Annotated in this window: 54 protein-coding genes (2 of these 54 cut by a window edge); 24 read left to right on the top strand and 30 right to left on the bottom strand. The window is 52.2% G+C overall.

The genetic code is table 11. The features are described from left to right. From AC23NW_RS24355 to AC23NW_RS24345, 3 genes are all read left to right on the top strand, one after another. Positions 1-1214 carry the 3' portion of an ATP-dependent helicase gene (locus tag AC23NW_RS24355; RefSeq protein ID WP_487452731.1) on the top strand. Its footprint begins 1102 nt before the window's first position, so 1214 of the gene's 2316 nt are visible here — the last part of the coding sequence; its start codon lies beyond the left edge, outside the window; it ends in the stop codon at positions 1212-1214. 100 nt (positions 1215-1314) lie between these two features. Beyond that, positions 1315-1737 carry an rRNA maturation RNase YbeY gene (gene ybeY, locus AC23NW_RS24350; protein WP_487452729.1) on the top strand — a complete coding sequence of 141 codons (423 nt, stop codon included), beginning with the start codon at positions 1315-1317 and terminating at the stop codon, positions 1735-1737. 7 nt (positions 1738-1744) lie between these two features. Next, complete coding sequence (locus AC23NW_RS24345) at positions 1745-2632, top strand: SAM hydrolase/SAM-dependent halogenase family protein (protein WP_487452728.1); 888 nt, start codon at positions 1745-1747, stop codon at positions 2630-2632. Here AC23NW_RS24345 and AC23NW_RS24340 read toward each other — a convergent pair whose 3' ends face one another. Both AC23NW_RS24340 and hemA read right to left on the bottom strand, forming a co-directional pair. Continuing rightward, entirely contained in the window at positions 2633-3250 is a 618-nt protein-coding gene (locus tag AC23NW_RS24340) for a DUF4230 domain-containing protein (RefSeq protein ID WP_293835558.1), read from the bottom strand. It abuts the gene before it with no gap. Positions 3251-3472: 222 nt separating this feature from the next. After that, positions 3473-4765, bottom strand: coding sequence for a glutamyl-tRNA reductase (hemA, locus tag AC23NW_RS24335; protein ID WP_293835559.1), 1293 nt, complete (start codon positions 4763-4765; stop codon positions 3473-3475). Positions 4766-5094: 329 nt separating this feature from the next. Between hemA and AC23NW_RS24330 the strand changes: the two genes are divergently transcribed. Then, the gene (locus tag AC23NW_RS24330) at positions 5095-6297 is read left to right on the top strand and encodes a sensor histidine kinase (protein ID WP_487452726.1); all 1203 of its coding nucleotides are present in this window, start codon (positions 5095-5097) and stop codon (positions 6295-6297) included. 43 nt (positions 6298-6340) lie between these two features. On the opposite strand, the gene AC23NW_RS24325 is transcribed toward AC23NW_RS24330, so the two are convergent. Continuing rightward, positions 6341-6895 (bottom strand): hypothetical protein, encoded by a 555-nt coding sequence (locus AC23NW_RS24325; RefSeq protein WP_487452725.1) that lies wholly within the window; start codon positions 6893-6895, stop codon positions 6341-6343. A gap of 44 nt (positions 6896-6939) precedes the next feature. Here AC23NW_RS24325 and AC23NW_RS24320 point away from each other — a divergent pair, with 44 nt between their 5' ends. Further along, the gene (locus AC23NW_RS24320; protein ID WP_487452723.1) at positions 6940-8001 is read left to right on the top strand and encodes an acyl transferase; all 1062 of its coding nucleotides are present in this window, start codon (positions 6940-6942) and stop codon (positions 7999-8001) included. Positions 8002-8058: 57 nt separating this feature from the next. Here AC23NW_RS24320 and AC23NW_RS24315 read toward each other — a convergent pair whose 3' ends face one another. Continuing rightward, positions 8059-9210: a sigma-54-dependent transcriptional regulator gene (locus AC23NW_RS24315; protein WP_487452721.1), complete on the bottom strand. Its 1152-nt coding sequence runs from the start codon at positions 9208-9210 to the stop codon at positions 8059-8061. 345 nt (positions 9211-9555) lie between these two features. Here AC23NW_RS24315 and AC23NW_RS24310 point away from each other — a divergent pair, with 345 nt between their 5' ends. Together AC23NW_RS24310 and AC23NW_RS24305 are read left to right on the top strand one after the other, a co-directional pair. Continuing rightward, complete coding sequence (locus AC23NW_RS24310; RefSeq protein WP_487452720.1) at positions 9556-12792, top strand: SusC/RagA family TonB-linked outer membrane protein; 3237 nt, start codon at positions 9556-9558, stop codon at positions 12790-12792. Between the two features lie 35 nt (positions 12793-12827). Further along, on the top strand, positions 12828-14360 hold the full coding sequence (locus tag AC23NW_RS24305; protein ID WP_487452719.1) for a SusD/RagB family nutrient-binding outer membrane lipoprotein: 1533 nt from the start codon (positions 12828-12830) through the stop codon (positions 14358-14360). Between the two features lie 92 nt (positions 14361-14452). Here the strand turns inward: AC23NW_RS24305 and AC23NW_RS24300 are convergent, their stop codons facing one another. The 7 genes from AC23NW_RS24300 to AC23NW_RS24270 all read right to left on the bottom strand — a co-directional run bounded on the left by AC23NW_RS24300 (position 14453) and on the right by AC23NW_RS24270 (position 21970). Then, on the bottom strand, positions 14453-15817 hold the full coding sequence (locus tag AC23NW_RS24300; RefSeq protein ID WP_487452717.1) for an alkaline phosphatase family protein: 1365 nt from the start codon (positions 15815-15817) through the stop codon (positions 14453-14455). Between the two features lie 46 nt (positions 15818-15863). After that, positions 15864-17051: a metabolite traffic protein EboE gene (gene eboE, locus AC23NW_RS24295; RefSeq protein ID WP_487452715.1), complete on the bottom strand. Its 1188-nt coding sequence runs from the start codon at positions 17049-17051 to the stop codon at positions 15864-15866. A gap of 81 nt (positions 17052-17132) precedes the next feature. Then, positions 17133-18296 (bottom strand): 3-dehydroquinate synthase, encoded by a 1164-nt coding sequence (locus AC23NW_RS24290; RefSeq protein WP_487452713.1) that lies wholly within the window; start codon positions 18294-18296, stop codon positions 17133-17135. 91 nt (positions 18297-18387) lie between these two features. Further along, the gene (eboC, locus tag AC23NW_RS24285) at positions 18388-19263 is read right to left on the bottom strand and encodes a UbiA-like protein EboC (protein WP_293837490.1); all 876 of its coding nucleotides are present in this window, start codon (positions 19261-19263) and stop codon (positions 18388-18390) included. Further along, the gene (locus AC23NW_RS24280) at positions 19264-20187 is read right to left on the bottom strand and encodes a TatD family hydrolase (RefSeq protein WP_487452767.1); all 924 of its coding nucleotides are present in this window, start codon (positions 20185-20187) and stop codon (positions 19264-19266) included. Between the two features lie 86 nt (positions 20188-20273). Beyond that, the gene (locus AC23NW_RS24275; RefSeq protein WP_487452711.1) at positions 20274-21116 is read right to left on the bottom strand and encodes an EboA domain-containing protein; all 843 of its coding nucleotides are present in this window, start codon (positions 21114-21116) and stop codon (positions 20274-20276) included. A gap of 158 nt (positions 21117-21274) precedes the next feature. Further along, positions 21275-21970: a hypothetical protein gene (locus AC23NW_RS24270; protein WP_487452710.1), complete on the bottom strand. Its 696-nt coding sequence runs from the start codon at positions 21968-21970 to the stop codon at positions 21275-21277. 102 nt (positions 21971-22072) lie between these two features. Here AC23NW_RS24270 and AC23NW_RS24265 point away from each other — a divergent pair, with 102 nt between their 5' ends. Further along, positions 22073-23464: a vanadium-dependent haloperoxidase gene (locus AC23NW_RS24265; protein ID WP_487452708.1), complete on the top strand. Its 1392-nt coding sequence runs from the start codon at positions 22073-22075 to the stop codon at positions 23462-23464. Between the two features lie 189 nt (positions 23465-23653). On the opposite strand, the gene AC23NW_RS24260 is transcribed toward AC23NW_RS24265, so the two are convergent. The 10 genes from AC23NW_RS24260 to AC23NW_RS24215 form a co-directional block, all read right to left on the bottom strand. Then, positions 23654-24019 carry a YidH family protein gene (locus tag AC23NW_RS24260; RefSeq protein WP_487452706.1) on the bottom strand — a complete coding sequence of 122 codons (366 nt, stop codon included), beginning with the start codon at positions 24017-24019 and terminating at the stop codon, positions 23654-23656. A 28-nt stretch (positions 24020-24047) separates the two neighbouring features. Continuing rightward, positions 24048-24635 carry an RNA polymerase sigma factor gene (locus tag AC23NW_RS24255; RefSeq protein ID WP_487452704.1) on the bottom strand — a complete coding sequence of 196 codons (588 nt, stop codon included), beginning with the start codon at positions 24633-24635 and terminating at the stop codon, positions 24048-24050. A 178-nt stretch (positions 24636-24813) separates the two neighbouring features. After that, positions 24814-25365, bottom strand: coding sequence for an acyl-CoA thioesterase (locus tag AC23NW_RS24250; protein ID WP_487452703.1), 552 nt, complete (start codon positions 25363-25365; stop codon positions 24814-24816). A 165-nt stretch (positions 25366-25530) separates the two neighbouring features. Next, positions 25531-26139, bottom strand: coding sequence for a hypothetical protein (locus AC23NW_RS24245; protein ID WP_487452701.1), 609 nt, complete (start codon positions 26137-26139; stop codon positions 25531-25533). Positions 26140-26141: 2 nt separating this feature from the next. Then, positions 26142-27449, bottom strand: coding sequence for an LVIVD repeat-containing protein (locus AC23NW_RS24240; protein WP_487452699.1), 1308 nt, complete (start codon positions 27447-27449; stop codon positions 26142-26144). A gap of 186 nt (positions 27450-27635) precedes the next feature. Further along, positions 27636-28094: an META domain-containing protein gene (locus AC23NW_RS24235; RefSeq protein ID WP_487452697.1), complete on the bottom strand. Its 459-nt coding sequence runs from the start codon at positions 28092-28094 to the stop codon at positions 27636-27638. Continuing rightward, a complete protein-coding gene (locus tag AC23NW_RS24230; RefSeq protein ID WP_487452695.1) occupies positions 28091-29332 on the bottom strand; it encodes a serpin family protein in 1242 nt (413 codons plus the stop codon). The genes AC23NW_RS24235 and AC23NW_RS24230 overlap by 4 nt, the downstream gene beginning before the upstream one ends. A 25-nt stretch (positions 29333-29357) precedes the next feature. Continuing rightward, positions 29358-29831: a hypothetical protein gene (locus AC23NW_RS24225; protein ID WP_487452693.1), complete on the bottom strand. Its 474-nt coding sequence runs from the start codon at positions 29829-29831 to the stop codon at positions 29358-29360. A gap of 28 nt (positions 29832-29859) precedes the next feature. Next, positions 29860-31536: a hypothetical protein gene (locus AC23NW_RS24220; RefSeq protein ID WP_487452691.1), complete on the bottom strand. Its 1677-nt coding sequence runs from the start codon at positions 31534-31536 to the stop codon at positions 29860-29862. Continuing rightward, complete coding sequence (locus AC23NW_RS24215) at positions 31523-32098, bottom strand: RNA polymerase sigma factor (protein ID WP_293837505.1); 576 nt, start codon at positions 32096-32098, stop codon at positions 31523-31525. The genes AC23NW_RS24220 and AC23NW_RS24215 overlap by 14 nt, the downstream gene beginning before the upstream one ends. 190 nt (positions 32099-32288) lie before the next feature. Here AC23NW_RS24215 and AC23NW_RS24210 point away from each other — a divergent pair, with 190 nt between their 5' ends. From AC23NW_RS24210 to AC23NW_RS24185, 6 genes are all read left to right on the top strand, one after another. After that, positions 32289-32948: a hypothetical protein gene (locus tag AC23NW_RS24210; RefSeq protein WP_487452689.1), complete on the top strand. Its 660-nt coding sequence runs from the start codon at positions 32289-32291 to the stop codon at positions 32946-32948. Between the two features lie 237 nt (positions 32949-33185). Next, the gene (locus AC23NW_RS24205) at positions 33186-33740 is read left to right on the top strand and encodes a YqgE/AlgH family protein (protein WP_293836907.1); all 555 of its coding nucleotides are present in this window, start codon (positions 33186-33188) and stop codon (positions 33738-33740) included. A gap of 71 nt (positions 33741-33811) precedes the next feature. Further along, entirely contained in the window at positions 33812-34420 is a 609-nt protein-coding gene (locus AC23NW_RS24200; RefSeq protein ID WP_293836909.1) for a porin family protein, read from the top strand. Between the two features lie 51 nt (positions 34421-34471). Then, positions 34472-34951 carry an NADH-quinone oxidoreductase subunit A gene (locus AC23NW_RS24195; protein WP_293836911.1) on the top strand — a complete coding sequence of 160 codons (480 nt, stop codon included), beginning with the start codon at positions 34472-34474 and terminating at the stop codon, positions 34949-34951. A 60-nt stretch (positions 34952-35011) separates the two neighbouring features. Continuing rightward, the gene (locus AC23NW_RS24190) at positions 35012-35536 is read left to right on the top strand and encodes an NADH-quinone oxidoreductase subunit B (protein ID WP_487452686.1); all 525 of its coding nucleotides are present in this window, start codon (positions 35012-35014) and stop codon (positions 35534-35536) included. Positions 35537-35561: 25 nt separating this feature from the next. Continuing rightward, positions 35562-36047: an NADH-quinone oxidoreductase subunit C gene (locus AC23NW_RS24185; protein ID WP_487452685.1), complete on the top strand. Its 486-nt coding sequence runs from the start codon at positions 35562-35564 to the stop codon at positions 36045-36047. A 91-nt stretch (positions 36048-36138) separates the two neighbouring features. Here AC23NW_RS24185 and AC23NW_RS24180 read toward each other — a convergent pair whose 3' ends face one another. Continuing rightward, a complete protein-coding gene (locus AC23NW_RS24180; protein WP_487452683.1) occupies positions 36139-37836 on the bottom strand; it encodes an amidohydrolase in 1698 nt (565 codons plus the stop codon). Between the two features lie 235 nt (positions 37837-38071). On the opposite strand from AC23NW_RS24180, the gene AC23NW_RS24175 reads away from it, so the two are divergent. The 3 genes from AC23NW_RS24175 to AC23NW_RS24165 all read left to right on the top strand — a co-directional run bounded on the left by AC23NW_RS24175 (position 38072) and on the right by AC23NW_RS24165 (position 41010). Next, positions 38072-39292: an NADP-dependent isocitrate dehydrogenase gene (locus AC23NW_RS24175; protein ID WP_293836919.1), complete on the top strand. Its 1221-nt coding sequence runs from the start codon at positions 38072-38074 to the stop codon at positions 39290-39292. A gap of 237 nt (positions 39293-39529) precedes the next feature. Further along, on the top strand, positions 39530-40336 hold the full coding sequence (locus tag AC23NW_RS24170; RefSeq protein ID WP_293836920.1) for a sensor histidine kinase: 807 nt from the start codon (positions 39530-39532) through the stop codon (positions 40334-40336). Positions 40337-40350: 14 nt separating this feature from the next. Continuing rightward, positions 40351-41010, top strand: coding sequence for a response regulator transcription factor (locus AC23NW_RS24165; protein ID WP_293836922.1), 660 nt, complete (start codon positions 40351-40353; stop codon positions 41008-41010). A 51-nt stretch (positions 41011-41061) separates the two neighbouring features. Here the strand turns inward: AC23NW_RS24165 and mce are convergent, their stop codons facing one another. Further along, positions 41062-41466, bottom strand: a complete 405-nt coding sequence (mce, locus tag AC23NW_RS24160) for a methylmalonyl-CoA epimerase (protein ID WP_487452766.1) — start codon at positions 41464-41466, stop codon at positions 41062-41064. Positions 41467-41591: 125 nt separating this feature from the next. On the opposite strand from mce, the gene AC23NW_RS24155 reads away from it, so the two are divergent. Then, entirely contained in the window at positions 41592-41918 is a 327-nt protein-coding gene (locus AC23NW_RS24155; RefSeq protein ID WP_071505257.1) for a HesB/IscA family protein, read from the top strand. A gap of 84 nt (positions 41919-42002) precedes the next feature. On the opposite strand, the gene AC23NW_RS24150 is transcribed toward AC23NW_RS24155, so the two are convergent. Beyond that, entirely contained in the window at positions 42003-42437 is a 435-nt protein-coding gene (locus AC23NW_RS24150) for a cytochrome B (protein WP_293836926.1), read from the bottom strand. 39 nt (positions 42438-42476) lie between these two features. Between AC23NW_RS24150 and AC23NW_RS24145 the strand changes: the two genes are divergently transcribed. Continuing rightward, positions 42477-42779: a DUF4286 family protein gene (locus AC23NW_RS24145; protein WP_487452680.1), complete on the top strand. Its 303-nt coding sequence runs from the start codon at positions 42477-42479 to the stop codon at positions 42777-42779. Between the two features lie 98 nt (positions 42780-42877). Further along, complete coding sequence (locus AC23NW_RS24140) at positions 42878-44959, top strand: sialate O-acetylesterase (protein WP_487452678.1); 2082 nt, start codon at positions 42878-42880, stop codon at positions 44957-44959. 66 nt (positions 44960-45025) lie between these two features. Here AC23NW_RS24140 and ahcY read toward each other — a convergent pair whose 3' ends face one another. The 3 genes from ahcY to AC23NW_RS24125 all read right to left on the bottom strand — a co-directional run bounded on the left by ahcY (position 45026) and on the right by AC23NW_RS24125 (position 48586). Further along, complete coding sequence (ahcY, locus tag AC23NW_RS24135) at positions 45026-46342, bottom strand: adenosylhomocysteinase (protein ID WP_293836932.1); 1317 nt, start codon at positions 46340-46342, stop codon at positions 45026-45028. 168 nt (positions 46343-46510) lie between these two features. Beyond that, a complete protein-coding gene (locus AC23NW_RS24130) occupies positions 46511-47167 on the bottom strand; it encodes a GDSL-type esterase/lipase family protein (protein WP_487452676.1) in 657 nt (218 codons plus the stop codon). A 123-nt stretch (positions 47168-47290) separates the two neighbouring features. Further along, on the bottom strand, positions 47291-48586 hold the full coding sequence (locus tag AC23NW_RS24125; RefSeq protein ID WP_487452674.1) for a UDP-N-acetylmuramoyl-tripeptide--D-alanyl-D-alanine ligase: 1296 nt from the start codon (positions 48584-48586) through the stop codon (positions 47291-47293). Between the two features lie 112 nt (positions 48587-48698). Here AC23NW_RS24125 and AC23NW_RS24120 point away from each other — a divergent pair, with 112 nt between their 5' ends. The 3 genes from AC23NW_RS24120 to AC23NW_RS24110 all read left to right on the top strand — a co-directional run bounded on the left by AC23NW_RS24120 (position 48699) and on the right by AC23NW_RS24110 (position 52810). Further along, positions 48699-50900, top strand: a complete 2202-nt coding sequence (locus tag AC23NW_RS24120) for a T9SS type A sorting domain-containing protein (RefSeq protein ID WP_487452673.1) — start codon at positions 48699-48701, stop codon at positions 50898-50900. A gap of 72 nt (positions 50901-50972) precedes the next feature. Then, positions 50973-51353 carry a hypothetical protein gene (locus AC23NW_RS24115; protein ID WP_487452671.1) on the top strand — a complete coding sequence of 127 codons (381 nt, stop codon included), beginning with the start codon at positions 50973-50975 and terminating at the stop codon, positions 51351-51353. Positions 51354-51499: 146 nt separating this feature from the next. Continuing rightward, a complete protein-coding gene (locus AC23NW_RS24110) occupies positions 51500-52810 on the top strand; it encodes a type IX secretion system plug protein (RefSeq protein WP_487452669.1) in 1311 nt (436 codons plus the stop codon). A 64-nt stretch (positions 52811-52874) separates the two neighbouring features. On the opposite strand, the gene ychF is transcribed toward AC23NW_RS24110, so the two are convergent. Together ychF and AC23NW_RS24100 are read right to left on the bottom strand one after the other, a co-directional pair. Next, positions 52875-53978: a redox-regulated ATPase YchF gene (gene ychF / locus AC23NW_RS24105; RefSeq protein WP_487452668.1), complete on the bottom strand. Its 1104-nt coding sequence runs from the start codon at positions 53976-53978 to the stop codon at positions 52875-52877. A gap of 283 nt (positions 53979-54261) precedes the next feature. Beyond that, positions 54262-54582, bottom strand: coding sequence for a DUF3276 family protein (locus tag AC23NW_RS24100; RefSeq protein WP_293836950.1), 321 nt, complete (start codon positions 54580-54582; stop codon positions 54262-54264). A gap of 272 nt (positions 54583-54854) precedes the next feature. Between AC23NW_RS24100 and AC23NW_RS24095 the strand changes: the two genes are divergently transcribed. Beyond that, positions 54855-55301, top strand: coding sequence for a septal ring lytic transglycosylase RlpA family protein (locus AC23NW_RS24095; RefSeq protein WP_293836952.1), 447 nt, complete (start codon positions 54855-54857; stop codon positions 55299-55301). A gap of 151 nt (positions 55302-55452) precedes the next feature. Here AC23NW_RS24095 and AC23NW_RS24090 read toward each other — a convergent pair whose 3' ends face one another. Beyond that, a protein-coding gene (locus AC23NW_RS24090; RefSeq protein ID WP_487452665.1) for an alpha-2-macroglobulin family protein crosses the window boundary here: on the bottom strand, positions 55453-57671 show its 3' portion. 3283 nt of this gene lie beyond the right edge of the window; 2219 of the gene's 5502 nt are visible here — the last part of the coding sequence; its start codon lies beyond the right edge, outside the window; it ends in the stop codon at positions 55453-55455.

Genomic DNA, 57671 nt, shown 5'->3' with positions numbered 1-57671 from the left:
GGGCCTTTGAAGAGGCCCTGCGGAAGGTCAGCATCAAGTACCGGATCATCGGCGGTCTGTCGTTCTACCAGCGGAAAGAAATCAAAGACCTGATTGCTTACCTGCGGTTTACGGTAAACCAGCAGGATGAGGAGGCCTTCAAGCGGATTATCAACCTGCCCAAACGCGGCATCGGCGATACTACCATTGCTAAACTGTTTGTAGTGGCGGCCGAGCATAATGTCGGTATCTGGGAGGTCGTGGCCAACATCAGCAAATACGTGGCAGGCCGCGCCGGACTAGCCATTGAGGGCTTTGCCCATCTGATCAAAAGCTTTAAGCTGATGCTCGATAAAAAGGATGCCTATGACGTATCGGCCCACATTGCCAAGGCGTCGGGTATTCTGAAAGAGCTCTACGAAGATAAAACCGTGGAGGGGCTGGCCCGCTACGAAAACGTTCAGGAATTGCTGAACGCGATCAAGGAGTTTGTCGATAATCCGGAGAACGAAGACAAGAGCCTGAGTTCTTTCCTGCAAACGGTTTCGCTCCTGACCACTGCCGACGAGAAAGAAGAAGACGGCGACAATGACAAGGTCACGCTGATGACGATTCACGCGGCGAAAGGGCTTGAATTCAAGAACGTATACATTGTCGGGATGGAAGAAGATCTCTTCCCGAGTCAGATGATGCTCGAAAGCCGGGAAGATCTTGAGGAGGAACGCCGGTTGTTTTACGTGGCCATTACACGGGCCGAAAAACGGCTGACGCTCTCTTTTGCCGAATCCCGCTACAACTACGGCCGGTTAAAGGTCTGTGAGCCGAGTCGTTTCCTGATGGAAATTGACCCGCGTTTCCTGAAAATGGCCCGTATGCGTATGGAAGCAGCCCGGCCGGAGCGCAACAGCGACATCAATAATTTTGAGCGCAACTCCCGTGACCGGAACGAGATGCCGTCGGCCGGCTCAATGTCGTTCGTGAAAACACTGGCCCAGCGCACGGCCCAGCGGCAGGGGACACAACCTACGGGCAATCATACCCCGTCGGCTGATTTTGCCCCGAGCGACACCTCAGCGCTGACCGCCGGTATACGCGTTGAGCACATGAAGTTCGGCTTCGGCAAAGTAAAGTCGCTGGACATCAACGGTACCGAACGCAAGGCCGTTATTCAGTTTGAGACTGTCGGCGAAAAAACGCTGCTGCTTAGTTTTGCCAAGCTGCGTATTGTTGAGTAGAAATGAACAATGGGTACTGTAGAATGTACAATGGCAAAGCTGCTTCCTGCCGCAAAACCCGTTATTCATTTTACATTATCCATTTCACATTATTTCCCGTATGATCCGATTTTTTACCGAAGACATTACCTATAATCTGCCGAAAAAGCAGGCGACCCGGCAGTGGCTCAAACAGCAGGCGAAGCTGGAAGGCTATGACCTGGGCGAGCTCAACTATATTTTTTGCTCGGACGAGTACCTGCTCGACGTAAACCGCGAGCACCTCGACCACGATTATTATACCGACATCATTACGTTTGATAACTCGGAGGAAGAGGGTAAGATCGACGGCGATCTGTTTATCAGCATCGACCGCGTTACCGATAATGCCAGGCAACTGAATGTTCCGGCCGATACGGAAATCCGGCGGGTGCTGGCACATGGCTTGCTTCACCTGTGCGGGTACGGCGATAAATCAGAGGATGAAGCAACGCGCATGCGCCGGAAAGAAGAAGAGTGGCTAAGCGCGTTTCCAACAACCTGATTTCTATATGCGTTTGTTTGTACTCCTTGTTAGCCTGGGCCTGTCACTGACTGCCCGCGCCCAAAATGGTGTGGTCGTTTTCCAGACGGATTTCGGCCTTAAAGACGGTGCCGTAGCGGCCATGAAAGGCGTGGCGCTGGGTGTCTCCACCGATCTGAAACTCTACGACCTGACCCACGAAATTCCGGCCTACAACATCTGGGATGCTGCTTACCGGCTTTACCAGACCGCGTCGTATTATCCCAAAGGCACAGTATTCGTCTCCGTATGCGATCCGGGCGTTGGCACCAACCGGCGGTCGGTGGTGATGCTCTCTGAATCAGGGCACTATTTCGTTACGCCGGACAATGGTACGCTGACACTGGTGGCAGAGCAACTTGGTGTCCGCGAACTCCGCCAAATCGACGAAACCGTCAACCGGCTACCAGGCTCACAGGCCTCGTACACCTTCCACGGCCGTGATGTGTATGCTTATACCGCTGCACGGCTTGCCGCCAGGGCGATCACCTATGAGCAGGTCGGCCCGAAACTGGCCAATGAGGTAGTGCGGTTACCCTATCAGAAAGCCGAACTGAGCAAAGGAGTACTGAAAGGAAATATTCCGGCGCTGGATGTGCAGTATGGCAACATCTGGACCAACATTCCGAAAGAACTGGTTGATCAGTTACCGGCTAAAGCGGGTCAGAAGCTCAATGTGCAGATTTTTCAGGGCAGCCGGCTGGTATATAGTAAAGCCGTTAAACTGGTTAATACGTTCGGTGAATCCGCTGTTGGCAGCGATGTGGCTTATTTCAACAGTTTGCTCAATTTCTCCATCGCCATCAACATGGGCGATTTTGCCAAAAACTATAAAGTCACCAGCGGTGCCGACTGGCGGGTAACGGTAAAGCCGTAATTACCGCAGCGGCCCCAGTTTTGTCGGGGGAGTCTGGTAGGTCAGTATTACCTTCTTCCCCGATACCTTTTCCAGGACCGGTTTCAGAATCTGATCGGCGTTCTGTTTGGTCTGCTCCAGAATGCCGCTGTTCAGCGCCGACTGCTGAATCTGCTTCTCAGCCAGTTTAAAGGCATTATTCACCAGTGCTGACTCATCCATAAATCCGTATTCGGTATCGTAGACCCGCGACCGCTGGTGGTCGATTTTCCAGCCACACAGCTCGGGCTGCGGCAACCGGACTACGATGGTATCACCTTCGGGACTAATATCACCGGCAGTCAGACGCGTGAGGTCGATGCAGCCAACGGCTTCGCCTTCGACAATCAGTACGGCTTTTGCATTGGGCAGCAATGTCCGGATCTGGCTATGTTCCACAATGTCCTTGAACCGGTATTTCACCAGCTCCATCTTTCCCATCGCCGTAATTTCCTGCAACACAACGGTCTGGGTCGTTTCTTCCCGCTTAGCCAGCCAGCCGAATCCGCTCCAGCCCCGCAACTGCTCCCAGGCCGTTAATAAACCCAGTACAATCAGGACCAGCAACAACAGTCGGAATATAAATCGTAAGAAGCGCATACCTATCAGTTATCATCGTAGAGACGCAATACCTTGCGTCTCATGTTATCATATTACATAATCCTGTGTCTTATGTTACGTAAAAACGTAAAAAAACTAAAATAGTACCGCAGAAACGTGCGCAGCAGGAGACACAAGATATTGCAGCGCGACATGAATATAAAAAAGTCCCGGACCACAAAGCGACCCGGGACTTTCGTATGTATGTATCAATCATAGGTACTAATGCTTTTCGGCAGTTTCCGGAACCTGTTCCAGATTGAACAGATCGTTCAGTACGTCGATGAGGGTTTCGGCTTCACCGCGTTTGCAGGCCGCCTTCAGTTGTAACACCGGCAGCTTGATGATTTTCTGCATCATACCACGGGTAATTTTATCAATTTTTTCAGATTCTTCCGGCGACATGTTTTTCATATAACGTGCCATTTCTTCCTTCCGGATCTGCTCAAGGGCATTTTTAAGCTTGTTGATCGTCGGTGATACCATCATCTCCTTCGACCAGTCATTGAATTCAACAATCGAGTGAGCGATGATTGATTCGACCTGCGGAATAGAAGCCAGCCGGCGGTTCAGCGCCTCATCGGCACGACCGCGGATGTGGTCAATATTGTAAACCAGCACGCCAGGAATCTGCTCCAGGGCCACATCAACACTGCGCGGTACCGATAAGTCAAGGAAGTATTTAAACGTCAGAACGCTGACCTGCTTCATCAACTCCAGGTTAAAGAGCGGTTCCTCACGCGCGACCGACGAAATAATGACATCGGCACGGCGGATTTCGGCAACCAGCTGACTGAAGTCTGCCACACGGAAATCATACTGTGAAGCCAGCACTTCTGCTTTTGACGCTGTCCGGTTGCAGAGGGTGATGTTTTTCAGGCCACGGTCAGCCAGATTTTTGCAGACATCCGTCCCGATTTCACCAAGGCCAACGACCAGCACGTTCGGCTGCGCATGTTCGCCAACCAGTTCTTCGATTAGTTCAACGGCCGCGTAGGAAGCAGAAGCCGCCCCGTCGCGGAACGATGTTTCCTGCGCTACCCGCTTGTTGGTGAAGAAAATCGTGTGCATCAGGCGGTGCAGAAACGGACCGGCCATGCCCAGATCAGCCGACCACTGATAGGCCTGCTTTACCTGATTTGGTATCTGCATATCGCCGATTACCTGCGAATGCAGACCGACACAGACCTCAAACAGGTGCAGTACGGCATCCGCATAATCAGGATACAGCTGGAAATAAGGTAAATAATTTTCGGTATCGGTAATTCCTTTTTCGATCAGCAGCAGACGAACGATCTCTTCGTTTACGTCCGGTGTTACGCGCTCTTGCCCGAACGAGTAATATACTTCGGTACGGTTACAGGTCGAAACAACTAACAATTCCGTGATGCCGAAAAAGTCCCGCAAACGCAGCATAAACCGCTTTGCATCCTCTTCGTTAAGTGCAATTAGTTCCCTGACAGCCAGCGGGGCTGTTTTATAGGATAAACTAACCGATTTAAAATTGTCAAGCATAACCTAAATTCACTTCAGTATACAAAATTACGCTACAGTTACCGGACAAGAAACAAGTAATTCACTGAAGAGCTTATTTAGAATTAGTACAAACAATTGACTGTAATTTCTTTTATCTGTCCTATTTCAGGAACACATGCCCCTGTTCGCTCGTTCAGTTTTGGTGATATTTTAATCACCTTTTTAGTTTACCCTGGTAAAGCAACCTACTTTTGCTCCGCCGTCCTAAATAATGTACGTTAAAGTGCCAAAATTGGTTGTTTAAACGTTAGATAAATGTGATGAAAATCACATAATGCTACTGATAGAAGACAGTCTTTTCCATACACATGCTCAAGTCATTCGACATTTATAGTCAGAATAATATTTTAAAGATCATCGTGGCTATCAACCTTATGCTGGTAGGCACGGCTTCTCTGTTTTATACCAACCGGATCATCGAACGGCTGGAGGTACGGGAACAGCAGTATGTGAATCTGTATGCTAAAGCCATCGAGAGTGCGCTGACATCGGATCAGAATGAAGACATCAACTTTGTTGTTCAGGAAATCCTGTCCATCAACAAAAACAGTACGATTCCGGTCATTTACATCAACGAGCGCAACGAACCGGCCGAATCGGCAAATATTGAGTTTTCCGGTGATACGACCCTGGCCGGTAAGCGGGAATTTCTGCGCAAGGAGGTGCAGGAGCTGAAACAGGAACACCAGCCAATCGTGGTTGACTTCCGGAACGGCAACTTCGGACTGATTTACTACGGCTACTCAACCCTGCTGCAACAGCTCCGGTATCTGCCCTATGTACAGCTGATTGTGCTGACAGTACTGGGCTTTCTGGCTTATCTGGCGTTTAGTTCGTCCCGCCGGGCAGAGCAAAACCGCGTTTGGGTCGGCCTGGCAAAGGAAACTGCCCACCAGCTGGGGACTCCCCTGTCATCACTGCTTGCCTGGGTAGAGTATATGCGGTCGATGCCCGAACAATACGAACAGGAAGTTACCGACGAAATCGAAAAGGATGTCCACCGGCTGGAAACGATTACCGCCCGTTTCTCCAGCATCGGGTCTATTCCGACGCTGAAAACGGAAAATCTGACCGAGGTAGTCCAGAATTTTACCAGTTACCTTTCACGCCGGATTTCCACAAAAGTGAAAATGAGCGTTGAGAATAATCTGCCTAAAGCGCAGCAGAATGTTCAGATTAACCGCCTTTTGTTTGAGTGGGTTATTGAGAACGTCTGCAAGAATGCCGTGGACGCGATGGCGGGTGTCGGGGAGCTGCGGCTGAATATTCTGGCATTGCCTCAGAACGAGGTGGCCATTGACATTACCGATACCGGCAAAGGAATACCCAAAGCCAGTTTACAGAAAGTGTTCTCTCCGGGTTTCAGCACCAAAAAGCGCGGCTGGGGACTTGGCCTGACACTGGCCAAACGGATTGTGGAAGAATACCATAACGGCAAGCTCTTTGTCAAACATTCAGAAGTCGGCAAAGGCACTACTTTCCGGATTACGCTCAGGCAGCAAACACCGTAAACGGGCATAAAAAAAGGAAACCGGTGTGGTTTCCTTTTTCCTGTTATCGGAGCAGAAGCGGCACATGGACCGTATCCGTTTCAATGATTGTACTTTCCTGAAGCTTACGATCCCGTATTTTAATCGTAAACTTTACCGGTGTAATTACCGAGCTGTTAGAGTAGGTAAAGTTCTGGCGGAAATCGAGCGTTCCTTCAATCGGGCCCCGCTGTCCTTCTTTGGTCAGACGCGGGAAAAACAGCTTGGCATTTACGGCCAGCGGCAGTTCCTCATAGGCATTGCTGGTCGCGTTGAGGCGGTACGCTGTAATTTTATAATTACCCCACGTCTCTTTGGCAAAAACCGTTTTCAGCCGCGTTGAGTCAGCCCTGCCCACATCTTCTCCTAAATCGCCGCTTCCATCCTGAAAGCCAATGGTAATGATCACCGAATCACGCTTAGGTGTACGCCGGTCTTCGCTGGCCGGCAAGGTAATTTTATCGATTGCCTTGTAGCTAATGGCTGGTACATCACTAAAATTGGGTTCATTCCAGCAAGCTGTCAGCATAATGGTTAAACTTGCCAGCAGGAAACCACATTGAATTAGTTGTCGTTGCATAATGTTGTAATCGTAACGAACTCCAAATTACTCAATTTTTTCGTTTGCAAACGCTAATAAATTTACCGCCCGATCTTGCCCGGCAGCGCCAAACACTGCGGGAACGCGTTTTATCGCTCACACCTGCCACCTTTACGGAGACAGCACTGGCGGTTTTCCGGTATCAGGCGGTTTATAACCCGGTCTATAAAACCTATCTGTCGCTGCTTGGAACGAATCCGGAACAAGTTACCGCTTCCGGTCAGATTCCCTTCATGCCCATCGGCTTTTTTAAGCAGCATACCGTCCTGAGTTTAGACGGGGCTGCGTTGCCGGAGATAACAACGACATTTGCCAGCAGCGGGACGACGGGCACGCAGACAAGCCGTCATATTGTGCCCGACACCGCTCTGTACGCCGGTGTCAGCCGGCGCATTTTTGAACAACAGTATGGCCCGCTTACCAACTTCCACATCCTTGCCTTACTGCCGTCATACCTTGAACGAAATAACTCGTCGTTAGTGTATATGGTTCAGCAGTTTATTGAGGATTCCGGGTCCGCTCAGTCAGGTTTTTATCTGAACGACCGTACCGCCCTGACAAGTCATCTCCGGATGTTGCTGCAGGACGATAGCCGGACCATTCTGCTGATCGGCGTTACCTTCGGCCTGCTCGACTGGATCGACGAAGCAGACGACCTGCGGTTTATCGGCGACAGCGGCCGCGTGATCGTAATGGAAACGGGCGGAATGAAAGGGCGCCGGAAAGAATTACTGCGGGAGGAGGTACACGCAATTCTGACGGAAAAACTGGCCCTGCCGGCGATCCACTCCGAATACGGCATGACCGAGCTGCTGTCGCAGGCTTATTCGCCGGGCGATGGGCTTTTCTATCCGGGTGTTACGATGCGGATTTTGCTGCGCGACATCAACGATCCGTTCTGCATCTACCCGGATGGCTATACACGGACGGGCGGCATCAATGTCATTGATCTGGCTAATCTGGATTCCTGTTCGTTTATTGAAACCCAGGATTTAGGTCAGTTCGGCCCGGACGGGACGTTCCGTGTCATTGGCCGGTTCGATAACTCGGATATCCGTGGCTGTAACCTGATGGCCAGCCTGTAAAACAAAAAGGCAGCAGTCGTGCCGACTACTGCCTTCCGTAAAGCCAACTGAACTGGCTTAGGCGTATAATTTTACATCATCGAGCGAAATGCGGTCGCCGCACATGATGACCAGACGTTCAACAACGTTACGCAACTCCCGCACGTTACCGGTCCACGGCAGTGATTGCAGGTATTGCATGGCGGCCGGTTCGATTTCCTTCACCGGCGAGCCATATTCACCCGCAACGTCATTCAGGAATTTATCGGCCAGCAGCGGTACGTCTTCACGGCGTTCGGCCAGCGGCGGCACATGAATCACGATAACGCTTAACCGGTGGAAAAGGTCTTCCCGGAAATTGCCTTCCGCAATTTCACGGCGCAGGTCTTTGTTGGTCGCCGCTATCACCCGGACATTAACCCGGATTTCCTTATCGCCGCCGACACGGGTAATCTTGCTTTCCTGCAGGGCCCGCAGTACCTTGGCCTGGGCCGACAGGCTCATATCGCCGATCTCGTCGAGGAACAGGGTTCCACCGTCGGCCTGCTCAAATTTACCGATCCGTTTGCTCATGGCTCCCGTAAAGGCACCTTTTTCATGACCAAACAATTCACTTTCGATTAGTTCGCTCGGAATCGCCGCACAGTTTACCTCAACCAGCGGCATGGTTGCACGCGTACCTTTTTCGTGAATCTGCTTGGCTACCATCTCCTTACCGGAACCGTTCGGGCCGGTAATAAGTACCCGGGCTTCGGTCGCCGCCACGCGGTTAATGGTTTCCTTTACCTTTTGAATCGGTAGTGACTCCCCAATGATTTCATTGAGTTTGTAGATCTTACGACGCAGGGTTTTGGTTTCCTGAACCATTTTAGTCCGCTCGATAGCGTTGCGCACCGTGATCAGCAAACGGTTCAGATCAGGCGGCTTGGTAATGAAGTCAAAGGCGCCGCGTTTGGTCGCTTCAACAGCGTTTTCAACATTGCCAAATGCCGAAATCATCACAAATTGAGTTTGCTTCCCGGCCTCCCCAGCTTTTAGCAACACCTCCAAGCCGTCCATTTTGGGCATCTTAATGTCACACAGCGCAACATCATATGTGCCCCTCAAAATCATGTCTAAGCCCTCCTCACCGTCCTTCGCTTCTTCTACATCGTACCCTTCGTACTCGAGAATGTCGCGTAGTGCAGCCCGGATGCTTTTTTCGTCATCAACAATGATGAGTTTGGCCATAATAGCGGTATAAATCGGTCAAATGAACAAGTTCGGAAAATTCTGTCCGAAAATAAACGGTTCAAAAATAGAACCCAATTATTTCCTTGATTTTAGCAAATATATATACGGTCTACCGGCTATTTATACCTTTTAGTAGATATTGTTAACAAGCAAAAACAGCCACAAATAATGATACTATTTTATCAATTTCATATTATCAATTAATCAACTCGCTAATTTTCTAAAAAACAATCAATTGAACAGTATAATACGTCAAAAAGACACTTATTAACTATAAATAAGAAAATTTTTTTTTATCTTATTCCATTACCGTCTTTTTAGTCTTTCTAACTCTTTTAGTTCATGAAACATGTGTTCTACTACCAACCGGACAGACGTCTGCTTCTTGTCTTTTGTTTTTGCCTGCTCAGTTTTTTAGGGGTGGCTCAGGACCGGAAAATTTCTGGCAAGATTATTTCAGCAGTTGACCAGAAACCACTCCCCGGTGTAAACGTAGTCATCAAAGGCACCCAGACGGGTAGCAGTACCAATGCCGATGGTGAATTCTCCGTAGGTATTCCGGCAAGCCGCGACCTTAAAACAACGGTGCTTGTTTTCAGCGCTATCGGCTACCAGTCGCAGGAAGTAACGATCGGAAATCAGACACAGATTACGCTGGCCCTAACCGAAACGTCGCAAAACCTGAACGAGGTAGTGGTCACCGCCCTCGGTATCAAGAAGGAAGCGAAACGGCTTGGGTATGCCACGGCCAACGTCAGCTCCGAGCAGATTTCGACCAACCGGACCGTTAACTTCATGAACGCCCTGCAAGGTAAGGTCGCGGGCGTAAACATTTCCGGTCTGGGCACGGGCGCGGCCGGTACCAGCAAAATCCGGATTCGCGGCCAGTCGTCGTTTTCCGGCCAGAACAACCCGCTGATCGTGGTTAACGGTGTACCGATTGATAACACCAACTTCGGCCAGAACAACGGGAATGCGGGCAGCGATAACTCGATCAGCAGCCGCGACCGGAACTACTCCGACGGCGGTGACGGGCTTTCATCGATCAACCCGGATGATATTGAGGGAATGACAATCCTGAAAGGCGGTACGGCCGCAGCGCTTTATGGCTCACGGGCTAAGGACGGGGTTATCATGATCACGACTAAAACCAAAGGCAGCGGTCAGGGTATCGGCGTAGTCTATAATACAAACTTCACAACCGATCAGCCGCTTGACTTCACGGATTATCAGTACGAATATGGTCAGGGCGAATATGGTGTCCGCCCGACAGCCCCCAACCCGACCTCGGGTGTGTGGAGTTTCGGCGAGAAATTCAATGGCCAGACACAGGTTTTGTTCGGTGGCGTAACCGTGCCTTATGCGCCGGTCTATAACCGCATCCGCAAATTCTACCGCACCGGCTCTACCTGGACAAACTCAATCTCAATGTCGTCGGGCAGCGACCGCGGCGGCTTCAACCTATCGGTAGCCAACACGGATAACAAAGGCATTACGCCGAATAACTCGTTCAACCGCAAAACCATCAACCTTGGTTTCAGCTACAACCTGTCGAGCAAACTGAATATCACGGGAACGATCAACTACTCCAACGAGTACAACCGTAACCCGCCGCAGATCGCCCAGCAGGATAACAGTATCCCGACGGTTATTTATACCCTGGCCAACTCAATGCCGCTCGACGTGCTGGAGGCCAACCAGATCAACCCGGCTACCGGCAACGAGTTTATTTACTCGCGTTTCCAGAACCGGACCAACCCGTATTTCGTCCTCAACAACAAGTTCGAAAACATCCGCCGCGACCGTCTGTTCGGCAACCTGGCGGCCCGTTACAACTTCACCGACTGGCTATATGCGCAGGTTCGGGTGGGGCAGGATTTCTGGTCACGCGATCAGGATTATAACTTCCCGACCGGCCAGGCCTCACTGGCTGCCGCACCGGCCGGTTTCGTTAACGGGGCATATGTGCAGGAAGCCCGCCGGTTCCGCGAGATCAACAGCGATTTCCTGATCGGCGCCAACCGCAAATTCGGTAAACTGGGTATCGACATCACAGCCGGGGGTAACCAGCTGTATCGCCGGAGCGATGTCAATAGTGTGCTGGCAACCGACTTCATCGTACGGGGGCTGTATGTTCCGCAAAACGGCCGCGTGAAAGACCCTACCTATGGCCTCAGCGAACGCCGCGTAAACTCACTGTATGCCGCTGCTGAATTTTCGTACAATGATTTCCTGTACCTGAACGTAACAGGCCGTAACGACTGGTTCTCGACCCTTGCTGCTGCCAACCGGAGCATTCTGTACCCATCAGTTACGGGTAGCTTCGTGTTCTCACAGGCGTTCAGCAACATGCCTTCATGGCTGAATTTCGGTAAAATCCGGGCGGCTTATGCCGAAGTAGGTAGTGACGGCGACGTAGCTCCTTACTCAAACAACCTGTTCTACGGTGTTAATGCCAACCTCTTCCCGAACCCCGCCGGACAAGGACAGCCGGTAGGCTTTATTACCTCGAACACGGTACCAAGTGCAACCCTGAAACCAAGCCGGACGGCCGAAACCGAGGTGGGTCTGGAACTGAAACTGTTTAATAACCGTGTCGGCGTTGACGTAGCGGTTTACAACAAAATCACCAGCGATCAGATCGTAGCGGCTCAGTCGTCGGATGCATCAGGCTATACCAACACCCTGATCAACAGCGGCCAAAGCCGTAACCGTGGGATTGAATTACTGGTAAACCTGGCGCCGGTGCGGAGCAAAGATTTCTCCTGGGACATTACCCTGAACGGATCGTATAACCAGACGAAACTCCTGCGTTTGCTGACGGACGATGACGGTACGCCTGAGAAAGACTACAACAAAGACAAACAAGCCGAACAGATTGTGGTTGGTAACGGTGTTTTCGTCGGTGACCTGCGCCATGTGGTAGGGCAACCGCTTGCCCAGCTTTATACATTCGGCTATGCCCGTGACGCACAGGGCCGGATCATCCACGGTGGTGACGGCTTACCGCTCCGGACCTCGGCACCGATCTCGTTTGGCTCTGCCCTGCCGAAATACGTAGGCGGGATTACCAACTCGTTTACCTATAAAGGCATTAACCTGTCGTTCCTGATCGACTTTAAACTGGGCGGCAAAATGATGTCGGGTACCAACCTGAACCTGTTCCGCCACGGTTTGCAGAAAGAAACGCTGGTTGGCCGGGGCGATGCTGACAACAAAATGGTGGGCGTTGGTGTGAACGAAAAAGGTGAACCAAACAGCGTACGTGCGTTTGTGCAGGACTACTACTCGGTTGGCCGGTCGCGGAGCCTGGGCGAGCAGGTGATTTATGATGCCGGTTTCTGGAAACTGCGTCAGGTATCACTGGGCTACGACTTCACTAAATACCTGCCGAAGAGCCTGTTTATCAAAGGTATTCGTTTCAGCGCGGTGGCCAACAACGTAGCTATGCTGAAAAAATGGGTACCAAACATCGATCCGGAGCAGTTCGGCTTTAGCTCGGATAACCTCGTAGGCCTTGAGGCTACAGGTCTGCCAACCACGCGCAGCATTGGTTTCAACCTGAACGTACGTTTCTAAACCCATTCACATCAGGCATTTAATCCGAAATCACGATGAAAAAGATACTCTTTTATATACCGCTTTTTGCACTTTTATTCATTACCAGTAGCTGTGAGAAGGGCTTTGATCAACTCAATATCAACCCAACGGCAGCAACGGCCCTCAATCCGGTGTTTACGTTTAATAACGCCATGATTAACACCTCGTTTCCGGCTTCGTCGCTGGTATTCGAGCATCCGATTGTGCAGTTTATGTACTCGCCGAACTCCGGCGTACTGGCAGGCGGCAACTTCAACGTGGACAACCGCGGGGCGGCCGGTCCGAACGCGGCCCTCTGGCAACGCTACTACCGCGACGTAATCCGGTATCTGGTCGATGTGATTAACCAGACCAAAACCGATGCGAACCGGACAAACCTGTATAACATGGCCCGTATCTGGAAAGCTTACGCGTTTATGGTGCTGACCGATTCGTACGGCGACATTCCGTACAAAGATGCCGGTCTGGGCTACATCAGCGGTAACGTGACCCCGAAATACGACACGCAGCAGAGCATTTACGATGACATTATCAAGGAACTGACCGATGCCACAGCCGCCCTCGACGCCAACAAAGCCACGGAGGCCGGTGAGATTATGTTTGGCGGCAACATTCCGCGCTGGAAGCGGTTTGGTTACTCAACCCTGCTACGGGCCGGTATGCGCCTGACCAAAATAAACCCGACACTGGCGCAGGCAACAGTTCAGAAAGCGATTGCCGGTGGCGTTATGACGTCGAATGCAGACAATGCGGCTGTTCGTAACAACGCCAACTACCAGAATCCGGTCGGCGTAACACTGAACTCAACCGAAGCGGCGAACTTCTATCTGACGGCTTATTTTGTGAACTTGCTGAAGTCAACCGCCGATCCGCGTCTGAGCTCGATTGCAGTCCGGTACGTAGGTGCAAAGAGTGGCTCCGAACACACTGCCGCCCGGATGAACCGCGACCCGGCGATACAGATCGGGATGCCGCTCGGTTTCGATAACGGCACCGTTCCGGCACAGGCTACCAAAGATGGACTAGCCAGTTTCTACGATTACTCGCAGCTTGACCGTACGCGGCTGGCAAAACTCGATGCCCCGACATTCCTGGTGACGTATGCTCAGACACAGTTATTGCTGGCAGAAGCGGTTGTGCGCGGCTGGACAACGGGCAGCGCGGCGGATTTTTATGCGGCGGGTGTAACGGCCCACATGCAGCAGCTGGGCGATGTTGATGCAAACTCAGCCGTTCCGGCGGCATCAATCACGGCGTATTTACAGAAGAATCCTTACGTAGCGGCAAACGCGCTGGAGCAGATCAATACGCAGTACTGGATGGCGTCGTTCCTGAACGGTCCGGAAGCCTTTGCTAATTTCCGCCGGAGCGGGTTCCCGAAACTGACACCGAATCCGTATCCGGGTAAGGAAATTAAAGGAAGTTTCATTAACAGGTTGACGTACCCTGACTTAGAGTTGTCAGTAAACAAGGCCAACCTGACCGAAGCAACGACACGCCAGGGCGCCGACAACCTCGATACCCGCGTCTGGTGGGATAAGCAATAAGGATTGATTGAGTGATTGAGTGATTGAATGACGAATGTTTGAATAAGCGGGTATGGTATTCAATCATTCGTCACTCAATCACTCGTCATTTATTAAAACAGATGATCCCAGATGACGTCGTAGACATCGACGGCTTCCAGTTCGGGCTTGCCTGTCGGCTGGTCCGTAATCAGGACCGGATAGTATTCCTTCGGCGGATTGACGGCCCCGTGTGAGCCTTTGATCAGCGTGGCATCCAGCGGAATAACGTCCATCAGGTACCGGAATCCGAGCAGTTTCCGAGCTAATTTATACCCTGCCCGCAGCTTAATCAGCGGATTGGCAGGATCCATAAACATCTCTACCGGATCATAGCCCGGCTTACGGTGAATATCAACCAGCCGCGCATAATCAGGTGCTTTGGCATCATCCAGCCAGTAATAATACGTAAACCAGCTGTCGGTCTCCGCCACCGCGACCAGGTCGCCCGACCGCTCATGGTCGAGGTGATGCGCTTTTTTCCCTTCTTCATCCAGCACATAGGCAATACCCGGCGTTTTTTCGAGCATGGCTTTTACCTGTGCTTTCGTTGCGTCGTCCTGCACATACACGTGCGCAATCTGGTGATCAGGTGTTGCGAAGGCTTTGCAGGTCCCCGCATCCAGCAGTTCCAGCCCCTGCTCTTCCCGAACCGAAATCAGACCCGCCTCCCGCAGCAGACGGTTGATATGCACGGGCCGGTTAACGTTGTTGATACCGTACTCCGACAAGAGAATCACGCGGGCGTTTTTGCGCTTATAGAACGTCACCAGTTCCTGTACCAGCCGGTCAATTTCGCCCAGTTCTTTACTGATTTTCGTAAAATCAACGCCGAACTTCTGCAGGCAGTAATCCAGATGCGGCAGGTAAATCAGGGTCAGCGTCGGGTTGTTAAGATCATCGACATACATCGACGCATCGGCAATCCACTTCGACGACTTGATGTTGGCGTTCGGCCCCCAGAAGCTGAAGAGCGGAAATGTCCCCAGCTTTTCCTGAAGCACATGGCGGAGTTGCATCGGGTAGGCATAACAGTCCGGCATTTTCACGCCATCGGCATGGTACTGCGGACGGGGCGTTACCGACCAGTCGGCGGTTGAGTACATGTTATACCACCAGAACATCTTGGAACACGTAAACGACGGATCTTTCCGGCGGGCGGCTTCCCAGATTTTTTCGGCATGTACCAGCTTATTCGACTGCTTCCAGAATTTCACTTCGGCGTCCTCGCGGTCATACCAGCCGTTACCGACAATACCGTGTTCGGCCGGCCATTTACCGGTCAGGTAACAGCTTTGCGACGTGGTCGTGACCGCCGGCAATACCGGTTTAATCAGCGTCAGATTCCGGTCGGCAACGTATTTTTTCAGGAAGGGCGTATGCTCACCGATGACGCTGCTGCTCAACCCGACAATATCAATAACAACGGTCTTTTTCATTTCTTTAGCGGAATACGCTGAGTAAAACCTGCCTCTGCGTGGCAAACTATTGATGCAGCGCCATGACCCATGCCATTTCGCGGCTGATGGACTCATTCAGGGGCAACTGCATGGATTCGGGCAACACACCCCATGTATAGGTTTCCAGCTCAAGCTGATCCGTAAATGGCCGTTCCTGGTTCAGCGCCAGTACCTCACGGATGGCAGACTGGGTTGATTCAAGCAGTCCGTAGGTATCAACAAACAGCGGCACGTGGAAATGCACCCGCCATTCCTGATGCGTAGCGGCATCGAATGCCTCCAGAGCTTCCGGCAGATCGGCAAAGCGTTTGAGGGAGCCGTCGGCCAGCCGGGCCACCACCTGATGCAGGTATGTTGGCTCATCGAAGCCGGCAATGGCAGCCAGTTTCTCATCGGCCTGCGACGAGAAATCGACTTTCAGCGCTGAACTGACCTGAATTTTACCCACGCGGATGCCGCGTGCCTGCAACTGATCTAATACCGATACCGGATTTTCATAGCCCACCGCAAAGTGGCAGACATCGTAACAGAGCTGGATATGGTCGCGAATAGCGGTTGCCGCCTCGTCGGCCGACAAGCCCAGTTTTTCGCCCAGATAGGTAATCCCGATGGGCAGCAGCCATGTCTGATACCAGTCCAGAAATTCAGGACCGCTTTCCAGAATACCGTCGGGTTCGGGTTCAATATCAAGGTGAAGCAACTTGCCCGTTTGCCGGCGCAGCGCTATCAGTTCTTCTACGACCCGCAACATCTGACGGGTACCGGTTTCGGTTGCTCCGGCGAGTTCGTCGGGGGTTTTCCACCAATAGCGGTATGAAATCGGCGAGGTAGAAATACCGCCATCGGTTAAGGTATCGGGCAGGAGCTGTGCCAGTATCCGGAACATCCGGATGGTATAATCGGCCCGGTCATTGGTTGTCCAGTCGGGTGTATGGACCTGGTCTTTCACCCGTGTGTTATGAAAGCCTCCGTATGGAAAGCCGTTCATGGTGAAGACATACAGCCCGTTATCGTCGAGCCACTGCCGGAATGTTGCCACCAGCGCCGTATCCTGCAGGTCCTGGCTTGCCTGATTGGCCAGCCGCAGGCCTACACCCATCGGCTTATCCGGACTCACCCGCCCCTTTACCGACGGCAGACTTTCCTGTAAAATGGCGAAATGACTGGTCCAGTCCTCTCCCGGATGAATATTTGTGCAATAACCGATGTGCATAATTATTGAGTGATTGAGTAGTTGAGTGAATGAGCGATTTGGAGTTTAAAAATTCACTCAATCGCTCATTCACCCAATCACTCAATCATTAATGACTAATGATTGCAGGTTTTCGAGGTAATCGACGGAGGCCTTGACGTGGCTGAGGTCCATTTCGTGGACTTCGAGGCCCTTGCCCAGTGCCTCGAGCAGGGTAATGGTCAGGCGGCCGCCGAGGTGTTCGCGGAATTCGCGTAAGCCGTTGATCAGGTTGATCTTATCATTTTCGGCGAGGGCCGGATGGAACAACTCAAAGCCAAGTTGCTGAAAAACCCGCACGACCCGCTGCACGTCTTCTTCGGTCAGGTACCCTTGCCGGTGTGAATAAACCGTATCGAGCACAATGCCGATGGCCACCGCTTCGCCGTGGCGCAGACTGAAATTGGTCAGGTATTCAAGTTTATGAGCAGCCCAGTGACCGAAATCGAGCGGACGGGCCGAGCCCATTTCAAACGGATCGCCGCCGGCAATGTGTTTCAGGTGCAAATCGGCGCAGCGGATAATCAGTTCCTGCATCGGTGCCTCTTCGCGGCCGGCAAGTGCTTCGGCATTGGCTTCAATCCACTCAAAAAATGCTGCGTCTTTGATCAGCGCGACTTTAAGCGCCTCAGAAATGCCCGAACGCCAGTCACGGTCTTCAAGCGTGCGCAGGAACGTCAGGTCGTTGAACACCGCAACCGGCGGGACAAACGTGCCCAGGAAGTTCTTTTTGCCGTGAAAGTTCACGCTGTTTTTTACCCCGACACCGGAGTCGTTCTGCGACAGTACGGTTGTCGGAATCCGGATGTGTTTGACGCCGCGGTGCGCAATGGCAGCCGCATAGCCCGCCATGTCCAGAAAGGCCCCGCCACCGATGGCGGCCAGGTACGAGTGCCGGTCAATCCCGAATGCATCGACTGCATCCAGAATTTGGGTTACCAGTTCCGGCTGGTTTTTCACCTGCTCGCCGCCCGGCATCACAATTGGTGCTGCCGCCAAAGTCACGCCCGGAACAGACGCAAAATAACGCGTAATAGCAGCCACCAGATCAGGGTGATGGTCAGCGACACCGGCATCAATCAGAAACAGAATCTTTTTCTGAAACTGCGGATCGCCCGTGGTTTGCAGAAAATTCCGGAAGGTAGCGTTATCCTCAGCGAACAGGTGTTCGGTAAACGCCACCGGATATGAAAATGAGACCTTAAAGGCTTGATGAAGAACTGTCATATCACAGGTAACACGGAATACTTTCCGTGCATGGTATTAAATTAGATTATTACACGGAATGGGATGACCTGGTCACCTTCCGTGATACAGGTCAGGTAACGGCAAACGCTTTAGCCAGCACAATGGATACCGGTAACAGCGCCAGTACCCCCAACGCCAGCATCCAGTTGCCGGAAACACTCACCCACGCCGCATCCATCACAATAAGCGACAACACCCCTGCTTTTACCGCTTTTCCGATATTCGGGCCGATTGGTTGCCGGATGGCAACCGACAGCGGTTTCATAATCAGGAACAGGTGTACCACAACAAACGCAGCAGTGAGGTAGATGTTGCCCGTCTGAGCGGCTACCACTACCTGTGAAACACTAACGAGGGCATAAAGTATCCCTGCCCAATACAATGTTTTTTGCTTGCCGCCATGTACCTCATCCCGGCTGATCATGGTAATGGCCGCTATGTAGATTACCGGCACCAGCCCGATCCATTTCGCCGCGCTGTAGCCGCTGACAATCAGCGTCATTCCTAACTGCAGATTAACACCCCGGCAAAGACCCATGTTGATGGGGCCGATCACCGGATGATGTTTCCCGTACCGGTCATATACCACCGCAAGGAGTGCAATCAGCACGGCGAGCAACCCGCTGATCTCACGGAACAAGGCCGCAATCACAATGCCGGCCAGCAACAGGCCAACACCCAGTATCGCAGCACCTTGTTTTGAGGCGCGGCCACTCGGTATAGGGCGCTCCGGCCGTTCAACGGCGTCCAGTTCAGCGTCGAACACGTCGTTCATCACCACGCCCCCGCCATACAGACAAACCGTTGACAGGATGAGATGAACCAACCCGTGCAGGTCTGTAATCGGTGTATTTGTCAAAACGCTCCCCAGCGCAGCCCCAGCCAGCACATCGGCAACAGCCGTCACCAGATTGGCCGGCCGCATCAGTTGCAGATAGGCTCTCACTTAGCGAATGACAATTGAATTCTTATCGACCCGTGGCTGCTGCCCGCCCCGAAGTACGGTGTTGCCGTTGAACTTCAGGCTCTGGTCAACCGTCTGTGGGTTTTCGAAATCGGCTACATTGATCTGCCCGCTCTGCGCAAAGGCATCAATGGCGTTCTGGTAGGTCACCAGCCGGATGGCTTCGTCGGAAATGCCCTTGATTTTCATCAGGGCGGCAGTTTTCGGAATCGCCAGCGGATCACTGATGCCCCAGTCGGCAGCCGAGTTGACCATAATCCGTTCGGGACCGTATTGCTGCACGATATCTACCATCCGCTCGTTGCCCATTTTGGTAAATGGATAAATGGTAAAGGCCGCCCAGAATCCCTGATCCAGCACGGATTTCACGGTTTCTTCATTGTTATGATCGACAATGACCATACCGGGGTCGAGACCATGCTCCAGGGCAATAGCCATACTCCGTTCTGTGCCTTGTTTTTTATTGCGGTGAGGCGTGTGAATCTGTACCGGCAGATTCGCTTCTTTCGCCAGTTCGAGTTGCAGCCGGTAATATTTATCTTCGGCATCGGTCTGGTCGTCAAACCCGATTTCGCCGATTCCGACCACGCCTTCCTTATAAATAAACAGCGGCAGTATCTCCATCACCTCTGCGGCCAGCGCTTCGTTGTTGGCTTCGCGGGAGTTCAGACCAATCGTGCAATAATGCTTGATACCGAACTGCGACGACCGGAAGCGTTCCCAGCCGATCAGGCTGTTGTAATAATCCTTGAACGTAGCCAGTCCGGTACGCGGCTGACCCAGCCAAAAGGCGGGTTCGATCAGGGCCACCACACCGGCATCGGCCATTGCCTGATAGTCGTCGGTGGTCCGCGAGGTCATGTGGACGTGCGGATCGAAAAATTTCATACCCTTCACGTAGTCCATGAAATTAACCTGATCAGGAATATTGGGGGCCACTTCCGGCAGACTATCTGCCAGGTGGGACGGGTTAAGTTGAGATTCTGCTGAATTCATGAGTATACTTCCAGATTCTGCCAGGTTAGTGAGCCATCCATAACCGCCTGCTGCAACGATGGATGCTGTGTTAACAATTGACGGGCCGGTTCGTAATTGGTTTCAGAACAGACCAATGCAGCAGCCTGCTGATTCAAAACATCCGGCGAGCGGAATAAAGTTTGTATATCCTCAAAAATTACATCGTCGACAAAACTACTCACCAAACGCCAGGCCTGGGCCGGTAACTGCCGGCCGGCTGCCCACCGCTCGTGGGCCAGATCCGACAGATTATGGGCCAGTTCATCGTTAGCCCGTGGCATTAAGCCGTCAATCAGGTGCATCGGTTTATCGTTGAAAATACATTTGAGGATCAGCTGATTCCAGGCTGGCTGCGCGAAATGCTGCTTCGGATACGGGTTGAAGAACGCAATGGCTTCGAAGACCGGCCCCATGTTCGACCGCACGGCTTCGGTAGCGCGGTAGAGCCAGTGATCCGGGTACGACAGGACGGGCAGGGCAGTGTACAGCGCCACCAGCTCCTGTAGCTCAGCCGTTCCGAACAGGTTTTCGATGGCTTGTATGTAGGCAGGCTGATCGCTGTCCGGCAAACCGGCCAGCAGATAGACCCGTGCCAGCCGGTCGGCGGTCCAGGTGTCCGGTTGCCAGCCAGGTACGGCCCCGGCAAGTTGGGTCAGTGCCGCACCGGCAACCGGCCGGCGGGTCACAAAACGGGGAGCAGCCACGAACGCAATCAGGGTAGCCTGTTGCCCCTGTGCGCTTTTTGTAGCCAGCCAGGCCTGTTCCTTTTCGGTCAGTACCTGTTCCACTGCCCGTTGCAGTGCATCAATAGGTTTCATAGGTCTGCGTCAACTAGATCATTCAAAAAAGAAGCAGCCACCTTCGGGGCCCTCTTTCTGCTTTATTCTACAAATTTGCCGGAATAATCATTACCATAAAAACCGGATACAAATGACTTTTGTCAGCATGCCGGGCTATATACGGTGAAATCAGCGGTTTAGTTGGCCGGTACCGGTGTATTAACGACCTTATGCAACGCCGTCCACGATTGTTCCAGCAGCTCTTCAATGTATTTCCAGTCGGTTTCGGTAATGTCCTTACCCCGATAGTCGCGGTACATCATCGCCCGGACGCGCAGCTGGGCATGCTCCCGGAACCGGTCAGCCGGTATTCCGAAAATAGCAGCGGCTTCGTCTTTCAGCACATTTTCCCAGTCGTCGGGCCGGAAACCGTTTTTCTCACGGCGGATCATCCACCACTTCAATTCCAGTGAAGCCACTTTACCGGCCGGAAAAGGAGTTTCGGACAAGTCGCTGATTCCTTCGTAAAACCTCTGAATATAGGGCAGGGCTTTGGCGTAATCCTGCTGATTTTTACCGTCTTTAAACACAAATGCCGCCTTTCCGGCGCGGTACCCCAACTGCCACGAACGCCAGTAGGGCGCCCGGTACTGCGAGCGGATAAGATCAGTCAGCTGACCGATCAACCGCAGCGGCCGGCGCTCATAATAAGACCGCCACATACCTGCCTCCAGTTGCCCGACCTGTTTCGGTTCAAAATTGCGGATATCAGACCGTACAGGGATGTAGATATCCGCCAGTATCCAGACAAACAAAAAAAGAACAAACCCTCCGGCGATCCGGATGGCCCATCCCTTTACGGTATCGGGTTTCTTCAATAACGAGGTCGACATGCGTACAAAAACGGTTTAGTAGCTTCTTATTAAAATGCGTATGGTTCTGCCGGATTACTCAATTTGTTGATAACTTAGAGGTTATTTTCAAGTACGCTGTTCATGTACAAGTATTTACCACAACTTCGTTTACCAGCTTCTCAACGTGTAGGCGGTGTCCTTTTAGTCTTGCTGACCATCGCCGGCTGTAAACAAAACCAGGATACACCTGACCCTGTTTTGCCGGCAGGTGAAGCCATTACCGGAATACCGGCTGACGTGGCGGCCAAATGGGGCGACATGACCCTGCGGCTGGCCAGAAACACACCCGGCAATACGCCGACGTTTGCCTCCCGGTCGTTTGGCTACATGGGCCTGACCATGTACGAAACCGGCGTTTATGGTATTCCGGATCATCAGTCGCTGGCTGGTCAGGTCGCGGGTATTTCAACGCTGCCGCTGCCCGAAAGCGGCAAAACCTACGACTGGGCCCTGAGCATCAATGCCGGTCAGGCGTTCATGCTGAGCCAGCTTTATGAGAATACGGCCGACAAAAATAAGCAAGCGATTGATTCGTTGAGCATGGCGATCAAAGCAAGCCGTACAACGGCTGCCGATGTAGCCGACCGCTCGGAGAAATTCGGACTGGCGGTGGCGCAGGCGATTTATGATTTTTCGAAAACAGACGGCGGCCATCAGGGCTATAAAGATACCTTTCCGCTTGACTATGTGTTGCCTACTGCTCCCGGCAACTGGATTCCGCCTACCGACGGTCAGGTGGCGATCCGCCGGGCCTTGCATCCTTATTGGGGAAATAACCGCCGGTTTGTGGCCGCCAACGGCAACCTGCCCGTCCCGAAGCCGGAGACCTATACCAAAGACCCTGCGTCGAATTACTACAAACTGTACAAGGCGGTTTACGACAAGAATATTTCGCTGACGCAGGAAGAAAAAGAAATCGCCGCCTGGTGGGGCGACGATCCGAGCCAGACGTTTACACCGCCGGGCCACTCCTATAATCTGGCAACAATCGCGATCCGTACCAAAAAAGCCACGCTCGCTCAGGCCGTTGAAACCTATGCCCGAACCGGCATGGCGATTGCCGATGCCTTTATGAACTGCTGGAAGTGCAAATACACCTACCACAACGAGCGGCCGTCGACGTTTGTCCGTGCCAATGTCAACGCTGCCTGGACACCGTTCTGGCCGGAGCCGCCGTTCCCGGCTTTTCCGTCGGGCCACTCTACGCAGGGGGCTGCCGCCGCAACGGTGCTGACCGATCTGTACGGGGCTAACGTGTCGTTTGTCGATAACTCCCACGTTGGCCGCGCCCGCGACGAACTGCGCAATGTTGACTACAAAGCACGCTCATTCACCTCGTTCTGGCAAACCGCCGAAGAATCGGCGTGGTCGCGTTTTCTGGGCGGCATTCACACCCAGCAGGACAATGATACCGGCCTCGCCGAAGGCAAAAAAATCGGCGAGAACGTAAATAAGCTGGGGTGGAAAAAATAGTTTTTTAGTTGCTGATGGTTGCTGGATTATTCTGATTGTTAACAGATTGTTGTTAAATAACGGGTGTTTACAGAAAGATCACACGTAAATTCAATAAATAACAACTATCAGTAACTCAGAACAAACAGTAACCACCAGCAACTCAGAACTATCAGCAACTCAAAATTTTCCGCGATTCAATCCGCTCTTTCACTCTTTATCAACGTTCTTCGCCCACGGCCCCGCACCACCGCAGCGGGCCTGCATTTTCCGGCGGAAAGCATCGCGCTCTTCCGGGGTCATTTTTTCGAAGCGTTCAGCCATTTTTTGTTTCCATTGCGCCTTGAACGGATGACCGTGACGGTGACCGCCCCAGCCCGGCCGGCCGAAGCCCCCGAACAGAATGCGGGATAATACGAGTATACCAAGAGCCTGCCCGAAGGTAATGGCACTTACACCCAGCACGGCCGGCAGAATGCCATTCCAGAGGTTCATCACAATGAAGCCGAACAAAGCGGCAATACCAATCCCGAATGCGAGGAAACCTATTCCCCGACGAATCCAAAAACGTTTCATTTTCTTTGTTTTTTGTTGTTTTACTGGTTTAGTCAAGCAGGTCTTCATAGTAGGCCCGTAAACGTTCGCGCAGGGCACGTACCGCATAATGCTTGCGTGACAGCAGCGTATTCTGCGGTATGCCGAGTTCTTCCGAAATCTGCCGGAACGATTGCCCCTCAATTTCGTGACGCACAAAGACTTCGCGTTGTTCGTCGGGCAACTCATCAAGCGCTTCGGCGATGGCATCCATCAGCGACTCACGCAGCAACTCACCGTCGTCGCCCGTATCATCGGCAATGGCCAGCCATTGGCCCAGGACCGGCGCTTCATCGTCGTCATCGGCGGCCGATACCGGCGCATCCAGCGACTGCATTTTTGGCTTCCGGTACCAGTCGTTGATTTTGTTGCGGGCCACGGCAAACAGCCAGGAAGCGACGCGTTCAACGGGCTTTGTCAGCTGATAGGCCAGGGTCAGTTCGTAAAACACATCCTGCAATAGGTCCTCGGCATCGTCGGGGTCGGGTAGCCGCCGCCGGATAAAGTCGAGCAGCCGGGGACGCTCGCGCCGTACGGTTTCGCGAAGGTCTGGTTGCCCGCTTTCGTCAGCAGCGTTACGTACTTGATTTACCGACATATCCATGCTGTGATCAGCGCTTAATACGATCTGCTTGTTTAGTAAGGTAGTCGGGGAAAGACGGGAAATATTTTAGGCGAGGCTTAGGAATGGCTCAATGGCAGGATAAACGGCAATAAATCAGGATAAACAAAAGTCGCCGGGTTAAGAAAACACCGGCGACCCTGTCTGCACCTATTCACTCTGAAAACGTAATCACACAGCGTTCGCCGGCGAACCGGCTCAGGTTTTCATCAACCGCCAGGCTTGATTTTTCATTATCAAACGCATCGCGGTAACCGGCTTTCAGTTCCCGCCGCTTGATGGCTTCCAGAAACCGGCGCGCATCGTCGCGGGATTCCAGTTCCAGCGGTGGTACTTCGGTTGGCCGGTCATCGTCGCCCTTGGCGACCATCGTGAAATACGACGTATTGGTATGTTTGACCACGCCCGTCCGCACGTTTTCGGCAATAACCCGGATACCAACCACCAGCGATGTCCGGCCCACATAATTGACCGAAGCCAGAAGCGACACCAGATCACCGACCTCTACCGGCATCAGAAAGTTTACTTCATCAACGGACACCGTCACACAGTATGTACCGGCATGTTTGGCCGAGCACGCATAGGCGACTTTATCCATGAGCGAGAGCAAAATGCCCCCGTGAATCTTACCGCCAAAATTGGCATAGGCCGGAATCATCAACTCAGTAATGGTTGTCCGGGAAAACGCTACGGAACGAGGCTGCATAGGCTTCTATATGAATGAATGCAGCAAGATAAAGGATATTGAGTGAATGAGTGATTTGCGATTGAGCGAATTTGCTGTATTCACCGTGGCGACTCGATTCGAAGTTGTGCTACCACAGTAAACACAGCAACTCAGTAACAATCAGCAACCAGCAGTACCAACGTATTAAAACGAAAAGCCCATCCGGAAGTAGATGCGGTTGTAATGGCGGTATTCGACCTGCGAGAGCGTGTAGGTACCGTCAACAGGGGTTCGCTGGCTGGCACGCTGGTGCTTGTAGCCCGCGCTGATGACAAAACCGGTATTGTTTCCGGTATTGATCCGGAGACCGGCACCCGGCGAAACCAGCCAGCCACCGCTGAGGTCCCGGCCATGCGGGTTAATGCCCCGGAATGCATACCCCGACTCCAGATTGACGAACGGGCTTACACGCTGGTTCTTCTTCGGCAGCCTGCCCTCCAGACTGGCCGCTACCGGAAACAACTGCGTCTGGCTATACCAGTCAATACCCGCCGAAAGACCCGTCCGTAACCACGAGCGGACGGCATAATTGGTTGTCCCATAAATAGACAGGCTGTAGCGGTTACCGGCCGGCCGCACGGGGTAATAGGGATAATACCAGCCTCCGTTGTTCGTATTCACATCGGGACGCACCTGACCGGCCTGCACGCCAACCTGTATGGTGGTTTGCCAGCGCGGCGCGTCAGTAGTCTGGGCCACAGCAAGCGATCCTGATGCCAGCAAGGCAATAGATAAACAGATAAGTCGGCGCATGATTAATAGGCGGGTTGAACGGCAATTTTACTCAGTTGGCGCAGATTCGTCGGATTTGTGTAGTCGTACTGATACAGGCCGTCTTTACCGATCAGCATCAGCGTGCTCCGCAGCGGGATAACATCGTAGGCATTCATGTCGCTGAAGGCCTGCACCTGCGTCAGGTTCGTGGCATCGGTCATTTTCAGGACCTTCAATCCTTTCGGGCCTTCGCACACAAACAGGTTCGGAAAGTCGACGCCCAGCCCGTAGGGCCCGTCCATCGGATAAGACTTCGCCAGCGTCGGCATCGACGGGTTTGAAATATCAACTACATCCAGTACGTTCTGCGCGCCGCCGCAGAAGCCACCACCCCGCAGCGTTACATAGGCATAATTACCCTGCACCACCACCGGATCGCATGACCGGATATGACGGTAAAGCGACAGTTGCTTCGGATCACCCGGTGTCGAGGCATCGTAAATATGCATACCATCCTGGGCACCAATAAACAGCTTGTCCTGATACGGGAAAATCGTTTCAATACCCCACCCCAGATTGATCGTCTTGCCTTTCACCGGTTTTGACAGCGTCGAAATATCAAAGAGCTGCATGACCGATGAGTTTACGACATACAGCTGGTTATTCATGATCGCGAACCGTGCCATAGAACCGCCCTGACCTCCCGTTGCCGTGTTGGTTGTTCCGTTACCGCTTTTCACTGCACTATAATTTGCCAGATCAGACTGTAAATAGGCGCGACCAAACCAGTACAAGGCAATCGGATATGGAATAAACCCATAATTCCCTTCACAGTCCGTATCAAAAGTCTCAGTCGTAATTTCCTCCTTGTAGTCATTGATGGTTCGGGTCTGGTTGTCATACGACCAGCTGGTGCGACCCACTAGTCCGCCGGTAAACCCGCTTTCTACGCGGCCGGCTTCCTTGATTGCTGCCGGATTGCTGATATCCAGCGCCACCACGTCGATGTAGCTATCGGCATATAGGGTGTTATCGGCCACGGCCAGATCCACATTCCCCGGAATCGGCAGGAAAGAGATAAATTTCGGGCTCGACGGATTCGCGTTATCAATGACGTGAATCCCCTTTTTCACCTCAACGATGAACAGGTAATTGTCTTTGGCATAAATCTTACCGGGTTCAATCAGTTGCTGCGGTGCTGTTGACGTAACCGGTTTCCGCAACTCCTCAAGGGTTACCTTCACCGGAATCTGTTTGCGATAGGTGCGCACTTGCCGGCAGTTGTCGGTACAACCGGTCATCATAAGTGCTAACCCGCTCATCAGTACGAGTAGTTGTTTAAATTTCATACAGTTAGGAAGAATTTATAGTATGTAACCAAGAGTCATTTTCTATGACTCAGGTTGGAAACCCGACAAAAAAAATCGCCCGACAGCAAGGCCATCGGGCGATTTATCTTACACAAAAAGTCAGCAATTATCACCTAAAAAAATTACTGTTCACTGTTTTCATACGCTGCCTTACCGGCGGCGCAGTTAGTTTATTTTTTCGTAGACCAGCATACCGCCGCTATGGTAGAGGCGCAGCCGGTTCTGCGTTGTCAGTTCGTATCGGGTTACGTTTTTCAGGTTCGTGAAATACGTTTGTTCTGCCTGCATCGCCTCCGTCGGGCCGGCTATTTTAGTTGAGCCGATCCCATCCACTACCACCTGATCCGATTCAGCCGGTTTAGGCTGTGTCAGTTTTGTGAAATACGAGTTAACAGGTGCCTTGCCTGTCGCTTCATACACACGGGCAGCCGTCAGGACCGTTGCATTGACCGGTATTGCATTCAGTTCAAGCGTAATAGTATAAGGCGTAGCCGGTTCTACCAGCTTCCAGGTCCCGTCAAGTTTAGCCGTCGACGCACTCAGCGCCACGACCGTTTCATCGTTTCGCTCGCAGCTGAACGCCATGGCGACCAGGGATGCGACAAAGAGCAGAATCGTTTTCATGCGTTAGGAGACGGGTTTACGATTTTCCCCATAAACAATACGGTTCCGGTCGTTTTTTCGTGAATCACGAAGGCAAAAGGCCGGTTGCAGATGTAAGACATGCCTGCCGAGGTTACGCCGACGCCGATGCTGGTCACAGCGGCAGCTTCAGTGCCTGACTCGTCGACCGCAACATAGGTATCCTGCTTGACAAAATCGACATACAACTGTTTGCCCTTGCTGATGCCCGACAAATCAGCCGCGTTCGAGAAAGCCGTTGGCATGCCCATGCCCGACAGGATGCTGTTTAGTTTAATACTGTATTTCATCCCGAAACGTGGCAGACCGATGTCAATTTTTCCTTCGGCCATCCCTTGTTGCAGACTTGTCCATTCGGTACCGCTCAACGTATTCATCATTGCATCCAGTGATGAGTTCTCGTTAGGCAGCAATACGGTCATTACATAATTCCCCTGACTGTAAGGCAGTTCAAAAGCGGTATACGAAGGCCGGAAAGTCCGGCGCAACGGCACATCCAGCCGCATCATTTTGACGCTCTTTGTCTGACCCGACAGGAGTTTAAAGTCTGTGTCGTACGTTTGTTTTGTATCAAATTTCGTTTTCCAGTCGCCCTTAAAATAGAGCGCGTTGAGCAGAAACATCACGTGTTCGGGCTTCACCTCCGAAATCACCGTTGGTATCTTGCCACTTGTTTTGTCACTCGCCCACTTGTTGATCTGGTCTTTAGCCGTCGGACTGTTAAAATCCAGACCGGTTATATCAGCCTGAAACGTTTTCCGGAGCACCTCCTGAAACGATGTCTCAACCGCAAACCCGTTGCGGTACCACATCGAATTGGCAATCGATAATTTGACGTTCGGATCAACACCCGGCAGGTTAGTCATCAGGTTGGCGTACGTGTCATTTGCCTCTGACAGCGTCTGCGCGTCCAGTTTCAGCGTTTTCTGAATTTCGGTCTGCGTCTGTCCGTTTGCCCCGTTCATCAGCATGCCCAGCGCAATATGCAGACTCAACGGCGAGACAAAGGCATTTTCCGTTTTGGCCTCTTCGGCATACACTTTTTTAAAGAAGTCAAAGGCAAAGTCGTTGGTCTGGCCCGCAAACTTTGTGGACACCCGCAGTGCGCCGACAGTACTTTGGCCCGGCGACGGCGATGAATTATTGTTCCGGCAACCAACTGTCCCCACTATCAGCGCGGCGGCAGTAACGGTTGCGGTTAAGGCAAACAGGCGTTTCATGTTCTTTGTTGTTTAACGGGCTATACTATTGACAATCATTGAAGGCTGTACGGCGCTTCCGCAGCGTTTCGACCAGCGACTCAAACCCCGGAATGGTCTTACCGGCTTCGAAGGTTACGCGGTATTTATCGCCAGAACGTTCGATTTCCAGAAACTCGGCACCGCCGTCGGCACAGTCCGGACAGCCAATGCGTTCCGGTTGTTTTTTCAGCGCGGCAAGATCAGCCTGTGCGGCTAACGTTTTCCATTCGTCGGCCGTTATCGTTCCCTTGCACGACTTCACCGGTAATTCCTCCCGGTTATCTTTCATGATGAATGTGGCTTCGGCGGGAGTCAGGTCCAGCTGACGTTTGCAGTAGCCGATGCAAAACCCGTAAGAAGTTCCGCTGCGGATAACGACATCGGTTGACGCTCCCTTTACTTCGGCATCAACCCTTTCCTGTGTGCCGCATTGGGCAGCCATCAGGGCTACCATACCGGCTAAGATCAGTGCTTTCATTGTATGTGTTGTTTACTGTTCAACTGCCTTAAAAATGGTAATCTACACCCATGCTCATGCCAATCGTCTGGGGTCTGGTCCGGACATCGACCGTTGCTTTTGTCGCATTCTGGAGCGCATGCTGGTACATACCGGCAAACGACGCCGACCAGCGCTGTGTCGGGCGATAACGGAACCGCAGACCAGTCGTTGCCGACAGGGTTACCGGCCGGTATACGCCGTCACCGGATGAGATGGTTACACTTTCATCAACCCGGTTTTTAACAAACCAGTTTGTCAGTAATCCGCCCAGCATGGCAACGCCCAGTCGTTTGCGCGGCCGTAACTGATAACCCAGCTGCACGGGTACCTGCACAAACTGATAGTTATTGCTGATTTTCTGCACCTGCTCCGCACTGTATGCGTTATTGCTCGGAATAAACGAATTGCTCTTGTCCATAGACACCTGCGCATAATTAGCGTTTGACCCCGAAATAGCTCCCCGCAAGGCATCGGCATACAGATTCGAGGTACGTATCTCGCTCAGCATGGCCGACTGAAGGTTCGCAACAATCGTTTGTGTCGGGCTATTCACGGTTGAATTAGCCTCCAGATAGCCCACGCCGGTTTCAATCGTCCAGCGGTTGCCCAGTTTCATACCGGTCGACAGCTGATAAGCGACCGAAAGGTCAGCCTGGCTATTGACACGCTGTGTCGGTGAGGCCACCCGGGTGTTTGCCACATAATTGGCATACACCATTCCCGGCTGCGACGACGGGATAGACACTGACGGATTGAACGCCCCCGGCATCACACTGGCCGAGGCCCACAGCTCCCTGTGTTCTTTCGGCTGGCTGCTATTAACGTCCAACATAACATCATTTATCCGGTACCAGACGATGCGTTGTGTGCCATACATCCGGTCACGCATAGGATGGCTGGACAATGGTTCAAGTGCAGCGATGGATGCTTCCGAAGCGGCAAGGGCAACCGGGGTCACCACCTGTACCGGAGCACCGTAACCAACGGCACTATTTCCCTTAATGGTTTCGGTACCAGCACTTTTCACCGCGTTGTCGGCCAGCACGGCTGCGCTTTCCGGGAAACGTTTTACTGTATTTTCCGCAATGACGTCTGCCGGATTTTGTACTTTTTCCCGATTTGTCGCGGCCATCAGCACCTGTACTGCGGCACCGGCTTCCGCTGCACGAACACCTCCTTTAGCTTGTACAGCTGCTAATTGCGCTTCCGGCAACGGGTTATGCACATTTCGCGGCAATTTTCGTGAGTTATCCACAGCCATTGTGGATAACTTCGGTGCTCCGGCCGGCTTAGTGGCGGAAGCCAATACGTCCGGTTGTTTTGTAATTTGTTCAGACGGCGTACCAACCGGTTTAGCTGCTGAAAGCACCGGATTTTCCTTTACCGGAGTATCCATTGCCCACCAGCCAAGGCTCAGCAGCAAAACGGCCGCTGCCGCCGCCGCGCTCCAGCGCATCCATGGCCGTATGCCTGTCAGACCACCGCTACCGGTAGCACCGGCCATTGGCGTACCGCCCCACAGTGGAATAATTCCACGATCCTCTTCCTCGTCGAGCCGGCGTTCGATAGCGTCCCACACACGGGCCGGAGGCATTTCGGATGCCTCCCCGAACGCCTTTCTCCAGAGGGCCTCACCTGGCTCATCAGGACGTTTCCCTGGTGTATGTTCCTCAAACTGACTCATTTCTTATTGGCGGCATTCCGCTGGATGGTAGTTTATCTTCTTTCTGTAATTTCTGCTGAAGTAATTGTCGGGCTCTGGCGTACTGCGATTTTGAAGTTCCTTCTGAAATAGAGAGCATTTCGGCAATTTCAAGGTGGTTGTACCCTTCGATCGCATACAGGTTAAACACAGCCCGGCACCCCGGCGGCAACTCCTGCACCAGCTGCAGTAAAAACTGGTAGTTCAGCGATGGCAGACTTTCGTCGGCCTGCCCGATAAACGGGGCCATATCGGCAATATCGGTCGTTTGCTCCCATGGCTTTTGCTGCCTGATCTGTTTGAGGGCCGTGTTGATGACTACCCGTTTCAGCCATGCCTCGAGCGGACACTCAAACCGGAATGAGCCAATGTGCTGAAAGATCTTCACAAACGCATCCTGCAACACATCCTCGGCCTCCTCCACGTCTTTAGTGTACCGTTTACAAATGACAAAGAGCTTCCCGGCAAACCGCTCATAGAGCTGTCGCTGCACTGAACGGTCCTGCCGCCGGCATCCTTCAACTAATCCGTAATCATCAAGCATAGTAACGTCGACACCATAAAGACCCACCCCTTCCTGAAACGGTTGGAAAGCCTTTCTCATTTTTAACAAATTTTCACATAAAGGGGTTGACGCTTTCCCGATTAGCAAAGATTTTCCGCTTCCTCAAAAGAAATACAGCCCTATCCCCTTCTGCTCTACCTTCGGGCTACCAAAAACTAAGTGAACACAGATGAAAAAGACAATTTTACTGGCTTTTGCCCTGCTGGCTTTCTTCAGCGCTCAGGCACAACTGGCCAATGATAATACACTGGTGGTCCAGCTTGACGGCAAGGAATATAAAACCCAGCCCCGGCAGATCCGGATCGGGAATTACGCCTACTTTACCGGCAACAGCACTAAGCCTGACCGCATGCTCCGTGTCTGGCTGGGCGACTTCAACGGACGGGCTGTCAGCGAGCCGGGTCTTTACCTGATCGTCAATGCCGACCGCCCCGACACCCGCGAGAACATCAAACGGGCCCAGGACCTGGGCAAATACAAGGGCATTGCCGCTATCCGTTACGTGGAAGAGACAAAGACGCCGCGCATGGAATACCACGTCGGCGATTCGCAGAATAACAACGAAACGCTGGAGGTTAAGTCGGTCAGCGACGGGTTTATTGAGCTTTCGTTCAATGCCACCCTTGCGGGTACGTACTGGAAAGAAAAAGCATCGGCTACCGTTTTCGGCGGTTTAGGCCGTCTGCGGGATAAGGTTGAAAACAAAATCGTAACCTCAGCGACCGGCTACGACACAAATATTGATCCGGAAGGCAACGGCTACAAAAAGCAGGATAAAACCGACGAGGTTGTCCTGAAAGACGGCAAAATGCGGCTGAAGAAAAACTAAGCCTCCTCAGTACAGGTGGTGGCACGACTCTGACAGGGACGCCTAGCGGTCGGGGACGCCTAGTCGTGCCACCACTCTGATCCTTCCACTCTGCTCCTTGCCCGCCACACTAAGCACCCTGCTCTCCGCCCTCCCCCCATACCAACTTCCCTGATTCTGCGTTTTCGATAAAAATACGCTATACTTACAAACCTAACGACGGGTTTTGCCGTATTGCACCTAACATCGATCTGCGCTATGGAGACAAAAACTGTTACCAACGGAAGTATTCTGATTGCGGAGCCGTTTCTTGGCGATGCTAATTTTGAGCGCAGCGTGGTGCTGGTCTGCGAACACAGCGGGGAAGGAACGTTCGGGCTCGTGTTGAATCAGACCACCAATCTTATGCTGAGCGATGTCATCGATGATATCTACAGCGATGTACCACTCTTTCTGGGCGGTCCTGTCCAGCAGAATACGCTGCATTTTATTCACCGTCGTCCCGATCTGATTGAGCGTTCCATACAGATTCAGGATGGCCTGTACTGGAGCGGTGATTTCGAACAGATCAAACAGGGGATTAACATCGGTACGCTGTCAGCAGAAGACATCCGCTTTTTTGTCGGCTACTCCGGCTGGAGCGAAGGGCAGCTTGACGGTGAGCTGAATGAAAAGGCCTGGATTGTCTCAAAGGCCGAAACCAGCTTCCTGTTCGACACCCCGGCCGACCAGTTCTGGCGCGGAATTCTGAAGCGAATGGGGGGAGAATTCAAGGTTCTGTCAAACTACCCGGTTGATCCACGGCTGAATTAACTTTTTTTAACCAATTTTGCAGCCGGATCTATCGTTAAGAGAGGGTAACTAACCTTCTGCTGCTTCATTTCATGCGTATTAAACAGCTACTTTTCATGCTTGCGCTGGCCTGCCCATCGGTGGTCTTTGCACAAGGCAATACTCTTTCGGGACATTTTGGTATCAAAGCCGGACCGTCTATTACCCGACTGGCGCTTTCGGGAGTAACGACCAGCATTCCCAAGCAAAAAATAGACTTCAGCCTTGGCGCCATGTATCAGCTCCGGTACAAAAACTTTACGGTGCAGCCGGAACTGCTCTACTCCAAAGAAGGCGGCACGCTGAAAGTGCAGCGCGTTGGCCGCACAGAAATCGTCCGGAATAACTTCAGCTACATCGCGGTTCCGGTCTTGTTTGGCTGGGTTCCGACAGAAGGCATTGCCTTACAGGCTGGTCCGCAGTTCAGCTATGCGGTTAATGCCGGCTCGACCTATGGCCCTGGCACAAAGAATGACATGGGCATTGTCGTGGGCGCGCACTATGATTTTCTGGACATGCTGGATAAATTCAGTCTACAGGTGCGCTACATTCATGGCCTGACCAACGTGGCGCCTCCTTCGGCAGCAGGCATTGACCTGAACTACCGCAACCGCGTGCTTCAGGTGGCGTTTGTGTATAACTTTTACAAAAAGAAAAAATAAGCAGCAGGCCACGGCAGTAGCCTGTTCGTGGCCTTTTCTGCCTGCATCGCCATGCTTTCCGACTTCGGCATTATCCTGCTGTTTATTCTGGCCGCTTTCGCCTTTATCTCCCTTGTGTTATTCGGAGCCAGTTTTCTGCGCCCCAGCCGGCCCAATGTAGAGAAAATGAGCACCTACGAGTCGGGCGAAGAGCCGGTAGGCAATGCGAATGTGCAGTTTAACATCCGGTTTTATGTCGTGGCGCTGATCTTTGTGCTGTTCGATGTGGAACTGGTATTTCTTTTTCCGTGGGCAACCGTTTTCGGGCAAAAGACACTGATCACGCAGACAGAAGGACTTTGGGGCTGGTTTTCACTGGCCGAAATGGGCATTTTTGTACTTACGCTGGCACTTGGTTTAGCCTATGCATGGGTGAAAGGCTATCTGAGCTGGGTGAAACCACAACAAAAAATTCCGACCGTTGAGACCAAAGTCCCGCAGTCGCTCTACGATCAGGTAAACAAAAAGTACCAGCCGAAAGCCAAAGCCTGACCAGCCGGAACCGTTTTACGGTCATCGTCCGTTACACCGGCATAGACAATCACAGACTCCATGACTCCATCTTCCCCAGCCAATAAATCCGGCGATCACGGTATTGTGTTACTCCGTTCGGAGGAGCTTCTGAACTGGTCGCGGGAGTCGTCGTTATGGCCGCTGACGTTCGGTCTGGCCTGCTGCGCCATCGAAATGATGGGCTCGATGGCTTCCAGTTATGACCTCGAACGCTTCGGGATTTTTCCGCGGCCTTCGCCACGGCAGTCGGATATCATGATTATTTCGGGGACGGTGACCTATAAAATGGCCGACCGTATCCGCCGCCTGTATGAGCAGATGGCAGAGCCCCGCTACGTGATTTCGATGGGTTCCTGCTCCAACTGTGGCGGGCCTTACTGGCAACACGGCTATCATGTGGTGAAAGGAGTGGATAAGATTATTCCGGTGGATGTGTATGTCCCCGGCTGCCCGCCCCGTCCGGAAGCGCTAATCGACGGTTTTCTGAAACTACAGGAAAAAATCCGGCAGGAGAAGCCGCTGACGGGAACGGCCCCTACGGGCGAAAACCCGGAACGCTTATAACAACGTTTCTTTACCCCTACTAAGCATGTCTTTCGACGATATCGCCGCTATTCTTCAGGAACAGTTCGGCTCAACCATTCAGGTGAAAACAGCGTCACCGGCGGTTGTGGTTTCAGCCGATGTACTGGTCAATGTCTGTCAGTTCCTGCGCGACGACGAGCGCCTGTTTTTTGACCTGCTCGCCTGCATCACCGCCATTGACAACGGACCGCAGGTCAACACCATGGAGGTGATTTATAACTTCACGTCGATTCCGTTCGAGCATGACCTGATGCTGCATGTAACGGTAGCCCGCAACCAGCCCGGTATGCCGCTGCCGGCAGTACCGACCATCAGCCATATCTGGCGCACCGCCGACTGGCACGAACGCGAAGCCTACGATCTGGTAGGCATTTCCTTCACTAACCATCCTGACCTGCGCCGCATTCTGATGCCTGCCGACTGGGACGGTCACCCCCTCCGCAAAGACTACCAGGAACCGGAACGGTATCACGGGATTAAGACGAAATAAAATGAACAATGGATAATGTACAATGAATAATTAGCCGTGCGTAGCTTTCATTATTCATTGTACATTATCCATTATTCATTACCCTCCCTACTTACTTCCCGCCGCTCACTTTACTGGCACCGGTCTCTTTTGATTCCTTTTCTTTAATCGCTGCACGCTGGTCGTCGCGAACTGTCGGATACTTAATGCCTAACTGATCGAGATAGGTTTTATACTTCGCCGGATCGTAATAGAACTTCTCCAGTTTCGGTTTATACTCCGTCATAATCTTCTTATTCAGGAAAACCGCAGGCTGCTCTTTCGGCGAAATCAGCGGCGTGTATTTAATTTCTTTGGTTTGTTCGTCGCGGTAGTAAGCCCATGCATTTTTGATAATCTCCGGCTTCATCAGCATGTCGATCAGCGTCATGGCCTCCGCCTTGGCGCCGGCCACAATACCTTTGTGGGCAATCGGCGTGGCCATCGAAATGGCATTGGCCCAGTGGTGACCCGGCAGCCCGGGAATATTCGACGGATACCGTAATACAACCGTCGGCAGTGACCACGAAATATCGGCGATATCGTCGGAGCCGCCGCCCATGGCCGTCATCATCTGACCGCCCATCATCACGGGCGCCGCTGATACCGGCATCCCGATTGAGTCAATCTTCATCGCCAGTCCTTCAACTTTCGGAGCCTGCAGCTCAATCTGCGAGGCCTTGGCCAGCAGCTGATCTTCGGGCGACCAGGCAGGCAGGCCTACCTTCCGGATGTTTTCGTGCATGGCCTCCGCAATCGGCTTGTTGAAGTGGCCGGGCCAGGCCGAGCCCAGCACTTCGTACGTAAATTTGGTGTCGGTCATCATCGCCGCACCCTCAGCTATTTTCAGACCGGTCTCGTATAATTTCTTGATTTTCGGATACGTGCGTTCACGGAAATAGTACCATACCGCTGCTTTCGAGGGAACCACGTTCGGCTGATCACCGCCGTCGGAGATCACATAGTGCGACCGCTGCGTTACTTCGAGGTGTTCGCGGCGGAAGTTCCAGCCAACGTTCATCAGCTCCACCGCATCCAGCGCGCTGCGGCCCCGCCACGGTGCACCGGCAGCGTGTGCGGCCTGGCCTTCAAAATTGAACCGGACCGATACCAACCCGTTATTGCCCGCATCGCCCCACGAGACTCCCAGATTGTTACCGACGTGCGTAAAAATACAGGCGTCGACATCTTTGAAATAACCGTCGCGCACAAAAAAGGCTTTGGCCCCTACCAGCTCCTCGGCAACGCCCGGCCACAGCATCAGCGTGCCCGGGATTTTTTCACGCTCCATGATCTGTTTTACGGCCAGTGCCGCCACAATGTTCAGCGCCTGACCCGAATTGTGTCCTTCGCCATGCCCGGGTGCACCCTCCACAATCGGGTCGTGATAGGCCACGCCCGGCTTCTGACTGGCTTTCGGAATACAGTCAACATCGGAGCCGATGGCAATCAGTGGTTTGCCGTTCCCCCAGGTCGCAATCCAGGCGGTTGGCATATTGGCAATTCCTTTCTGTACCGTAAATCCTTCTTTTTCGAGCAGTGTAGTCAGGTATTTAAACGACTCTTCTTCCTGAAAACCCAGTTCGGAAAAACTAAACAGCATGTCGTTGATTTGCTGCGCCTGATCCTTGCGGGCGTCAATCGCAGCCATCACTTCCTGCTTGAGTTTCTCCGTCCGGTCGGCCGGCGCTTTAGCCTTTTTTGACTGGCCGAAAAGAAGGGCAGGCACTAATGAAAGCAGAACAATCCACTTTGTTGTAGAATTTTTCATAATTGCCATATTTAGCTTAGGTTAATTCCGTAAAACAGGATGAAATATACTAAAATGACCTTTTTTAGCCGCATAATATTTTGAAGATCTCTGGAAAAACACCCATTCCGGCCGGATATTACGGGCTTATGTAAAACTTTGCGGCTGACTCGTTTAAACTTTCGTTTTCATGTAACGCCTTTCTGAGTACTTTTGCGGTGAATTTCAATTTTCCAACTGATTGACAGAACATAAAATGGAGAAAATTAAAGTAGCTAATCCGGTGGTTGAACTGGATGGCGACGAAATGACGCGAATTATCTGGAAGTTCATCAAAGACAAGCTGATTCTCCCCTACATTGATGTAGATATTAAATATTATGATCTTGGTATCGAATACCGCGACGAGACAAACGATCAGGTGACGATCGACGCGGCTAACGCTATCAAAGAATACGGTGTTGGTATCAAGTGTGCAACTATTACGCCGGACGAAGCCCGTGTGGAAGAGTTCAATCTGAAGCAAATGTGGAAATCGCCGAACGGTACAATCCGGAACATTCTGGACGGTACTGTATTCCGCGAGCCAATCGTTATCAATAACGTACCCCGTCTGGTAACGAACTGGTCACAGCCAATCATCGTTGGCCGTCACGCGTTCGGTGATCAGTACCGCGCAACCGATTTCGTTGTACCGGGCAAAGGTAAACTGACCGTTAAATTCGAAGGTGAAGACGGAACAGTAATGGAGTACGAAGTGTACAAATTCAACGGCCCGGGCGTAGCCATGGCGATGTACAACGTTGACGAGTCGATCCGTGGTTTTGCCCGTGCCTGCTTCAACATGGCGCAGCAAAAAGGATGGCCGCTGTATCTGTCTACGAAAAACACGATCCTGAAAAAATACGACGGTCGTTTCAAAGATATTTTCCAGGAAATCTATGAAACTGAGTTCAGCGACTCAGGCGTTCACTACGAACACCGTCTGATCGACGACATGGTGGCCTCCGCCCTGAAGTGGGAAGGTTCATTCGTATGGGCGTGTAAAAACTATGATGGTGACGTTCAGTCGGATACCGTAGCACAGGGCTTTGGTTCACTGGGCCTGATGACATCGGTACTGGTTACACCGGACGGACATACGATGGAAGCCGAAGCAGCTCACGGTACGGTAACCCGCCACTACCGCGAACACCAGAAAGGCAACAAAACATCGACCAACCCGATCGCATCAATCTACGCATGGACACGTGGTCTGGCGTTCCGTGGTAAGCTGGACGGCAACCAGGCGCTGATCGACTTCTGCCACGCACTGGAAGCGGTTTGTGTAGAAACGGTAGAAAGCGGTAAGATGACGAAGGACCTTGCCCTGTCGGCATATCCTTCCGGTACGAAGCTGATCCCTGGCGAGCACTACCTGTATACAGAAGACTTCCTGGAAGCCCTGGATACAAACCTGCAGGCTAAACTAGCGTAATCACCTCTGAGGGTATATAGCCCGGTAATGCACAGGCATTACCGGGCTTTTTGTTTTATAACCAGCCAGATAATAAATCATGTGTCCATTTTACACGTTTTTATGACCGAATCCTAAACGGTATTTGCCATTCCGTGCCAACTTCTGCATATTTAACTAATCTACCTTTCTACAGAACATTTACACAACCCTTGTAACCACTATCCGGATACGCCAACCTGAAAACTTTACGCTGAAATGAGTGCAGGCTTAGTCATTGCAATTGGTACGGCAGTTTTGCTGATGATGGCGATCTTTATCATCATCTTCGTGGCCTATTACCAGCATAAGCAGGCACAGCAGCGGTTGGCCCTGAAAGAGATGCAGGAACGCCACCGCCAGGAACTGATGGCAGCTACTTTCCACGGTCAGGAGGCCGAACGGCGCCGCTTAGCCCAGGACCTGCACGACGATATCGGCACCATGCTGTCTGTGGCCAAACTAACCCTGAATCAGCTCGAACGCCAGCTTACGCCCGAAACACCGCCCTCGCACCAGGCCCGTAAGACCCGTCAGCTGCTGGATGATACCCTGAAAAATGTCCGCCGGATCAGCCGCGATCTTGTCCCGACCACCCTCGAACGGTTTGGTCTGCTGGCTTCCCTGGAAGAGCTTGTCGGTAATGCCAGTAACGACCTGGTCGATGTCCGGCTCGAACGCCCTGAAACACTCCCGCCGCTGACACCGGCCATCGAAATCATGATTTACCGGATTGTCCAGGAACTGGTCAGTAACGCTATTAAACATGCGGGAGCAAACAGCATTGTGATTCAGCTGTTTCCGGCTCAGAAAGAAATCCGGCTTAATGTATTCGACGACGGGCGCGGGTTCGATCTGGATGAAGTACTCCAGAACAAGCAGCGTGGGCTAGGGATCCGGAACATCGAAAGCCGCCTGAGTGTGGTTGACGGACACGTGACATTTGATGTGGCGCCCGGCCGCGGATCACATATTTATGTGCAAGTTCCGCTTGAAAATGCTAAACTTGTTCCGCTTTTGACCTAATGTCCTCTTCTGCCATGCGTAAGATAAAACTAGCCCTGTGCGACGATCATAATTTATTCCGGGTAGGCATGGCTACCATTCTGAGTCAGGTCCCTGATTTTGAACTGATTCTTGAAGCTTCAAATGGTCAGGAATTAATTGACAAGGTCCCGCGCAAAACGCCCGATGTAGTCCTGCTCGATTTACAGATGCCTGTCCTCGACGGCACCGCCACGGCCGACTGGCTCCGGGAAAATTACCCGCTCATCAAAATTGTTGTGCTGACGATGCACGATGAAGACCGGATGGTACTGCACCTGCTGGAGAAAGGCGTCAGCGGGTATCTGCTGAAAGATGCCGAACCGGATGAAGTTGAGCTGGCCATCCGCAAGGTGATTGACGAAGGCGTTTACCTGAATGAGTTCGTATCGAAAGCCATGCTCCGCAAAATGACCAACCGGACCACGGTTGTCAAACAGCCATCGACGTTTTATAACAGTAAAGTATTGTTATCGGAGCGTGAGAAAGAAGTGCTTAAACTCATTTGCGAAGGGCTGTCAACGGCCGAAATCAGTGAAAAACTATTTCTGAGCCCGCGCACGGTTGAGGGCCACCGGCTACGGATCCTGGAAAAAACAGGCACTAAAAATACCGCCGGCATGGTTGCCTACGCTTTCAAAAACAACCTCGTCTGAGGTATTCCGTATAGCTCTATCAGGCAGCCGGATCGATACGGGCTGCCTTTTTTATGTCCGCTCCTGACACAGTTCAATCAGCACACCGTTGGTGCCTTTCGGGTGCAGGAAACAAACCAGCTTATTATCGGCGCCCTGCTTCGGGGTTTCGTTCAGCAGCGTAAAGCCTTCACCTTTTAATCGTTCCATCTCAGCCAGAATATCATCCACTTCAAACGCGATATGGTGAATACCTTCGCCTTTTTTGTCGATAAACTTAGCGATGGCGCTGTCGGGGCGGGTTGCCTCCAGAAGCTCGATTTTTGTCTGGTTAATGCTGAAAAAAGAGGTCGTTACACCTTCTGATTCAACCGCCTCAGATTTATAGGGAGCCACACCCAGCAGCTTTGTAAACAGGTCATTTGAGGCAGTCAGGTTCTTAACCGCAATACCCAGATGTTCGACGTTGGTCAGCATGAGATCAATAAAAGCCGGATTAGACGATAGTAGTCCGGTCAGAAAACCGAACTTTTCAAAACGGCGATAAGTTATTAAATTAGCAAAAGACATTTCTCATAACCAGCTATAGATTTCTGTCAACAATGGTATCGGTATCGGATAAAGCAAAAGAAAAAATCGTTGAGTTACGCCAGAAAGAAGGCTTAACTGACAACTACGCGATTCGGGTGGCAGTAGAAGGCGGCGGTTGCTCGGGTCTGATGTATGACCTGCAGTTTGATACCGCTCAGCAGCCGACTGACCATATTGTCGAAGATAAAGGCATCAAAATTTTTGTTGACCGCAAAAGCCTGCTTTATCTGGCCGGCACAGAACTTGATTTTTCGGACGGCTTAAATGGTAAAGGGTTTCAGTTTAAAAACCCGAACGCAACCCGCACCTGCGGCTGTGGCGAAAGTTTTGCCGTTTAGCAGACCATACGTAAAAACGGGGTGTATGGAGGAGACCGGCTGGTTTCACTCCATACACCCCGTTTGCTTGTCAGGCCGGACTGATCAGAACCAGCCTGCGCCCGGAATCCGGAACGGCCACGGAATTGAGGCCAGAATAACGAGCAGACCGATAGCGTAAAAGGTAAATACTGCTTTGTGTTTCGCCGCACTGCCGCTCAGGCGCTTGTGCTTCGAATAGCCAACGGTAATCAGCGCAATAGCAATCAGCATTCCGACAGAGTGTTCCGCCGTATAGAAGCGATAGATTTTGTCGCTCATCATGCTGAAATCAACTTTAGGGCTGATGAAGAATAAAACCAGCCCGATCAGTAACTGCGTGTGTACCGAAATCAGTGAAAACAGATAAAGCTTACGATCGCCATCGGTATAACCGGCTTGTCCCGAACGCTTTTGCATAGAAACAAATACCGCTGCCAGCAAGAGAATAAGTGCCAGCCAGCGAAGTCCCGAATGGGCATGTAGGAGTCCTGAGTACATAGTATCTTTGTAGTTTGTACAGCAAATAAACCGAACTTTATGCTTCTCTACAACGTCACCGTAAATATCAGCAAAAACGTAGCCGCCGATTGGTTACAATGGATACGTGCAGAACACCTGCCCGACATTATGGCAACCGGCCTGCCCACTCAGCATAAACTACTTGAATTGCTGACGGAAATCGACAACGGAGGCAGTACGTATACCATTCAGCTCCTGTTCCCGGACCAGGCAGCCTACGACGCCTACGAAACTATTTACGCTCCGAAACTTCATCCGCAAATGCAGCGCCGGTACGCCGGTAATATCTATACTTTTCAGACGTTGCTCCGCGAAATATGATTTCAGCGTTAATTACGGGATTTCCGTAACAATTCTCTGCGGTATAATGTATATTAACAGATGTAGTACCATAACTGTTTCTATACATTATGTTAGCTATGACACTTACCTCTACACAACCAGGGAGACTGCTTCTCAGCGCATTAACTATTTCACTATTTATTTCATGCAGGGTATTCGCACAGGTGCAGGTAACGTTTCCGGTATCCCGCATTGTCTTTCAGCGTAATAATGCCAATCAATCAGTAATTACCATAACCGGTCTGTGTCCGGCAAATACACAGCGTATAGAGGTCATGCTGACGGCTACGGCCGCCGGATACGGCTCGTCTACCAACGGTTTTATTACCCTTGATAACCAGCCGGCAAGTGGTCAGTTCTCCGGGCAGCTTACGCTTTCGGGCGGCTGGTATCATCTGGATGTCCGAGCAATCAGTAACGAACAGATTATTGGCAGCACACGTATAACACCCATCGGTGTTGGTGAAGTATTTGCCATTGCCGGGCAATCAAACGGGCAGGGCGTACTACCTAATCACGAAACCGTTGCCGCTACCGACGACCGTGTCAGCACGGCTACTCACTACAACTTTTCGGATACAGTCCGGTTACCGCTCCCGCCAACCTTTAGCCCGATTACGAAAGACATAACCATTTCGCCCCGTGGCCTGACGAGCTGGTGCTGGGGCAAACTGGGGGATCTGCTGGCGCAGCGGCTCAACGTACCGGTTTTGTTTTATAATGCCGCCTGGTCGGGTACTGCTGTACGGAACTGGCGGGAAAGCATTACCAAAGACAGCACGGCAACCGCGTGGGGTGAATATTTTATGCCCAAAATGCCCTATGGTAACCTGAAACGTGTACTACAGGACTATGTGCCGCTGACCGGCCTCCGCGCCGTTCTCTGGCACCAGGGCGAGGCAGAAGCCTACGACACCATTCCGATACCGGCTAACATGCAGGGGACACCGGCCAAATCCCCGAACTACGAGGCAGATCTTAAATTTATTATCGCCCAAAGCCGGGCCGATGCGGGCAATGTGGCGATTCCCTGGATGGTGGCCCGCGCTTCGGTTGATAACTGGACGGCAACGCTGTATCCGTCCGGCCTGTACGAACCCGTTACCAATGCCCAGACACGGGTAATTCAAACGACTGACCGCGTATTCTTCGGCCCGGTGACGGATACCATTCAGATCCCGAGAACCGACGGCGTACACTTTTCAGGGCAGGGGCTGATCCGGCTTGCCAGCGCCTGGAGTGCGCAGCTGACCAACGACTTTTTCAATGCAGCAGCCCCGCTACTGCCCAAATCCGTTTCGGTGACGAATTTACGGTTAGATGGCCGTGCCAGCCGTCGCATAGTGGCTATCGGCAGTCCGGTTACATTTACGCTGATCATCACCAACAAGGGAGGTAAACCGGCGACAAATGTCAGGCTGCGATGCCAGTTACCCGCCAATGTTGCCTTTGCCGGTAGTCCGCAGCTAACGTATCGTAAAGGTATCTTGCTGGGCAGTATCAGTCAGGTCAGTACCAGCCAGCAGGTTGTAGTTACCTTTACTGTTTATCCAACAGCATCAGGTTTTTACCGCATAGCGGCCGAAATTGCCAGAGCCGATCAGTTGGATCCGGACTCCCGACCCAACACCAGCTTTTTCGACGGACAGGATGACATGGTGTGGCTGGATTTCCGGACGACCGACGGCGGCACTACCGTCTACTCACTCATGCCTTCGGCCAACGTTGACCCTGCACCGGCTGTTATCAGCAACCAACCGGCGATTGATAACAGCCGTGCGAATCTGCGGCTGGATCTGGTGTCTGATCAGCTTGTTTGCCGCCCGTTACAGCCAGTCGCCATTAGTGTCGTTGTTACAAATCTGGGGGGCGCCACAGCCTCTAATGTACAGGTTGTCTGCCAGCTACCTTCATCGCTCCATGCTTACTACAGCGAAACATTCTCTATTAACGCACAGCAAGCCACAACGACGATTAATACCTTACAGGCCGGGAGTACGGTACGGCTGGTCTTCACGGCCGTACCGGCAATAAGCAGTAACTACCTTTTTAAGGGACAGATCACAGCCGCCACCCCAACCGATCCGAACTCTACCCCAAACAACGGCTTTACAAACGGAGAAGATGACACGGCCCAGCTTAGTATCAGGGCCTATTAAAACAGCATGTGCGCAGCCCCGTTGCCGGAACTGCGCACATGCAGCTGAATCTATATGTCTGACCGGTTAGTAACGGTACATTTCGGCTTTGAACGGACCTTCTGTCGTTACACCGATGTAGGCCGCCTGCTCGTCGTCGAGTGAGTCAAGCTTAGCCCCTACGTGTGCCAGGTGCAGCGCCGCTACTTTTTCGTCCAGTTTCTTCGGCAGTACGTATACTTTGTTTTCGTACTTGTCGGCATTCTGCCAGAGTTCCAGCTGAGCCAGAGTCTGGTTTGAGAATGAGCAAGACATTACAAACGACGGGTGACCCATCGCACAGCCCAGGTTCACCAGACGGCCTTCTGCCAGTACGATGATTTCCCGGCCGTCAACTTCGTACATATCAACCTGCGGCTTAATGGCCGATTTTGTGTGGCCGTAGTTTTCGTTCAGCCACGCCATGTCGATTTCGTTATCGAAGTGACCGATGTTACACACAACGGCTTTGTCACGCATATTCTTGAAGTGACGGTCTTTGATGATACCGATGTTACCGGTAGCTGTTACAAAGATGTTGGCACGGCTAACGGCTTCGTCCATCGGTACCACTTCATAACCATCCATAGCCGCCTGCAGAGCGCAGATCGGGTCAATTTCGGTAACCAGTACACGGCAACCGGCACCACGCAGCGACTCGGCCGAGCCTTTTCCTACGTCGCCATAACCAGCCACAACGGCTACTTTACCAGCCAGCATCAGGTCAGTGGCACGACGGATGGCGTCAACCAGTGACTCGCGGCAGCCGTATTTGTTATCAAACTTCGACTTGGTAACCGAGTCGTTTACGTTGATAGCAGGCAGGTGCAGCGTACCATTCTTCATCCGCTCATACAACCGGTGTACACCCGTTGTTGTCTCTTCTGACAGACCTTTGATGTTCGGAATCAACTCCGGATACAAGTCAAATACCATGTTTGTCAGGTCACCGCCATCATCCAGAATCATGTTCAGTGGCTGACGGTCTTCTCCGAAGAACAGCGTTTGCTCGATACACCAGTTAAATTCTTCCTCGTTCATTCCTTTCCAGGCATAAACAGGGATACCAGCCGCTGCAATAGCCGCAGCCGCGTGATCTTGTGTGGAGAAGATGTTACATGAAGACCAGGTTACGTCAGCACCCAGTTCAACCAGCGTTTCGATCAGAACCGCCGTTTGAATAGTCATGTGCAGACAGCCTGCAACCCGTGCACCAGCCAGTGGTTTCGACGGACCAAATTCCTGACGAAGTGCCATCAGACCAGGCATTTCGGCTTCTGCCAGCCGGATTTCTTTACGGCCCCATTCAGCGAGGGCAATGTCCTTAACTTTATACGGGACGTAGGCAGATGTTTGCGTTGACATGATTTGTCGTTTTCGTTTATAGTTGTTTGCCAGTACAGCAAACGGGCTTGTTTCTTAGCAAAATACAAAATTATGGAAGTCACGGCAGAATACCTAAACCGCTTCTCCGTTCGGTTGCATTCCCGGTCGGTAAATCATAAATTATGCCAGGAAGCAGCTATAAACCGTCTATTTCAATACTGGTTTTACCAGTTTAGTCCAGAGTATGTACCCATTAGGCAGCATGTGCAGGCTATCACCCTTATAGTACTCTCCGTGCGGCTGTCCGCTGGCATAGAGCATCGGGGTATAGGTGTCCACATATTTTGTCCGCTTCTGTTTTTTCAGATACCCTTTAATCATCGCGTTCGCCTCCTGAACAACAGGCCAGTACTTGCGGCGGGACGGGCTTGGTTTCATCGCAATGTAAACAAATGAGACCTTTGGCAACGCCTTACGGACATACTGAAACAGATCAACAAACTGATCGTATACATACTGCGCTGACTTACCGGCGGCCACGTCGTTTTCACCCGAGTATAACACGACTTGTTTAGGCTGGTAGTTGATGATGATCCGGTCCGCGAAATACCGGGCGTCAGCCAGACCCGACCCGCCGAAGCCCCGGTTTATAACCGGCTTATCCGGAAAATCAGCGGCAAGGCTTTCCCAATAACGTATTGACGAACTACCGGTAAATACAATCGGATGGGCCGGCGGTGGCGCAGTTTTATCTTTTTCTTCAAACGCTTTGATTTCGGACTCAAACTTGTTCTGCGCAACAACGCACAGCGGAAAGAAAAGCAGGAACAGTTGCGTAATGTAAGGGGTTTTGTTGAGCATCATATTGTAATGGGTATAGGTGGCCACAAAGGCACTACGTTACAAAGGGGCACAAAGGGTTAAGGTTACTCCCTGATGGAGAAACTTCGTGTTACTTCACGTCTTAGTGTCTTTGTGGCCATTTTTTTAAATAAACGGCACGACTGTTTCCAGCCCCATGCCGCGGGAGCCTTTAATAAGGATGTGCGTGTTCTCAAACGGATAGTCCATGATCCAGTTGTGCAACGAAAACTTATCCGGAAAATAATAGGCTTTCGGCAGTGCATGCAACGCATACTTCATATCCTTGCCGGCCAGAATGACCAGGTCAAACTTACCCGTAGCCACCAGTTCGCCGAGAGCAGCATGTTCCGCCTCGCTTTCGGGGCCCAGCTCATACATATCGCCCAGAATGACCACTTTCTTGTCTGCCGGCACATTCATAAACTGGCGGACCGCTGCCGCCATCGAACTCGGATTAGCGTTGTAGGCATCCAGCAGGATCGTATTTGTGCCCTTGTGTACTACCTGCGACCGGTTGTTGGTCGGGTTATAATCGGCAACGGCGCGGTTAGCCTCTTCGCTCGTTACGCCGAAATAGGCTCCGATGGCCAGTGCAGCCGCCATATTGTCAAAGTTGTACTGCCCCGGCAAATGGGTTTTGATCTCATGCCCGGCTGCATCGCGGTATACTACCACCGGCGTTTCTTGGAGCAGGGTCGGGCCATCGGTTAAATACGTCACCACTTCCTTAAACGACCGTTCTTCCTTCATAGCCATAATCGTGGCATCCTGCGCATTCACAAACACGGTACCGCCCGATTTGGCCAGCCAGTCGAACAACTCGCCTTTACCCTTCCGGACGCCTTCTACCCCGCCGAAGCCTTCGAGGTGCGCCTTCCCGATATTCGTGATCATGCCGTGGGTCGGCTCAGCAATTGAGCACAGCAAGGCAATTTCCTGCTGGTGATTCGCGCCCATTTCGACCACCGCCATTTCGTAACTGTCATCGCCATCGCCGCGAATCGAGAGCAAGGTCAGGGGTACACCAATGTGGTTATTGAAATTCCCGGGGGTAGCATAGGTTTTGAAGCGCTTGGACAACACGGCGGCAATCAGCTCTTTAGTGGTTGTTTTGCCGTTTGAGCCGGTCATGGCCACCACCGGAATCGTCAGCGTCCGGCGATGATGCCGTGCCAGATCCTGTAACGCCGTCAGGCCATCTTCTACCAGCAGGCAGCGCTGATCCGAAGCGGCCACGGCAGGATCATCCACTATGGCATAGCGGGCTCCTTTCGCCAGCGCGTCCACCGCAAACCGGTTGCCATCGAAGGCAGGTCCTTTCAGTGCAACAAACAAACAGTCCGGCAAAATCTGCCGGGTATCGGTCGAAACACTCGTGCACTCCAAAAATTTATGGTATAGTTGAGCCGTTGATGTCATAAGAACAGAGTCTTGTTCGTTGTTAGCTTAGTGTACAGGTTTGGCGCATGGTTATTTACCCGCGCATCCACAGACAGGTACAACCGCTCTGCCCATAGATGCCCAAAAATACATGAAAAACTATATTGCAGCCCTGCTGGTTGCTTTTCCGTTGCTCAACTATGCTCAATCGCTTTCTTTCCGGTATGATCAGAAGCCTGCACTGACAATAAATGGCCGTACACTGCCCAATCCATGGGTCGGCGGCATGAACGCGTGCCAGTTTTCGACGATGAAGCTCAACAACGACAACGTTGACGATTTGGTAGTCTATGACCGCAGCAACCGCAAAATCAGCACATTTTTATGGACTGACAAAGGCTGGCAGTATGATCCGTCCTATGAAACAGCCTTTCCGGCTATTCAGAACTGGATGTTGCTGGTTGACTACGACGGCGACGGCAAAAAAGATCTTTTTGCCCAGAGTACGTTCGGCATTCAGGTGCTGCGCAATACATCTTCGGGTGGTAAAGTCAGCTGGCAGGTAGCGGCAAACCCGCTCATTACCGAGGGCTTAGGCGGCCGCCAGAACCTGTACGTTGCCTCATCGGACATTCCGGCTATCGTTGACCTCGACGACGACGGCGATATTGACATCCTGACCTTTGATGCATCAGGCAACCTGCTCACGTTACAGCAGAACCTCAGCCGCGAGCAGCAGGGCGTTTCGGGCCTGACCTTCAAGCGGATCGGCAGTTGCTGGGGCGGCTTTCAGAAAGAATACTGTAATGATTTTATATTCGGCGTCGATTGCAGTGTCGGCGGTCGGGTTGCCGTTACCGGCGCGGGCCGGCCAGCGACTCCTGCCCATACCGGCAATACCATTACGCTGTTCGATGCCAACGGCGACGGCACAAAAGACCTGCTGGCCGGTTTTGTCAGCTGCCAGAATATTGCGCTGGTTAAAAATGCAGGCCCGAACACGTCCGATGCCAAGTTCACGTCCTTCGATGCCAATTTTCCGGCCAAAGACCCGATTAACTTCCAGAACTTCCCGGCCGTTTTCTGGGAAGATGTTGACGGCGACGGTAAAAAGGACCTGCTGGCCACGCCAAACGTGCTCAGCAATGAAGGCAATCTGATTGATTTTCAGTCATCAAACTGGTTTTACCGCAACGTTGGTACGAATCAGAAACCGGATTTCCAGCTGGTTCAGAAAAACTTCCTGCAACGCGACATGCTGGATCTCGGCGAGCGGGCGGCCCCTGCCCTTGCCGATCTGGACGGCGACGGTGATCTGGACCTGCTGGTAGGTAATGGCGGGATACTGACTGGCCAGACGTTCCGTGGCAACCTGTTTTACTTTGAGAACAAGGGAACACCGCAGGAAGCCTATTTCGATCTGGTATCCAGTGATTATCTCGGTCTTGGCAGCTCTACCGTGCTTACCGACCTGATGCCGCGCTTTGCCGACCTGGACGGCAACGGTAGCCTTGACCTGATCGTGTTCAGTAATTCAGTGCGGGGAATTGAAATCCGCGCGTTTTACAACCAGGCTGCGGCAAAAGCTCCCGCCAGATACACACTGGCCGGCGTAAAACTGATTCCGACGCCGAATCTGCTGGGACCAGGCGACATTCCCTCTTTTGTTGATGTCGATAAAGACGGCCTTCCCGACATGCTCGTTGGCCGCTCCATCGGTAACATCGCGTATTACCGCAATACGGGGACAGCCGCAAGCCCTGCGTTTCAGCTCCAGACCGAAGAATACGGCGGATCAAAGGTTAACACACTGGCGGGCGGCCCTTCGCTGGTCGTCGCCGACCTCAACGGCGATCAGCGGCCCGAACTGATCTCGGGCGATCAGTGGGGTAAGATGAAGCTATACCGCTTTCCTGACCAGCCAAACCAGTCACTGGTATTGCTGGATACACTGGCGGCAATCGGCACGCCTGGTCACGACCTGATGCTGGCTACCGGCGATCTGGACGGCGATCAATTGCCTGACTTGCTGATCGGAACGACGGGCGGCGGCCTGCGGTACCTGAAGAATACGTCGGAAAAAGTCGTGATTACCGGCATCGACAACGGGGAGCCGGTGTTGCCCTGGGCCTATCCCAACCCGACCGAGCGGTATGTCACCATCCGCCCGCCACATGACGGTATCGCTGAGGTTATTTCACTCAGTGGACAGCAGCTGATGCAGGGGATGTCGGTCAGGGCCTATAATGAGACCCTGCTGGACCTTGGTACACTCGGCGACGGCACCTACCTTGTGCGGCTGCTTTCCGAAGGCAAACCACCACTGGTTCAGAAGGTTGTGGTCTGGAAATAAACCTTGCCCGGTAGTTTACGGTTTTGTCTGAAATACGCCGGTCATACAGGCCGGCTTTACTGACAGAACGTTATGGAAAATACAAACAACTCCGATCAACAACCCGTTGACCAACAGACCGGCGGACCGCTTGAAGGGCTGTCGCCGCGCAACAATGCCGGACAGGAAGAACTCGCTAAAGATGCATCCGGCGATCCGGAAGACAGCGCCATCTACGCCGGTCTCGGCCTGAACAGCGGCAGTACAGATGAGTGGAATCCGGCCTCGGAAGAAGCAGCCGACTCTATTCTGTATACCGATACAACCACTGCGCAGCACGCCTTTGACAATGTGTCGAATGACGTTGACTATGATAAGCTTCCAACCGACGAAGCCCTAAGTGAAGACGAGATCGACCGGATCAGCGACGAAACCGATACGACTGACAAAGGCGACAGCTATCTGGCCTATTAAGGTGTTTCGCATCCGGCCAAATACGTATATTTTTGTCTGACTGATGAACGAAGAACTCCGGATCGTTTTTGATTAACCGTCCGTGGGTTCTTCGTTTTCTACCGGCCTTAAAGGTCACTATTCAGCAGCTTGTAACCTTTTTTTCTATGCCCAACGCCTTCCGCCGTATCCGGCTTGTGCTTTGCTGGTTATTAACCTTACCGGCAACCGCGCAGACAATCCCGACAACCGACCAGATCATTGACCCGAAAATTCATACCGTTCTCCTGTATCCGCTGATTGGCTCTACCCCCGACAGCCCTGGCAAAACGCTGAATCCGCCGGTGATGCTGACCAGCGAAGACGCCATGAACGGGCAGCAGCTGCAACTCGAATTTGATGATCTGACGGGCAGTTACCGCATGTTCCGGGCAAAGTTTATTCACTGCAACGCCGACTGGCAGAAATCAGCACTGAACGATATTGAGTTCACGTACGAATACAACGATTATCCCATCAGCGAATACCAGACTTCCCTGAATACCAAAGTTTTATATTACCATTACCGGTTTACTGTTCCACGTGTAAAGTTACCGGGCAATTATATTCTGGTTGTTTTTGATGAGCGGAACCCGCGCAAAATTCTCTTCACGCGCCGGTTTATGACCTATGCCAACAAGGTAAATGTAACGGCCGGCGTCCGTTTTTCGACCAGTCCGCAGCGTCAGTTTCAGGATCAGCAGATTGATATGAGTATCGATTACCGTAACTATCAGGTCGTGTCGCCGCAGGATGATTTTAAGGTAGTGATCCGGCAGAATTACCGGGATGATAAGGTAATTACCGGCCTGAAGCCGAATAACGTCCGCGTGTTTGATCAGCAGATTGATTATAACCTGTTTGACCTCAGCAACACGATTCCGGGCGGAAACGAATTCCGTTTTTTTGACACCCGGACGGTACTTTCCCGTGGCAACTATGTCGATCGTGTGCAGTACCAGCCTGATCGCACCATTGCCTTTATCTCGCCCGATCAGCCGCGCCTGCAAGGGGCATACATTCAGGCAGATGACTTCAACGGCCTGTATGTTATTGACCACCGCGAGACCGGCAATCCGGGTGTCAGCGCCGATTACATTGAAACGGTTTTCACCCTCAACATCAACGAATTACCTGATGGTGAGCCTTATGTCAACGGAGCATTCAATTTCTGGCAGCTGAACGACGCCAACCGTATGACCTATGATCCGGCTGTTCGCTCATACCGGGCATCGATCTGGCTGAAGCAGGGCGTTTATAACTACGACTACGTGGTGAAACGCAACAGCCCCCGCCCGACCGCCGATGAACTTATGATTGAAGGCAGCTATTCGGGCACCGAAAACGACTACGAAGTACTGGTGTATCATCGTCCCCCTGCCGCCCGCGCCGATCAGCTGATTGCCTATAAGCGGATCAGCATAAATAAGCGGAAGTAAGACACAAAAGCAAAAAGGCGGACATCGGATGTCCGCCTTTTTTATCAATAAGCAAGTAAGGTAATTACACATTAAACCGGAAGTGCATGATATCGCCGTCCTGAACGACGTATTCTTTGCCCTCGACCGACATCTTACCGGCGTCCTTAATGGCCGCTTCTGATTTGTACTGTACGTAGTCAGGCAGTTTGATCACCTCGGCACGAATAAAGCCACGCTCAAAGTCCGTGTGAATCACACCGGCAGCCTGCGGCGCTTTCCAGCCCCGCTGAATTGTCCAGGCGCGTACTTCTTTCACGCCGGCCGTGAAATAGGTAATCAGGTTCAGCAGGCTATACGACGCCTTAATCAGCTGGCTAAGGCCCGATTCGGTCAACCCGTATTCTTCCAGGAACATTTGCTGCTCCTCAGGCTCCGACATTTCTGAAATCTGCGACTCGATATTGGCGCAGATAACCAGTACGTCCGCACCTTCTGCCTTTACGGTTTCCCGCAACTGATCGGAATATTTATTACCGTTTGGCAATGAGCCTTCATCTACGTTAGCCACATAGATGACGGGCTTGATTGTCAGCAGGTGCAGGTCACCAACAGCGGCCCGCTTCTCTTCTTCCGTTGCCTCAACCAGGCGGGCATTTTTGCCGTCTTCCAGCGCATTTTTGTACCGCAGTAAGACCTCCAGTTCAGCTTTTGCCTTGGCGTCACCGCTTACACGGGCTGCTTTTTCGATCCGCTGCAGTTTTTTATCGACCGATTCAAGGTCTTTCAGCTGCAATTCAGTGTCGATGATGTCTTTGTCAAAAATCGGGTTTACGCGACCTTCTACGTGGACGATGTTGTCGTCTTCGAAACAACGGATCACGTGTACGATGGCATCAACCTCACGAATGTTAGCCAGGAACTTATTGCCCAGGCCCTGTCCCTGGCTAGCCCCTTTGACCAGACCGGCGATATCTACAAACTCAATGATCGTCGGTACTACTTTCTGCGGGTTAACCAGTGTTTCCAGCGTATCCAGACGTTCATCCGGTACGGTTACGACCCCAACGTTCGGGTCTATGGTACAGAACGGATAGTTAGCGGCCTCAGCCTTACCGCTCGAGATTGCATTAAACAGCGTCGACTTACCCACGTTTGGCAAGCCCACAATTCCACATTGAAGTCCCATATGATTTGTGAATGAGCGATTGAGTGATTGAGTGACTGTTTCAGGCTTTCCGCTCACTTGTCGTGCAGCTACCGCTCAATCACTCAATCGCTCATTCACTCATTAAAATTTCCGCAAAAGTACAACAAAAAAGCCTGCGACGATGAGTCCAGGCTAAGGGTTGTCATGATTTACAGGCGATAACGGTCAATATATTGCTTACGATCCGAGTTTCGGTGGAGAGAAATAATCTGGTACGTACGAAAATCGTAAAACAACCGCCGGTTTACCTGGCTGATACGAATTAGTCCCACTTCAGATCGCTGTTGAAGTCGTCGAACTCTTCCCGTTGGTTAAACTGAGAAAAGTCAACATCGGGCATCAGTTCCGTTTTAATGTGGTCCACTGTACCACGCAAAGCGTCAATAAACTTATCGAAGTCTTCTTTGTAAATGAACATCTTATGCTTCTCATAAGTAAACCCATCACCCTGCGGATGGCGGCGGCTTTCAGTAATCGTCAGGTAATAATCATTCGCACGGGTCGACTTGACGTCAAAGAAATATGTTCGTTTTCCGGCCCGTACCCGCTTAGAGTAGATTTTTTCCTTCTCTCGTTCTTCCACAATTACAGTGAGGTTTAGCGTTGCTCTAAACGCCAAATTAAGTGTAATAGTATCAGGAACAAAAGAATATTATTAAATAATTTTTACGATCGGTATACAGACTCTTTACTAAACGGAGGATTATTGAGTTGGTGGCTGATTGCCAGGCATTTTGCTCTTAACGTTTTTTTTCGTAACTTTGTTTTGTGGAAGTTGCACTTTTTAGGGAGAGGGGTATGTGTCAGCGATAGAGACATACCCCTCTTTGCTTGTTAAACTTAACCGTACGCTGTATGAGCATAATCATGTCACTGATGTTGTTGTTTAGCACCATCAAACCGACGGAGGCTCAATCGGGCCTCATACAGAAGGGTAAGGCGTCGTTTTACTCTAAAAAGTTCCATGGCCGCAGAACCGCAGGAGGAGAAAAGGTGAATAGTCTGGCCTTCGAAGCCGCTCACCGGAACCTGCCGTTCAATACGATGGTTGAGGTAAAAAACCTTGACAATCAACGCTCTGTCATTGTTCGTATTAATGACAGAGGGCCATTCTCTAAAGGCCGCATAATCGATATGACTTATGCAGCCGCTAAAGCGTTGGGCATCGTTCAGAAAGGTGTTGCCAACGTACAACTTCGGGTTGTCGGCGAAAATGGGGTCGTTGCCTTAGCAGCCCCCGAAACGGTTCCCGCCACCGAGACTCAGTTCCTTTCATCAGCTGAGGCCGTGAACCGTAATTAATTGGCTTGCAGGTTAATCCTGCCTTTTTCAGCCGGGCTTACAAGGAGATATCGTACCTTCCCCGGCTTTCGTATTGAACCGTTCGGATGCCGCTGCCTAAACGTTAACGGGCAACTTCCCAGGCTGACATCCGAACGGTTCTTTTTTTGTACTATTCTACGATTACACTCCCGCTGCCAGAGTAACTCCGATAGGCAGCATTGTACATGGCATCTGCCGAAACAGGCCCCAAAACGAACTTACCTTTCGACACAGCACGTACCATATAATAGAAGTTCAGCTCTGTTGCACCCGCATTTGTATAGAAATTGATCCGGTCATCCCGCACATCAAAATGGTCCGGTACGGATGGTTTCTGCAACCAGTCCATGTCCCGTGGTTCAGTAATCCGGGGGTTCTCGATTTCGAACCCGGCCGGCAGTAAATCCGTCACCACGACATTCGCTACCGGTAAGCCATTGGTGCTGCTCAGCGCAATGCGTACAACGATCAGGTCGTTTTGCCGGAAACGGCTCAGTGGTTGCCCATCGCGGCTCAGGAACGTCCGGCGAACCTGTAACCCTTTGTCTTCATCCGCAATACCACCCGTTGCCGGCACCCCTTCGCTCTGCCAGAAGTAATAGGCATTACCCGTGCCTTTGGCGGTCAGTATTAACGGCTGCCCTACCCGTTTCAGGAACAAATCAGCACCGGTAAAGTTACCAACCGTCTGTTTCCCAGAGACAACTGTTGCAGTAGCAGTACTAGTTGCATTTTTCCGGGCCAGCTTACCCAGTGCCAGAAACGCGTATGCCGCCTCCTGTGTGTTCAGGTAGCCCGCCTGCCGCAACGCTCCCGACAGTTGCCGCGCCATATCGGGTATCTGAATATTGTCCGGATCGGCATCGACCAGGGTTTGCAACGCCAGCGCCAGATTCCGCAACGGCGAGGCATAGCTGCCGCCGGTTTCCCGTTCTGTGCTGTTTCCGGTAAACCGCTTCGGCAGCAAGGCATTGTAACTCCGCACATCGCCGATCCGGAAGAACGCGGCAGCCAGCACATACCGGCTGTCCGTCGTCAGTGTATTGGCATTCTGCTTGTAATAGTTCATTGCCGCACGGTTTGGTTTACCGGCATTAGCCAGTACGTACAGGCTATAAATATTCGTCCGGCCGGCAACCTGACGGACCGTCCGCGTGCCGCTTTCGTCGAAGGACACCATTTCTTCCGTCGCCGGTGTACTGCTTTTAGCCGTCAGAAAGTCAATGGCTTTGCTGAGCACCGCGCTTCGCACTTCGTAACCGGCCTGCCCTGCTTCTGTCAGGAAATGTACGGCATAGGCCGACGCCCAGTCTTCGGACTGTGTCTGGCCCGGCCACATGCCGAATCCGCCGTTGTAGACCTGTTGTGCTTCGATCTTCTGTATCGCCTGACGCACATTCGTAGCTGGATTCAGGTCAGAATCGCCGCCGCTCCGGACAAAATACACGCCATTGGCACCCATTGTCCGTGTCAGATCGGCAAAATAGAGCTGGGGGAATGCCTTTGAGATGGTTTGTTCCAGGCAACCGTGCGGATAGCCCAGCAGATAGGCCAGTTCACGACCATACTGCATGACCGGCGACCGGCTTACCGTAAGCGAAGCGCGGCTGGTGCCGGGCAAAAAGCTGCCCGTGGCCTGCCCGATGGCCAGGCTCTTACCACCCGCCACCGCACCGGCCTGCGTAATCTTCTGTAAGGAGGCCGCCGGGCGAACCGTAATGTCTGTTTTCTCGCTGAACACTTCATTACCAAAACCGGATACGGCCACCGAAATAGCCCCCGGCCCGATAGCCTGCTGCGCCCGGACCCGGAACAGGGCCCTCACTTCGCGGCCTGCCGGAATCGTCAGTTTCTGAACGGCCTGCGTGCTGCTGTCCGTAACAACCGCCAATGGCCCGCTGACACCCAGCCTGGCCTGGATAACGGCCGGTTTATTCGTCGTATTACTCAGGTTTACGGGCAGTTGCAGTTCATCGCCCGGACTCAGAAAACGAGGCACACCGGTGCTGATCACAATCGGATCGGCCACTTTCATGTTGTGGGTCGCCGAGCCAAAAGCATCGTCTTTGTAAGCCACAGCCATCACCCGCAAATCGCCCGAGAACTGCGGAATATCAACCGTAAATTCAGCTTCGCCGTCAAAACCCGTTTCCAGAATACCGCTCCAGAGCGCCACCAGCCGGACCCGCCCGTTGCTGAGCGGATTCACCCGCCGTTCGAGGTCGTAGCCGTCCCCGCCCGAACTTGACCGGGAGGCCAGCGATAACTCAGGGAACAGCAGCGCATACAGATCGTGGCTGCCGACTTCGAGGGCGCGTTTCTGGTAGAAAAAGCCGTGCGGATCGGGAG

This window comes from Arsenicibacter sp. R0_47 (assembly GCF_057652235.1).
Note: the sequence above shows the minus strand (reverse complement) of the source record. Positions and strands in the feature narration are given on the sequence as shown.

Bases quoted from the DNA above. Each gene is read 5' to 3' on its own strand.
- ybeY (WP_487452729.1), top strand. From the start codon at position 1,315: ATGATCCGATTTTTTACCGAAGACATTACCTATAATCTGCCGAAAAAG.
- AC23NW_RS24345 (WP_487452728.1), top strand. From the start codon at position 1,745: ATGCGTTTGTTTGTACTCCTTGTTAGCCTGGGCCTGTCACTGACTGCC.
- AC23NW_RS24340 (WP_293835558.1), bottom strand. From the start codon at position 3,250: ATGCGCTTCTTACGATTTATATTCCGACTGTTGTTGCTGGTCCTGATT.
- hemA (WP_293835559.1), bottom strand. From the start codon at position 4,765: ATGCTTGACAATTTTAAATCGGTTAGTTTATCCTATAAAACAGCCCCG.
- AC23NW_RS24330 (WP_487452726.1), top strand. From the start codon at position 5,095: ATGCTCAAGTCATTCGACATTTATAGTCAGAATAATATTTTAAAGATC.
- AC23NW_RS24325 (WP_487452725.1), bottom strand. From the start codon at position 6,895: ATGCAACGACAACTAATTCAATGTGGTTTCCTGCTGGCAAGTTTAACC.
- AC23NW_RS24315 (WP_487452721.1), bottom strand. From the start codon at position 9,210: ATGGCCAAACTCATCATTGTTGATGACGAAAAAAGCATCCGGGCTGCA.
- AC23NW_RS24310 (WP_487452720.1), top strand. From the start codon at position 9,556: ATGAAACATGTGTTCTACTACCAACCGGACAGACGTCTGCTTCTTGTC.
- AC23NW_RS24305 (WP_487452719.1), top strand. From the start codon at position 12,828: ATGAAAAAGATACTCTTTTATATACCGCTTTTTGCACTTTTATTCATT.
- AC23NW_RS24300 (WP_487452717.1), bottom strand. From the start codon at position 15,817: ATGAAAAAGACCGTTGTTATTGATATTGTCGGGTTGAGCAGCAGCGTC.
- eboE (WP_487452715.1), bottom strand. From the start codon at position 17,051: ATGCACATCGGTTATTGCACAAATATTCATCCGGGAGAGGACTGGACC.
- AC23NW_RS24290 (WP_487452713.1), bottom strand. From the start codon at position 18,296: ATGACAGTTCTTCATCAAGCCTTTAAGGTCTCATTTTCATATCCGGTG.
- AC23NW_RS24280 (WP_487452767.1), bottom strand. From the start codon at position 20,187: ATGGACTACGTGAAGGGTATGAAATTTTTCGATCCGCACGTCCACATG.
- AC23NW_RS24275 (WP_487452711.1), bottom strand. From the start codon at position 21,116: ATGAAACCTATTGATGCACTGCAACGGGCAGTGGAACAGGTACTGACC.
- AC23NW_RS24270 (WP_487452710.1), bottom strand. From the start codon at position 21,970: ATGTCGACCTCGTTATTGAAGAAACCCGATACCGTAAAGGGATGGGCC.
- AC23NW_RS24265 (WP_487452708.1), top strand. From the start codon at position 22,073: ATGTACAAGTATTTACCACAACTTCGTTTACCAGCTTCTCAACGTGTA.
- AC23NW_RS24260 (WP_487452706.1), bottom strand. From the start codon at position 24,019: ATGAAACGTTTTTGGATTCGTCGGGGAATAGGTTTCCTCGCATTCGGG.
- AC23NW_RS24255 (WP_487452704.1), bottom strand. From the start codon at position 24,635: ATGTCGGTAAATCAAGTACGTAACGCTGCTGACGAAAGCGGGCAACCA.
- AC23NW_RS24250 (WP_487452703.1), bottom strand. From the start codon at position 25,365: ATGCAGCCTCGTTCCGTAGCGTTTTCCCGGACAACCATTACTGAGTTG.
- AC23NW_RS24245 (WP_487452701.1), bottom strand. From the start codon at position 26,139: ATGCGCCGACTTATCTGTTTATCTATTGCCTTGCTGGCATCAGGATCG.
- AC23NW_RS24240 (WP_487452699.1), bottom strand. From the start codon at position 27,449: ATGAAATTTAAACAACTACTCGTACTGATGAGCGGGTTAGCACTTATG.
- AC23NW_RS24235 (WP_487452697.1), bottom strand. From the start codon at position 28,094: ATGAAAACGATTCTGCTCTTTGTCGCATCCCTGGTCGCCATGGCGTTC.
- AC23NW_RS24230 (WP_487452695.1), bottom strand. From the start codon at position 29,332: ATGAAACGCCTGTTTGCCTTAACCGCAACCGTTACTGCCGCCGCGCTG.
- AC23NW_RS24225 (WP_487452693.1), bottom strand. From the start codon at position 29,831: ATGAAAGCACTGATCTTAGCCGGTATGGTAGCCCTGATGGCTGCCCAA.
- AC23NW_RS24220 (WP_487452691.1), bottom strand. From the start codon at position 31,536: ATGAGTCAGTTTGAGGAACATACACCAGGGAAACGTCCTGATGAGCCA.
- AC23NW_RS24215 (WP_293837505.1), bottom strand. From the start codon at position 32,098: ATGCTTGATGATTACGGATTAGTTGAAGGATGCCGGCGGCAGGACCGT.
- AC23NW_RS24210 (WP_487452689.1), top strand. From the start codon at position 32,289: ATGAAAAAGACAATTTTACTGGCTTTTGCCCTGCTGGCTTTCTTCAGC.
- AC23NW_RS24205 (WP_293836907.1), top strand. From the start codon at position 33,186: ATGGAGACAAAAACTGTTACCAACGGAAGTATTCTGATTGCGGAGCCG.
- AC23NW_RS24200 (WP_293836909.1), top strand. From the start codon at position 33,812: ATGCGTATTAAACAGCTACTTTTCATGCTTGCGCTGGCCTGCCCATCG.
- AC23NW_RS24195 (WP_293836911.1), top strand. From the start codon at position 34,472: ATGCTTTCCGACTTCGGCATTATCCTGCTGTTTATTCTGGCCGCTTTC.
- AC23NW_RS24190 (WP_487452686.1), top strand. From the start codon at position 35,012: ATGACTCCATCTTCCCCAGCCAATAAATCCGGCGATCACGGTATTGTG.
- AC23NW_RS24185 (WP_487452685.1), top strand. From the start codon at position 35,562: ATGTCTTTCGACGATATCGCCGCTATTCTTCAGGAACAGTTCGGCTCA.
- AC23NW_RS24180 (WP_487452683.1), bottom strand. From the start codon at position 37,836: ATGAAAAATTCTACAACAAAGTGGATTGTTCTGCTTTCATTAGTGCCT.
- AC23NW_RS24175 (WP_293836919.1), top strand. From the start codon at position 38,072: ATGGAGAAAATTAAAGTAGCTAATCCGGTGGTTGAACTGGATGGCGAC.
- AC23NW_RS24170 (WP_293836920.1), top strand. From the start codon at position 39,530: ATGAGTGCAGGCTTAGTCATTGCAATTGGTACGGCAGTTTTGCTGATG.
- AC23NW_RS24165 (WP_293836922.1), top strand. From the start codon at position 40,351: ATGCGTAAGATAAAACTAGCCCTGTGCGACGATCATAATTTATTCCGG.
- mce (WP_487452766.1), bottom strand. From the start codon at position 41,466: ATGCTGACCAACGTCGAACATCTGGGTATTGCGGTTAAGAACCTGACT.
- AC23NW_RS24155 (WP_071505257.1), top strand. From the start codon at position 41,592: ATGGTATCGGTATCGGATAAAGCAAAAGAAAAAATCGTTGAGTTACGC.
- AC23NW_RS24150 (WP_293836926.1), bottom strand. From the start codon at position 42,437: ATGTACTCAGGACTCCTACATGCCCATTCGGGACTTCGCTGGCTGGCA.
- AC23NW_RS24145 (WP_487452680.1), top strand. From the start codon at position 42,477: ATGCTTCTCTACAACGTCACCGTAAATATCAGCAAAAACGTAGCCGCC.
- AC23NW_RS24140 (WP_487452678.1), top strand. From the start codon at position 42,878: ATGACACTTACCTCTACACAACCAGGGAGACTGCTTCTCAGCGCATTA.
- ahcY (WP_293836932.1), bottom strand. From the start codon at position 46,342: ATGTCAACGCAAACATCTGCCTACGTCCCGTATAAAGTTAAGGACATT.
- AC23NW_RS24130 (WP_487452676.1), bottom strand. From the start codon at position 47,167: ATGATGCTCAACAAAACCCCTTACATTACGCAACTGTTCCTGCTTTTC.
- AC23NW_RS24125 (WP_487452674.1), bottom strand. From the start codon at position 48,586: ATGACATCAACGGCTCAACTATACCATAAATTTTTGGAGTGCACGAGT.
- AC23NW_RS24120 (WP_487452673.1), top strand. From the start codon at position 48,699: ATGAAAAACTATATTGCAGCCCTGCTGGTTGCTTTTCCGTTGCTCAAC.
- AC23NW_RS24115 (WP_487452671.1), top strand. From the start codon at position 50,973: ATGGAAAATACAAACAACTCCGATCAACAACCCGTTGACCAACAGACC.
- AC23NW_RS24110 (WP_487452669.1), top strand. From the start codon at position 51,500: ATGCCCAACGCCTTCCGCCGTATCCGGCTTGTGCTTTGCTGGTTATTA.
- ychF (WP_487452668.1), bottom strand. From the start codon at position 53,978: ATGGGACTTCAATGTGGAATTGTGGGCTTGCCAAACGTGGGTAAGTCG.
- AC23NW_RS24095 (WP_293836952.1), top strand. From the start codon at position 54,855: ATGAGCATAATCATGTCACTGATGTTGTTGTTTAGCACCATCAAACCG.